We start from the raw sequence: 54,710 nt of genomic DNA, 5'->3' as shown, positions 1-54,710 counted from the left end.
CTCGGATGCGCCAGCGCCTTGAGCGCGTCCAGGTCGGTGATCTCCAACGGGGCCATGAGTGCACAATAAGTTGTGCACAGACGATTGTGCAACCCGTCAGGGACGGATCTCGAACCACACCGCGTGCCCCTCGCCCCGCTCCTTGACCCCCCACGACGTGGCCAGAAACGACACGATGAGCAGCCCCCGCCCGCAGGTCGCCGCCTCGTCCGCCGTCGCCAGATGCGGGACGGACGTGGCCCCACCATCGTCGATGACCTCGATGCGGACGATCCGCTCCGAGTGGCTGACCTCCACCCGGATTTGCCCGTCCCGTCCGGACTCCGTGTACAGCAGCGCGTTCGACACCAACTCGCTCATGCAGAGGGTGGCGTCGGTCAGCGCCGGGTGTAGGCCCAACACGTCCTCAAGCCACTGCCGCGCATGCCGCACCGCCCGCTTCATCCCCGGCAGCAGAAGCACGTCGAACTTCATGGTCGGCACCGTCACTACTTCACTCCCTCCGGAGAACTGTGTCCGAAAAGAATGAGCTGGCCGTGTGACCTCAAGGGATGCGGTCACGCCCCTCGTCCCGAGGTCCCCGGGCACAAGTGCCCCAGTCACTTTTGACTGAGTCACATTGTCCAACCTGGCGAACAACCCTCATGGTGACACAAGGTCAGGCCATGATTACTCCATGGAGAACTCGCAGCGTCCGACCATGCGAAGCCGCAAGCTCGGCGCGATGCTGCGCGAGCTGCGTGAGAGCCGCGACCTCACCCTCCAGAAGGCGGCCCGCCTCCTGAACCGCACCCCGTCCTCCCTGAGCAAGCTGGAAACGGGCAAACGCGGCATCCGCCGCCCCGCCCTGGAACACATGCTCGACCGCTACGACCTCACCGACCCCACCCACCGCCAAACCCTCTACGAACTCGCCCGCGACGCAAAGAAGGAAGGATGGTGGCTCCGCTACCAGGGCAGGCTCTCACCGTCGATGCTGGACTACATCTCGCTGGAAGCTGAGGCCACTTCAGTAAGGTCTCACCAACTTCACCTCATACCAGGACTGCTTCAGATCAAGCCGTATGCTCGCGCGGTCTTCGAATGTGAAGTTACGCAGGGAGAGGCATCCGACTTCGATGGTCTCGCTGATATCCGAATGCGCCGTCAACAAATCCTCTTTGGTGAGGATCCGCCGCATTTCTGGGCCATCATGAGTGAGGGGGCGCTGCGTCAACAGTTCGGAGGGCCTGCGGTTATGAAAGAGCAGCTCGGTCGTCTGATCGAGCTTTCGCGGCTGCCAAACATAACCCTTCAAGTGCTGCCCTTCGCCGTTGGTGGTCACGCTGGCCTCAACGGTTCCTTCACCATGTTGACCACTAACGATCTGTCTGTGGTCCTTGTGGAGAACCTCAGGACCAGCTGGTACCTGGAGAGCCGGGACGAAATCGCCAGTTACGACATCGTCTTCGATCATCAGAGAGCCACCGCATTCTCGCCATCCGACACCCGATCCTTGATCGAACGGCTAGTGTCGGAGCTATGACCACCCAGCAGTATGTTCAATACCCATGGCGTAAGAGCAGTCACAGTGGAAGCAGTGGGACTGAGTGCGTTGAGGTCGCGACACTTTGGCACACGAGCAGTCACAGTGGAAGCGGCGGTACATCGTGTGTGGAGGTCGCCGGATTGACGAGCCAAGGCGTGGCGTTGCGTGATTCCAAGGACGCAGACGGCCCGATGCTCTCCATCGCGCCCGCCGCGTGGGCGTCCCTCCTCACCGACATCAAGGGCGGTTCGCTCGACCTGACCCCCTGACCTCGCAGACCCCCCGGGGGACGGCCGCGTCTGGGCCGTCCCCTCTTGTCTTTCGGTCGCGGAACTCGTGGGTAGGACGATCGCGTCCGATGCGCAAAAGCCGGTGTTGCGGGGAAGAACGAGCCTTGACGGTGACGAGGAGAACGCGGAGGTTGGGTTGGTGGAGGGGCGTGGTGAGTCGCAGCGGGTGGTGATGCCGCCCGCGCAGGCGGGGATCTTCCTCGTGGTGACGGTGCGGCCGGGAGCCGAAGAGACGGTGCGGGAGTTGTTCGCCGACGTCTCCGGGCTGACGAAGTCGGTGGGATTTCGGGTCCCGGACGGGCAGTTGAGCTGCGTGGTCGGGATCGGCGCGGACCTGTGGAGCCGGTTGTTCGGCGTGCCACGTCCCGCCGGGTTGCACCCGTTCCAGGAACTGACCGGGGCGGTCCACCACGCCCCTTCAACACCCGGTGACCTGCTGTTCCACCTGCGGGCGCGGCGCATGGACCTGTGCTTCGAGATGACCGCGCGGCTGCTGGACCGTCTGGCCGGACGGATCGACGTGGCCGACGAGGTGCACGGCTTCAAGTACTTCGACGAGCGGGACCTGCTGGGCTTCGTCGATGGCACCGCGAACCCCGAGGGCGCGGCCGCGGACGCCGCCGTGTTCGTCGGCGACGAGGATCCCGAGTTCGCGGGCGGCAGTTACGTCATCGTCCAGAAGTACCTGCACGACCTGGACGCCTGGAACGCGCTGCCGACCGAGGAGCAGGAGCGGGTGATCGGCCGCAGCAAGCTCAACGACATCGAGATGCCCGACGCGGTCAAGCCCACGAACTCCCACGTCGCGCTGACCACGATCATCGACGGCGAGGGGCGGGAGCACGACATCGTCCGCGACAACATGCCGTTCGGAACGTTCGGAACCGGCGAGTTCGGCACGTACTTCATCGGCTATTCCGCCACTCCGGACGTGACCGAGCAAATGCTGCGGAACATGTTCATCGGAAATCCGCCGGGCAACCACGACCGCATCCTGGACTTCTCCACGGCGGTGACGGGCGGGCTCTTCTTCGTCCCCACCGCGGAATTCCTCGACGACCCGCCCGCGCACGTCGCCGTCCCCCAGGCCACCGCCGCCGAACCGCCGACCGCCGACGACTCGTTGCGGATCGGCAGCCTGAACAGGAGCTCCGCGTCATGAACAACCTGCATCGCGAACTGGCCCCGATCTCCGACGCCGCGTGGACGGACCTGGAGTCCGAAGCCCACCGCACCTTCACCAGCTATGTCGCGGGCCGCCGGGTGGTCGACGTGAGCGAGCCGGGCGGCCCGACCGTCGCCGCCGTAGGCACCGGTCACCAACAACCCGTCGACCCGCCCGCCGAAGGGGTCCTCGCGCACCGGCGCGACGCCCAGCCGCTCATCGAACTGCGGGTACCGTTCACGGTCGATCGTCGCGCCGTGGACTCGGTCGAACGCGGCGCCCAAGACGCCGACTGGCAACCCGTCAAGGACGCCGCCAAGAAGATCGCGTTCACCGAAGACCGAGCGATCTTCCAGGGATTCCCCCAGGGCGGCATCGCGGGATTGGCCCCCAGTAGCTCCAACCCACCCATCACGCTGCCCTCGGACGTCCGAGCCCTCCCCGCCACGGTCGCCCAAGCCATCGCCGCGCTACGCCTGGCCGGTGTCGACGGCCCGTACAACCTCGTGCTGCCCGCCGCCACCTACACGGCCGCCGCCGAATTCAACGATCAGGGCTACCCGGTCTGGAACCACCTCACCCGCCTCGTCCCCGACGACCAGATCATCTGGGCCCCCGCCCTGGGCGGCGCCCTGCTGCTCTCAACCCGGGGTGGCGACCACGAACTACGCCTAGGACAAGACCTGTCAATCGGCTACGAATCCCACGACGCCGAACACATCCAGCTCTACTTCCAGGAAACGCTTACCTTCCTGGTCTTCACCACAGAAGCCAGCGTCGTCCTACGCCAAAGCTAGCCGCCCCACCTCCACAATCCGCAACCCATGAGTTGCACCAACTCCCTTCGAGGTGCTACCGTGCAGTTGCACATCAAGCGACTGTCGAAGGGATGAGAGCCATGGTCACCCAGGACAAGATCGAGCGTGAGATCGTCATCGACGCGCCGGTCAACCGCGTATGGAGCCTGGTCACCGAGCCCGGATGGTGGGTCGGCGACGGGGACCGGACGGGACAACGACGGCGACGCGAAGGCGACCTGGAGCTCGTCGACGACCCGAAGTTCGGAACCTTCCCAGTACGCGTCGAGTCAGTAGAACCGCAGCGATACGCGTCCTACCGCTGGGCCAGCGGATTCCCCGGCCAGACCCCGGCCGAAGACAACTCCACCCTCGTGGAGTTCTGGCTGAGCGAACGAGACGACGGCGGCACCCTCCTACGCGTCGTCGAAAGCGGCTTCGATTCCCTGGCCGTCACCGAAGAGGTCCGCGAACGCTCCGTCGAAGGAAACACCGAAGGCTGGACGGGCCAACTGAACATCCTCAAAACACTCGCGGAACGCGTCAACACATGACCGAAGCCCCCTCAGACCCCAGCGAGATCGGCGCGGTCCTGGTCGCCCTGGCAGACCCCACCCGCCGTATGCTGCTGGACGCCCTAGGCGAGGAAGGCCAGGCCAGCGCGACCACCCTGGCCGCTCGCCTGCCGGTGTCCCGCCAGGCCGTCGTCAAACACCTCCAGATCCTGGAGGAGGCCGGGCTGGTCACCGGCGGCCGCGCGGGCCGCCAGGTCCTGTACACCCCCTGCCCCGCCCCCCTCGACGCCTCAGCCCGCTGGCTAACCGCCCTCGCCACAACCTGGGACCGCCGCCTAACCGCCCTCAAACGCGCCGCCGAGACCCCGAACCAACCCCCGCCCCTCCAAGAAAACCCCTAAAGCCCGCCCCTCCCAGCACACCCATGGCTCGCTCCGCACGGCCCTGGCGCTGGACTCGGCGGTCGTGCCGAACCAGAAACGTCGCTGGCCATGCGATCGCGCTGATGGCCTTATGAGCCACTAATCTGCTTCCGCAGGACCTCAGCGATCGCCAGCGCGATGTCAATCTCGTGCTGGGCAGGCCAACCCTGCGCGACTGGATGCGCGCACTGATTGCGTACTTGTCGGACCCTGATGATGTCCGATCGAGGCAAGCCGGACTTTTCGGTGAGGTAGTCGATGCACCGGTCTGCCTCTGGCGCAAGGCCGCTCAACTCATCCCATGCGGACAAGAGCTGGGCGACCCGAGAATCGGATGGGCGATCACCAGTCGACTTGGCTGCTCGCGGGATGCGTTGCAGAACCCTTAGCAATGCTGCGGCCTGTAGGCTTCCGGCTCGGGCCGCCTTGCCGCATTGTATTTCGGCTGCTGACGGATCTTTCTCGCACAAGTCCCAGGCCACCTGGTAGGCGGCTCCCGGGTGTCCCGCGTCGGCCGCCCGCCGGAACCAATAATCCGCGCCCTCGTGGTCCTGCGAGGACGCCCGGATTGCGCCTAGTTCGAAGGCCGCTTGCTTATGTCCTGCCTCGGCCGCCGTCCGGAACCAGCGTTCAGCCTGCCCTTCAGACGGGTAGAAAGCGGAGACGCCGAGTAGGAATGTCGCCTCGACATCGCCGTTGCCGTGCTCCCATTCTAGTCGTTGCGGAACGTATCGCGATGGTAACGAGCTGGGTTTACCGCTACATGCCAGGACATAGCAGTAAATTTGGTCTCGTAGTCGCCGTTTGTGTGGGGACCACCGGCTGCCGAACCCAGTCGGCCTAGCGTTGGGTCCAGTCTGCTCCGAGAGGGTGTCGAACAAGTCGTTCACCTCGCGCAGCCATCCTCTGGCGCCGCGTAGAAAGCCATCGCGATCATACAGAGATGCGCGCTCTTGGAGCAGCCTGGCCAGCTGATACCCGGCAAGCGGGTCACCCGCCTCGAAAGCTGCCCTTAGACCGTGCTCGGTCTCGACCACTTTGGGATCCCAGCCAAGCAACTGACCAAGCTCGCGGGCGAAACTAGCGTTCATTCCACGGATACCGCTCCGCCACCATTTCATGGCGGGGCGCAGTACCTCATCTGAAGCCATCCACTTCTGGAATAACTCGTCCACGCTGGCCACCGGAGCGCTGGCTAGCAAGACACCGAGGACTACCGCCGCTGCGCGGTGACCACTCTCTGCGGCCTCACGGTAGCACCGCTTGGCGTTCTCTAGATCGCCCTGCGCCTCATAGGACTGCGCTCGCCGAAACATGTCCACGCCGCGTGGCTTACCATCAGCATCTTGCCCCATGCATCAAATATGCCAGAGGCAGACCCGCTTGATTACCCTATCCCAACATCCGGTGCCATCGACGCCCTGGGCTTCGGCCCGACCGAAAGCCAGGCCTTGGCCGTCGTTGGACGCCCCCGCCGTTAGCGCACTGACTCACGACGGTCTATCCCGCTGTCGGCTGCTGCGGGCTGGACGGTGCCGGGCAGGACGAGATCTGGAGCCGACAGCAACTGGCCACCAGTTTTGTTCTCTCCCATCGTTGCCGTGAACGCCTTTCCGAGCAGGTCAAGGGCAGCGCTGGTGACGAGGGCGCGGCCGCTCGGACGATCTCGGCGCCGGGAGGGTGGATCGTCGAAAGCGTCACCACGTCCGGCGAGATTCACGACCGCGTAGTTGGCGAGACCGCCGCCGACTTGTTCGGCTTGTCCTGACGGTTGGATGGACGGTGACATCCGTTTCCATCACTGGAGATCTAATGGCGGAGCCTGTGGGGGACGTTCGGACGACTCGTCGCGCGCTGTTGAGCCGTCTGCTTCCCGATGACAAGCCAGATGATCTCGCTGTGCGTCAGGGGCAGTTTCACGTCGTGGTCATTGGCTCGGACCGCGTCGTGTGTTTGCCCCGTACTCGCGCGGCGGCCGACCGCTTGCCCGAGCGGGCGGTCATGCTGCACGCGCTCGCGAGGCTCGATCTCGGCTTCCGCACGCCTGAGCCGCTGGTCCAAGGTGGCGTTGACGAAGCGTCGTTCCTGGTGCTCAGCCGAATTCCCGGGGAACCGCTGGAGACCGGCGTCCTCGACGATGCCCGGGTGGCCGAGAGCGTTGCGGCGCAGTACGTCGCGCTGCTGTCTGGTTTGGGTCGTGCAGGTACCGACGAGACGGTACGGGCGGTTCTCTCCCAGGCGCCAGAGGACCGGTGGCGGCTGTTCGCGGAGGACGTGCGGGCGGAGTTGTTCCAGCTCATGTCCGGCAGCGGGCGTTTACGGGCTGAACGAGAAATCGCCGTGTTCGATTTTCGCGGTGCGGATCTGCGGAACGCGGATCCCCGGACCCGCTTGGAGGATCTCGACGGTGTCCGCTGGTCGAGCGCCGAGGCGGCTGGTGGTGCGACCCAGTGGCCGCCCGCGGTCCGTGCCGAGGTTATCCAGAATTCGGTTCCGGATGACAAACGGACGCGACCGCGCACGATCAGGGTGTCGCCGTCGTCCCAGTGCTCCTGCTCAAGGAAGGCCATCGATTCCCAGACCTCGCTGAAGCGGGCCAGGAATCGTTCCATTCCGTCTCGGCCTCGCCATGTCCCGGTTCCCGTGAACGGCAGGCCGGGGGCCTGGTGCAGCACCACGTCCGGATGCAGGCATGCGGCGGCCTCGTCGTAGCTCGCCTTTCACCGGACTCGGTTGCGTCATGACCGGGACCCCTCCCGAGTTCGTCCTCCTAACTTGGCGAGATGACCTCAGAGCCGGCGGGTGACGCGGTGGAAGAGGCCGCGAGGTTGAACAATCGCGGTACGGAACTGGTGCGGAAAGGGCGGTATCGGCAAGCGGCCGGTGCCTTCCGGCAGTCCATAGAGGTGAGCCGGGGCTGCGACCATCCGAAGGTCCTGGCGACCGCCCTGGACAACCTGTCGATGACCGCCGCTCGGCTCGGCCAGATCGACAGGGGGCTCGCCGCGCACGAGGAGGCGCTCGAGATCTTCCAGGCGTTGCACGACGTGAGCGGCCAGAGCACCGCGCTGACCAACCTCGCGGCCCTCTGCACCAGGGCGGGCCGCCCGGACGACGCGGTCGCGGCGAACCGGCGGGCCATCGAGGTCAGCCGTCTGGCCGACGACCGGCCGGGCGAGGCCAGGGCCGTCTCGCACCTGGCTCGGGTGCTCGCCACGGGCGGCGATCTCGCGGGCGCCATCCAGTCCCATCGGGACGCCGTCGCGATCTGGCGCGACCTCGGCGACCGGGAGGCTGAGGCAGAGGAGTTGCGGCTCCTGATCGCGAGACTGGCCGCGACGCGGCGGTACGAAGCCGCGCGCGGGGCCGCCGACCAGGCCGTCGCGGTGTTCCGGGAGGTCGGTCGGTTGGCGGACGCCGCCGCCCTCGAACAATGGGTGGAGTCCACCCGGGCGAGGGGCGGGCGGTGGCCGCTGGAGCGTCGCGGGTTCACAGTCGAGCCGAGGGACGCCACGGCACCGGGATGTGTGCCGTTCCTGGCCGCTCTCGGCGCGGTCGCCGCGTTCCTGCTCGACGGCCCGTGGTTCGTGGTGGCCGTCCTGGCCCCGATCGCGGTCATCGGATGGGGGACCTGTCTGACATCCCTCGTCGCGCTGCCCGTGGGCGTGATCGTCATCTGGAAGTGCTGGGGAACGTGGTGGATGGTCGCCGGGCTGGCGCTGCTCGCGTTCGTCCTCACCTCGGCGCGGTTCCGGGCCTACGGGCCCGTCCCCGAGCCGCCGTTCATCATCAGTGCCCGACTGGAGCCGGACGAGACGGACGGGCCGGAGTAGTTCGTCCCGCGAATTGTGTCGGGTTAGGCTGGTCGTGTGGGCGAACAGGTGAACGGGCGTAGCAAGGTCGTGGCGGCGCTGGTGCAGTCCGCCTTTCTGGTGGACGCCGTATATGCGAAGTCGGCTCGGGAGCACGGCATCACGTCGCAGCAGGGCGTCCTGCTGTGCGTGCTGATGTCGCAGCCGCGGGGGATGGGCGAACTGGGGGCGATGCTCGGTCTGGCCAAGTCGAGTTTGACCGGTCTGGTCGATCGGAGCGAACGCAATGGGCTCGTCCAGCGTGAGGCCGATCCGCAGGACATGCGGGCGGTTCGGGTCGCGCTGACCGGACGGGGGAGCAGCCTCGCCGACGAGTTCTACGCCGAGACGTGCCGCCGAGTGGACGAGTTGGCGGCGGGCTTCGGCGACGACGAGCGCGACGTGCTCGCCGGGCTGCTGGGACGGATCGTGTCCGACAACGAGGTTCCGGTCATCTTCATGGAGCCGGGCGAGGAGCCGTTCCTGGCTTGAAGTTCGCGTCACGAACTACTATAGTTCGTGATACGAACTCAATCATGAGAGGGCGGAACAATGTCGCACGACGTCGTCTTCGGGTTCGGCGCGCACAGCGGCTTCGACGACGCGGACGGGCTGCTCCGCATGGTGCGCCGGGCCGACCGTGACGGGCTCGACCACTTCTCGCTGTCCGACCACCCCTACATGGGTGACCGCCTCGACGCCTACGCCACCGTCGGCTTCGTCCTCGGACGGACGGAGCACATCGCGGGCCTCGCCAACGTCACCAACCTGCCGACCCGTCCCGCCCCCATGCTGGCGCGGACCGTCACCTCGCTGTCGGCGCTGTCCGGCGGCCGGATCGTGCTCGGCATGGGCGCGGGCGGCCTCTGGGACCGGATCGTCGACATGGGCGTGGAACGCCTCTCGCCCGGCGCGGCCGTGGAGGCGTTCGAGGAGGCGATCGTCCTGGTCAAGAAGCTGTCGGGCGGCGGGCCTCCGGTCACCCACCGGGGCCGCCACTACCGGGTGGACGAGATCGACCCCGCGCCCGCCCCCGCGCCTCCCGTCTGGACAGGGTCGGTCGGACCGAAGTCCCTGGCCGCGACGGGCCGGGTGGCGGACGGCTGGATCCCCGGCCACGCGGCCGACTGGGCCAGCGACCGGTACCGCGAGTCCCGTCCGATCATCGACGAGGCCGCCGCGTCCGTCGGCCGCGACCCGGCGGAGATCCGCACGATCTTCAACCTGCCGGGACGCATCACCGACCGACCGCTGACCGCGACGAGAAACCGCGCCGTACGCTGGATCGGCGGCTCCGTCGACCAGTGGGTCGAGGAGCTGACCGGGGCCGTCCGCCAGCACGGCGCCTCGGGCTTCACCCTGTTCTCGCAGGGCGGCGCCGCGTCCGACGAGATGTCACTGCGCCGCTGGGCCACGGAGATCGCGCCCGCCGTCCGCGAGGCGACCCTGAAGGGCTAGGCGACCGGGCCGTGGTCGAAGGTGGGGCGCGGCCAGGGCAGCCCACTCGGCTTCGGCGGGGGACCCACCGGGCGGCGCGGCACGCCGAAGCGGTGGACGCCGGGCCGAGCACCGCGCCGCCCACGGCGGCGGCGGTGCTCTCGAGCAGGTCACGGCGGCTGAACGGGACATTCGCGGGCATGAGCGGCTCCTCGGTCGATCTTCATCGAGATACGAACGACGGGCCGCCGGATGGTTCGGCGAGACTCCGCCGAACCCTCAACGGCCTCCGAGCCGGAGGCGGGCGTAGACGTCGCCGGAGCGGCCGCGCGGGCGGATGCGTTCCAGTTGTCGTTCCAGGGTGGCCGCGTCCAGCCATTTCTTGCTGGCGAGTCGCATCGTCTCGATGGGGGAGTAGTTGTAGACGTAGCCCCCGGCTGTCGCGCCCAGGCGTTCCACGATGCGGAGGGCTTCCAGGCCCGCTTCGTGTGCGGACGGGATGTATTCGAACGACAGCGCGGGCACGGGCTGCGTGAGTCCGGCCAGGACGTCTGCCTCGAAACCCTCCACGTCGATCTTGCAGAAGGCGGGGACGCCGTGGGCCGCGATCAGGTCGTCCAGGGTCGTGACGTCCACCTCGACGGAGCGGTCCCAGTTGACGTGGGCGAAGCTCTGGTCCGTCGTGACCGAGTCGATCCAGCCCGGCGACATGGAGGAGACCGTCGGCGTCGCCGAGGAGAGCGCGAGTTTCGCCTGGCCGGGGCGGGCTCCCACCGCCTGCGGGACGATCACGACCTCGCGGTCGCGGCCGTAGAGGAGGCGCAGGACGCGCAGACAGTCGGGCTGCGGCTCGGCCGCGATCACCCGGGCGCCGAGCCCGCGCCAGACGCGCACCCGTCCGCCGACATGGGCGCCGATGTCGAACGCCACGTCGCCCGGCCCGATGAACTCGCCGTACAGGCGGGACGCGCGCCGATGCTTGCCGGGGACGCCGTAGTACATGACGAGCGACCGGGCGATCCCGTAGGCGCGGCTCAGCATTCGCCGACAGTACCGCGCCGACCCCGATTCTTAGCGTCACCTCGGGGAACAGGCCCGAAGTGACCACCAGGCCGTGGACCACTGACCGGTCCGCCCGTTCGGCGTTCGTCCTGCCGCGCGGGCTGCGGGGACGGCTCGCCGCGCGCGTCATGCTGCGGATGAACCGGCAGGACGAGGTGGCGCGGCTGCTCGACGTCCAGCCGGGGGAGCGGGTCCTGGAGATCGGGTACGGGCCGGGCGGGTTGATCAGGCGGCTGTCCGGGTCGGCGGCGGGGCGGGTGTGCGGCGTCGATCCGTCGCCGGAGATGCGCGAGATGGCCCGCGCGCACGCGGCGAACGCCGATCTGCGGCTCGGCACGGCCGAGGACACCGGGTTCGGCGACGCCGAGTTCGACTGCGCGGTCACGGTCAACACCGTGGGGCTGTGGCCGTGCCTGGAACGTGGGCTGGACGAACTTCGCCGTGTCGTCCGTCCCGGCGGGCGTGTCGTGATCGCCTGGCACGGCGGACGGCGACCACCACGGCTCACCCGGCGGTTCCGGCTGCCCGACGATCAGCTACGGCGCATTGAGGACGGCCTGCGCGCCCGGTTCGGCAACGTCGTCCGGCGCGAACTGTCCGATGTGACGGCGTTCGCGGCCGGTGGCCGTCAGGGCTTGCGGGCCAGGCCCCCGTAGATGGACACCTGCGTGTCGTCGACCTGGCGGGCCTCCTCGTCCGGACGCCAGCGGTGGACGGGCACCACGCCCGGTTCGGTCAGCTCCAGACCGTCGAAGAACCGGGTGATCTGCGCCGTGGTGCGCCCCTTGGACTTGATCCCATGTTCGTTGTGCTTCTTCACGGCGTCGCGAACCGGCCCGGCGGCGCTCTCGATGTTGATCGTGGACAGGGCGAGATAGCTGCCGGAGGGAAGCGGTTCCATCAGGCGCCGGACGATGCGCAGTGCCTCGTCGTCGTCCTGCACGAAATGGATCACGGTGAGCAGGCACAGCGCGATCGGGCGGCTCATGTCGAAGGTCTCGCGGACCTCCCGGGAGGCGAGGATCTCGTCCGGTTCGCTCAGGTCGGCCTGGATGTAGCGGGACGTGCCCTCCGACGTGCTGGTGAGCAACGCGCGGGCGTGGACGAGCACGATCGGGTCGTTGTCCACGTACACGATCTTGGCCGTGGGATCGACCGACTGGACGACCTCGTGCAGGTTGGGCGACGTCGGCAGGCCGGTCCCGATGTCCAGGAACTGCCGGACACCGCACTCGGCGGCCAGATGGTGGGCGAGCCTGACCATGAAGTTGCGGCTGGCCCGAATCGACGTCGGCATGTACGGCGCGATCTTGACTATTTCCTCGGCGGCCTCGCGGTCGGCGGCGTAGTTGTCCTTGCCCCCCAGCAGAAAGTCATAGACCCGGGCCGAGTGGGCCACATTGGTCTTCAGGTCCGCGGAACGCGGTTCACTGTCTGCTGTGTCCGGCACGGGCTAGGCTCCCAGTCGGTCGGCGTGCGGTGGCACGTACCACATACTAATGAGCCGGATCACCCCTGGACCCCGTTTGTGGGGGTTGACGGCTCGTTGTGGTCATGCCACCGCCCGCATACGGCTACGACGGGGGCAGCCCCAGGGCGCGGGCGATCAGCATTCGCTGCACTTCAGAGGTGCCTTCCCCCACTTCCAAGATCTTGGCATCCCGGTAGAAACGGCCGACGGCGTATTCGTTCATGAAACCGTAGCCGCCGAAGATCTGCGTGGCGTCGCGGGCGTTGTCCATCGCGGCGTTGGACGCGACCAGCTTGGCGATCGCGGCCTCCTTCTTGAACTTCTCCCCGGCCAGCAGCTTCGCGGCGGCGGCGTAGTAGGCGAGCCGGGCCGTGTGGGCGCGCGTCTCCATGTCGGCGATCTTGAACTGGACGGCCTGGTAGCGGCCGATCTCCTTGCCGAACGCCTCCCGCTCACCGGCGTAGCGGACGCACTCGTCCACGCAGCCCTGGGCGAGACCGACCGACAGCGCGGCGATCGCGATGCGGCCCTCGTCCAGGATCCGCAGGAACTGCGCGTAGCCGCGCCCCCGCTCCCCGACGAGGTTCGCGGCCGGGACCCTGACGTCGTCGAACGACAGCTCGCGGGTGTCGGACGCCGACCAGCCGACCTTCGAGTACTTGCGTCCCACCGTGAACCCGGGGGTGCCGTTCGGGACGATGATCGTGGAGATCTCGCCGTCGCCGGTGAACGCGGTGACGGTCACGAACGCCGTGATGTCGGTGCCGGAGTTGGTGATGAACGCCTTCGACCCGTTGATCACCCACGTGTCGCCGTCGAGACGGGCGGTGGTGCGCATCCCGCCGGGCACGTCGGAGCCGCCGCCCGGTTCCGTCAGCCCGAACCCGGCGAGGTTCTCGCCGGACGTGAGCCTCGGCAGCCAGCGCTCCTTCTGCTCCGCCGACCCGAACCGGTAGATCGGCATCGCGCCGAGCGAGACCCCGGCCTCCAGCGTGATCGCGACGGACGAGTCGACCCGCGCCAGCTCCTCAAGGGCCAGGCACAGCGTGAAGTAGTCCCCGCCCATGCCGCCGTGCTCCTCCGGGAACGGCAGCCCGAACAGGCCCATTTTCCCCATCGCGGCGACGATCTCGTACGGGAACTCGCCGCGCTCGTACAGGTCCCCGATCACCGGGGCGACGGTCTCGCGGGCGAACCGCTCGACCGTGCGCCGCAGCTCCTCCTGCTCCTCGGTGAGCGTGAAGTCGATCATGATGTCTCCGATCCGGGGGACAGGGCCTGGACGACCCGGGACGGGCTGGGACGGCCGAGGTGGCCCGCCATCCAGCGGCTGGTCGCGACGAGCTTGGCGAGATCGACGCCGGTGTCGATGCCGAGGCCGTCCAGCATCCAGACGAGGTCCTCGGTGGGCAGGTTGCCGGTGGCGCTCTCCGCGAACGGGCAGCCGCCGAGGCCGCCCGCCGAGGCGTCCACGACCGTGACCCCGGCGCGCAGCGCGGCCAGCGTGTTGGCGAGGGCCTGCCCGTAGGTGTCGTGGAAGTGGACGGCGAGCCGCTCCGTGCCGACGCCCGTCGCGCCCAGCGCCTCGATCAGCGCGGTGACCCGGCCGGGCGTGCCGACGCCGATCGTGTCGCCGAGGCTGAGCTGCGAGCACCCGAGGTCCATCATGCGGGACGCGACCGACACCACCTGCTCGACCGGCACGTCGCCCTCCCACGGGTCGCCGCACACCATCGACACGTACGCCCGCACCCACAGGCCCTCGGCGAGCGCGCGGTCGACGACGGGCGCGAACATCGCGATGGACTCGTCCACGGTGCGGTTGAGGTTGCGGCGCGCGAACGTCTCGGTGGCGCTCCCGAAGATGGCGATCTCGGTGACCCCGTTGGCGAGCGCCCGCTCAAGCCCCCGCTCGTTCGGCACCAGAACCGGATAACGCAGCTCGGGCGAACGCGGCAGCACGGACAGCAGCTCCTCGGCATCGGCGAGCTGCGGCACCCATTTCGGGTGGACGAAACTGGTCGTCTCGATCGTCCGCAGCCCCGCGTCCGCCAGCCGCGTCACGAACTCGGCCTTCACCCCCGCCGGAACAACGGCCTTCTCGTTCTGAAGCCCGTCCCGAGGCCCCACCTCGTAGATCGACACCTTCTCCGGAAGCCCCGCCAGAGCTGTAGCCATCATGTGCCTCCTTCCTGGGGGGCGACCCCCAGACCCCCGGGAGGGAGCCCCGAAGATCCTCGCTTCGCTGCGGTCATCGGGGCTCCTCGATCACGACAAGGACCGCGTCGAGGGCGACCTGGGCGCCCGCGCGGACCGGCAGGTCCGCCACGACGCCGTCGAGCGGCGCGGTGACCGTGTGCTCCATCTTCATCGCCTCGACGACCACGAGCGGCTGCCCCTTGGTGACCCGGTCGCCCTCCGCCGCCTTGACGGCGAGGACCGTGCCGGGCATCGGGCTGCGCAGCACGCCGTCGCCGGTCGCCTCCGCCGCCGCGCCCTCCGCGCGGACGTGTTCGCCCAGCGCCCACGTGTGCCCGTCGCGCCCGAGCCACAGTGTGCGGCCGTCGCGGGCGGCCTCGAACGAGGTCGTCCTCCCAGCGTAGGTCAGCGTGAACGGCCTGGTCAGCGATGCCGCGACCGGCGGTCCTTCGTCGATCGCGACCTGGGCGGACGCGGCGCGGCCCTGCACTCTGACCTCGATCGGGGTGCCGCCGGACGGGGTGATGATCCATGGCGTCCAGGCGCGGGCGCCGGGGCGCCAGCCGTCCGGGACGTCCCACGGGTCGTCCCCGGCGGACTCCAGGGCCAGCATCCGTTCCAGCGCGGCGGCGGCCAGGACCTCGTCGGGGACGGACGTCCCGGCGGTCAGCTCGTCCAGAGACCGTTCGACCAGGCCCGTGTCGAGATCGCCCGCCACGACGGACGGGTGCCGCAGCAGCGCGCGCAGGAACGCCACGTTCGTCGGCACGCCCAGCAGCGTGTACGAGGCGAGCGCCCGGTCGAGACGGCGCACCGCTCGCGCCCGGTCGGCTCCGTGCACGATCACCTTCGCGAGCATCGGGTCGTACGCCCCGCCGACTTCGGTTCCGGCGTCGAGCCCGGAGTCGACGCGGGCGTTCTCCGGCTCGGTCAGGGCCAGGACGCGGCCGCCGGTCGGGAGGAAGCCGCGTGCGGGGTCTTCGGCGTAGACGCGGGCCTCGATCGCGTGGCCGTCCAGGGTCACGTCGTCCTGGGTGAACGGCAGCGGCTCGCCTGACGCGACCCGGAGCTGGAGTTCGACCAGGTCAAGGCCCGTGACGAGTTCGGTGACGGGGTGCTCGACCTGGAGGCGCGTGTTCATCTCCATGAAGAAGAACTCGCCGGGACGGTCGGCGGAGACGATGTACTCGACCGTCCCGGCGCCCACGTAGCCGACGGCCTGGGCGGCGGCGACGGCGGCGGCGCCCATCCGGTCGCGGGCGGCGGCGTCCAGCAGTGGGGACGGCGCCTCCTCGATGATCTTCTGGTGGCGGCGTTGCAGGCTGCACTCGCGTTCGCCCAGGTGGACGGTGGTGCCGTGGGTGTCGGCGAAGACCTGGATCTCGATGTGCCGGGGGTTCTCGACGAACCGCTCGGCGAGCAGCGTGTCGTCGCCGAACGAGCCGCGCGCCTCGCGCCGGGCGGACGCGATCGCCTCCGGCAGCTCGGTCGCGTCCCGGACGAGCCGCATGCCCTTCCCGCCGCCGCCCGCCGACGGTTTCAGCAGCACCGGGAGCCCGATCTCCAGCGCGGCGGCCTTCAACTCGGCGTCGGACAGGCCCGGCTCGTCCCGTCCGGGGACGACCGGGACACCGGCCGCCGCGACGGTCCGCTTGGCGCGGATCTTGTCGCCCATCGCCTCGATCGCCCCGGCGGGCGGCCCGACGAACACGAGCCCCGCCTCGCCGCACGCCTTCGCGAACGCGGTGTTCTCGGAGAGGAACCCGTACCCCGGATGGACGGCGTCCGCCCCGGCGGCCCGCGCCGCCTCGATCACGGCGTGGATGTCGAGATACGACGGGACGCCGAACGCCTCGTCCGCCTCCCGGACATGGCGGGCGCCCGCGTCGGCCTCGGTGTGGATCGCGACGGCGCGGACGCCGAGCCGCCGCAACGTGCGGAACACGCGGACGGCGATCTCTCCACGGTTCGCGACCAGGACGCTCTCGAACATCAACACCCTCACATCCGGAAGACGCCGTAGCCGACCGGCTCCAGCGGCGCGTTCGCGGCGGCCGACAGCCCGAGGCCGAGCACGCGCCGCGTGTCGAGCGGGTCGATGACGCCGTCGTCCCAGAGCCGGGCCGTCGAGTAGTACGGGTTGCCCTGCGCCTCGTACTGGTCGCGGATCGGCGCCTTGAACTCCTCCTCGGCGTCGGCGGGCCATTCCTCGCCGCGTCCTTCCAACTGGTCGCGGCGGACGGTCGCGAGGACGCTCGCGGCCTGTTCACCGCCCATGACGGAGATGCGGGCGTTCGGCCACATCCACAGGAAGCGCGGCGAATACGCCCGGCCGCACATCGCGTAGTTGCCCGCGCCGAACGAACCGCCGATGACGACGGTGAATTTCGGGACGCGGGCGCACGCGACGGCCGTCACCATCTTCGCGCCGTGCTTGGCGATGCCACCCGCCTCGTATTCACGTCCGACCATGAAGCCGGTGATGTTCTGGAGGAACACGAGCGGGACGCTGCGTCGGTCGCACAGTTCGATGAAATGCGCGCCCTTCTGCGCCGACTCGCTGAACAGGATGCCGTTGTTGGCGACGATCCCGACCGGATGCCCGTGGATACGGGCGAACCCGGTGACGAGCGTCGCACCGTACTCCTTCTTGAACTCCTGGAAACGGCTGCCGTCCACGACGCGGGCGATGACCTCCCGCACGTCGTAGGGGGTGCGCGGGTCGGGCGGGACGATCCCGTACAGCTCGGACGGGTCGGCGGCGGGCTCCTCCGGCGGCGCGACGTCCCAGGGGCGCGGCTCGCGCGGGCCGAGCGTGCCGACGATGTCGCGGACGATCCGCAGCGCGTGCGCGTCGTCCTCGGCGAGATGGTCGGTGACGCCGGACGTGCGGGAATGCAGCTCACCGCCGCCCAGCTCCTCCGCCGTCACGACCTCCCCGGTCGCGGCCTTCACCAGCGGCGGCCCGCCCAGGAAGATCGTCCCCTGGCCCCGGACGATCACGGCCTCGTCGCTCATCGCCGGGACGTACGCCCCGCCCGCCGTGCACGACCCCATCACCGCCGCGATCTGCGGAATGCCCTGCGCGGACAGCGTCGCCTGGTTGTAGAAGATGCGGCCGAAATGCTCGCGGTCGGGGAAGACGTCGTCCTGCCGGGGGAGGAACGCGCCGCCCGAGTCGACCAGGTAGACGCAGGGCAGCCGGTTGTGCAGCGCCACCTCCTGCGCCCGCAGATGCTTCTTCACCGTGGCCGGATAGTAGGTGCCGCCCTTGACGGTGGCGTCGTTGGCGACGACGACGCATTCGCGGCCGGAGATCCGCCCGATCCCGGTGATGATTCCGGCGCCGGGGGCCTCGTCGTCGTACATTCCGTTCGCGGCGAGCGGCGACAGTTCGAGGAACGCCGAGCCGGGGTCGAGAAGCGTGTCGACCCGGTCGCGGGGGAGGAGCTTGCCGCGCGACACATGCCGCTCACGGGCCCGTTCGGACCCGCCGCGCCCGGCCCGGTCGATGTGGTCGCGCAGCTCGGCGGCCAGGGCCTCGTTGTGGGCGGCGCTCGCCTTGAACGCCTCGCCCGTGGAGTCGGCGCGGGTGCCGATCCCGGGTCCGCTCATGACCGCCCCCTCCGGTTAACGATCGTTAACAACGTCGATGTTAATGGGCGTTAACAACTCTAGTCTAGACTGGCGCGCATGACGTCCCGCACCGCCGTGGACACGGTGGGACCGCCGAACCCGCGCCGCGCCGAGATTCTCGCCGCCGCGGCGGAGCTGTTCGCGCGTCGTGGCTACCACGGCGTGTCGATCGGCGACCTCGGCCGGGCCGTCGGGCTCACCGGGCCCGCCCTCTACCGGCATTTCCGCGGCAAGGAGGCCGTACTCGCCGAGATGCTCCTCGATATCAGCGAGCGGCTGCTCGCCGAGGGCGTCCGCCGCGCCGCCGATCCCGACCCCGGGCGGGCCCTGGACGCGTTGCTGCACTGGCATATCGCCTTCGCGTTGGACAATCCCGCTCTGATCACCGTGCATGAGCGTGAACTGGACAATGTGCCGGAACCGCAGCGGCATCGCGTCCGCCGGTTGCAGCGCGCCTATGTGGAGGAATGGGTCGCCGTCCTGCGCCGCCTGACCCCGGGTCTGCCGGACGACCGGACCCGCGCCGCCGTCCACGCCGCCTTCGGCCTCCTCAACTCGACCCCGCGCAGCGCCGCCGGGCTCGACCGCGCCGCGATGGGCGTCCTGCTGCACGCGATGGCCCGCGCCGCCCTCGAAAGCGCCCGGTAACCGACATTCTGACCGGCCAATTCAGCGGTGGGCGAACGATCGGGATATCCGTGGACCGTCCACAATCTTGACTTTATCACCACGCTATAGGTCAGATGGACGTGAAGGTCATCAACCGACCATCTGACGCGGCTAAGGAGTACCCTATGGGTACCGAAGGTATGGGCTTCTTCGAGATCGCCCAGAAAGAACCAGATCGTCCCGCTGTGCTGGCGCCTGGCGTGCCGGTTTCGTACGGTGGGCTGCACGCGGAGGTGAACCGGCTGTCGAACGCGTTCGGCGGTCTCGGGCTGCGTCCCGGCGACGCGCTGGCGACGGTGCTCGGCGACCGGCCGGAGTTCCTCACCGTCATGCTCGCCGCGTTGCAGTCCGGCCTGTATCTCGTGCCGGTGAATCGCCATTTGTCCGTGCCCGATATGGGGTGGATCCTTGCCGATTCCGGGGCGCGGGCCGTCATCACCGAAAGCGCGTTCGCGGACGGGGTGGCGACCGCGGCCGACGAGGCGGGCGTCCCCGCCGACGGGCGGGTGAGCGTCGGGCCCGCCGCCGGTTACCACTCGATGGCGGGCCTCGCCGTGTCGGGCAGCGCCGAGCCTCCCGGCAAACGGTGGGCGGGCTCGCTCATGCCCTACACGTCCGGGACGACCGGACGTCCGAAGGGCGTCCGGAAACCGCTGCTCGACACCCCACCGGAGGCGGCGGCGGACCTGCTGCGACGGACCCTGATCCGGCGGCTCGGCCTGGAGCCTGGCGACGACGTCCATCTGGCCGTCGCGCCCCTCTACCACTGGGCGGCGTGCGTCCATGCGCTGATGGCGCTCCATCTCGGGCACGCCGTGGTGGTCGCGTCGCGGTTCCGGCCTGAGCACACTCTCGAACTGGTCCAGCGGCACCGCGTCAGTAGCGCGTTCGTGACTCCGGCGATGGTGCGCCGGATGCTCGCGCTGCCGGACGACGTCCGGGACCGCTACGACGTGTCGTCGCTGCGGCGGGTGTTCCACGCCGGGGCGCCCATGCCCGTGGAGACCAAGCGGCGGGCGATGGACTGGTGGGGGCCCGTCCTTCACGAGTACTACGGCACCGCCGAGAGCGGGCCCACCGTCCTCGCCGCCCCCGACGAGTGGCGCGCCCGGCTCGGGACGGTCGGACGCCCGGTCGACGGCGTCCAGATCAAGATCCTCGGTGCGGACGGCGTCGAGATGCCCGCCGGGGAGACGGGCCTCGTCTACACGAGCGGACATCCCGGGTTCGAGTACCACGGCGACCCGGCCGCGACGGCGTCCGCGACGCGCGACGGCTTCTCCACGTTCGGCGACCTCGGCCGCGTCGACGCGGACGGGTGGCTGCACCTGGACGGCCGTGCCGCCGACGTCATCGTCTCCGGCGGTGTCGACGTCCACCCGGAGGAGATCGAGAACGTCCTGCTTCAGGACGCGGCCGTGGGCGACGCGGCCGTTATCGGCGTCCCCGACGACGAACTGGGCCAGATCGCGGTCGCGCTCGTGAAGCCCGCCGAGGGTGTGGGCGCCAATGACGCCCTTGCCGATGCCCTGCTCGCCGGGTGCGGGAAGCAGCTGGCGGAACCGAAGCGTCCGCGGCGGCTGGAGTTTCGCGCGTCGCTGTCGCGCGACCCGTCCGGCACGCTCAGCCGCAGCCGCGTGCGCGACGACTACCTGAGAGAAGACGCGGATTGACCGCGCCCTAGGAACGGTCCCGAAGCCGGGTGCCGGCCACGTCGAACGCCTCCGGACGCCGCTGCGTACAACGGCACATGAAGGACCTGAAGGTCGCCCCGCTCGACGGAACCGTCCCGATCCCGCCCCCCGCCGCCCCGCGGCAGACCGACCTTCCCGCGCCCGCCGAGGACGGCCGCACCGGGATCGCACGCCTCGGTGACCCGGGCGCGGCCCGGTCGTGCGCCGGCTGCGGACGGCCCGTGCCGCAGCCGGCGCCCGGCCCGGACGACCAGGGGCTGACCGGCCAGGTCGCCTGGACCTGGGAGATGGTCGACCGCCTTGAGGGCGCCGCCGACCGGCTCGCCGCCGCGCTCATGTCCGAGCTGAAGGACGAGGCCGAGGCCGCCCGCGCCGCCCGGATCGCCGCAGAACGCGACCGCGACCGCATCGCCGCGCGCGAGGGCGAACTGCTCGCCTCTCTGGAGAACGCCCGCGCCGAACTGGTCGCCCTGCACCGGCGGCTGTCGGACGCCGAGACGCTCGCCGAGGGCCAGCGCGTCGAGGTGCACGCCGCGAAACGTTCCGCCGAAGACCTGCGCTCCGCCGTCCGCGACGCCGAGGCCAAACGCGGCCAGGCCGTCGCCGACTGCGACCAGTACCAGGCACGGGCCCGCGAGTACGAACGGCACTACTGGCAACTGTCGCGGACGGCCGACGAGTTGCGCGCCGCTGTCCGCGCGCTGACCGCCGAACGCGACGCGCGCAACGCCCCCCGCAACACACCCGGCGCTGGTCACGGCCTTCCTCGCGCCGGGTGACCCGTTTGTTTCGTGGGATGCCGAAGGAGGAGGTGAGGCCGTTCCCCACACTGCACTGGCCCTGAAACCGGCCGCCGCATCGCACCGGGGTGGTGCGGCGGCCGGTGCTAGCCGCGTGTCTCCAGATAGGCCGTGTAGTCGAGCGCCCCCGCGTGGACGGCGGCGTGCACGGCGCGGGCGATCCGCGCTCCCCAGATCGAACGCGGCCCCGCGAACGGTTCCGGCGGCCCGCCATTGGTCGTCGCGGCGACGCAGACCGCGTCGGACGCGGTACCCGTGCATGGATAGCCCGCTTCGAGGAGCGCCTGCGTCTTGGCCTCGGTGACGGTGACGACGGCGTTGACCAGCGCCGCGTCGGTCAGCGGCACCGGGACGGCCACGACGATGTTGACCGTCCCCGGCGTGTGGGGCGTGCCGTGGATCGGCGCCAGCTCGGGGTCGGTGGTCCCGGCGGGAGCGGCCGCCCACGTCGGGACGCGCAACCCGACCGTCGCGGAGACGCTCACACCGTCCTCGTCGCGCCGCATGGTGCGGGCCACCGACGCGGCGGTGAGCATGCCGACACCGGGCCCTTCCAGGCCCTGCGCCTTCGCCAGCTCTTCCAGATGGGCCACCGGGTCCATGCGCGAATAACCGCCCGCGACCTGCGCGTTCAGCACCCACCCCGCCGGGCCGATGCCGCCGCCCAGCATCGCCGACGCGATCATCCGGTGGCCGCCGCCCGCCCGCCACACCGTCGCCGCGAGCCGCGCCCCATCCTCCTCGCGCCACACCGTTTCTACGTCCACAGGATCTCTACGTCCACAGGATCTCTACGTTCACGGGGTCTCTACGTTCACGGGGTCTCCACACTCACGGGCGCTCCAGCGACACGGGCGCTCCAGCGATGTTCACGGGCGTTCCAGGGACAGGATCGGCCGACCGGCGGGGCCTGGTGCGACGGAGACCCGCGCGTCGAAATGCTCCTCGACGGTCGCGCGGGTGAGCACCTCGTCGGGCGGTCCCGCCGCCGCGACCCGTCCGTGGGACAGCAGGACGAGGTCGTCGGCGTACTGCGCCGCCAGGCTCAGGTCGTGGATGGTCGTCACCACGGTCAGCTCGTCGGAGATCCGGAGCTGGTCGACCAGCTCCATCACCTGCTGCTGGTGGCCGATGTCGAGGGCGGTGGTCGGCTCGTCCAGTAGCAGCACGGGCGTTTGCTGCGCCAACGCCCGCGCGAGCACCGCGCGCTGCCGCTCGCCGCCCGACAGCTCCACCAGCGGACGGGCCGCGAACTCGGTGAGGTCCAGCCGGTCGATGACCTTCGCCGTGATGACGCGGTCGGCGGCGCTCTCCCGTCCGAGATGCGGGATGTAGGGGGAGCGGCCGAGCAGCGTGTAGTCGAAGACCGTCATCCCCACCGGCACGTTCGGGCTCTGCGGCGCGTAGGCGATCAGCTGGGAGCGGCGCCGCGGCTTCAGCGCCTGGAGGTCCTCGCCCGCCACGGTGATCGCGCCCTCGGACGGCACCAGCCCCAGCACGGCCCGCAGCAGCGTCGACTTCCCCGCCCCGTTCGGGCCGATCACCGCCGTCCACGACCCGGCGGGGGCGTCCAGCGAGACGCCCCTCAGCACCGGACGCCCGCCGAGCGCGACGTCCAGCTTCCGGATCCGGACGGTCACGTGTCCACCTGCCTACGGCTCGCGCGCAGCACCGCGACGAAGAACGGTCCACCGACGAACGCGGTCACCACGCCCAGCGGCAACTCGCCCGGTTTGATCACCGTCCGCGCCACCAGGTCCGCGACCTCCAGGAACGCCGCGCCGCCCAGCAGCGACAGCGGCAGGACGATCCGGTACGAACCGCCCGCGAGCCGACGCACCGCGTGCGGCACCACGATCCCGACGAAGCCGATCAGCCCGCTCACCGCGACCGCGCACGCCGTCGCCAGCGACGCGGCCGCCAGCACCACCAGCCGCACCCTCGGCGCGGACAGGCCCAGCGACGCCGCCTCCTCGTCGCCGACGCTCAGCACGTCCAGCAGCCGCCCGTGCGCGAGCAGCACCACCGTCGACACCAGCGAGTACGGGGCGACGAGCCCGAGCTGGTGCCAGTCGGCGGAACCGACCCCGCCGAGGATCCACGCGAAGATCCGTTGCAGTTCCTCCGTCTTCATCTGCTGGACGAACGTCTGCACCGCCGCCAGGAACGACGACACCGCGACCCCCGCCAGCACCAGCGTCGCCGCGTTGCCGCGTCCCGCCGTGCGCCCCAGCGCGTACGACAGGAACACCCCGAAGATCGCGCCGACGAACGCCGCGAGCGGCACCCCGAACCCCGGGTCGCCCGGCACCAGCGCGATCACCACCGTCGCCCCGACCCCGGCGCCGCCCGCCGCGCCCAGCAGGTACGGGTCGGCGAGCGGGTTGCGGAACACGCCCTGGTAGCCCGCGCCCGCCAGCGCCAGCATCCCGCCGACCATCGCCGCCATCAGCGCCCTCGGCATCCGCAGCTCGAACAGCACGTTCTCGTCGATCACGCCGAGCCCCGAGTCGACGTGCACGAACGGCACCCGGTCGAGCAGCGCCTTCAGCACCCCGCCGACGGGCAGCCCCGCCGACCCCACCAGCACCCCCGCCAGCAGGGTAACCGCGAACAGTGACAGTCCGGCCGCCAGATGCACCGGCCGCAGCCGGGCCTGCCGGGTCCTCACGGCCGGGCGCCCCTCCGGTCGCCGGTCACCGGACCTTCCGCACGGCGTCACCGATCGCCTTCACCAGCTCGGGCAGCCGCGGCCCCCACCGGGAGGCGACGTCGTCGTTGAGTTCGACCACGCCCTTGTCCTTGACGGCCTTCAGATCGGACCAGCCCGGACGCTTCGCGACCGCGGCGGCGTTCTGCCCGCAGCACCGGGTGTCGGCGAGGAAGATCAGGTTGGGGTCCTGCTTGAGGAGGTACTCGCGGGACAGCTGCGGGTATCCGCCGCTCGCCTTGTCCGCCGCGTCCGCGATGTTGCGCAGGCCGAACAGCCCGTACACCTGACCCACGAACGTCTTGGACGTCGCGGAGTGGAACTGGTTGTCGAGCTCGTGGTAATAGCTCAGGCCCTTCCCCTGGGACGACGCCGCGACCGTCTTCTGGATGACGGCGCGCATCCCGTTCACGAGTTTCGTCGCCTCCGCCGTGTGCCCGGTCGCCTGCCCGAGGTCGCCGATCTCGTCGTACGCCTCGTCCAGCTTGGCCGCCGCGGGCTCCAGCAGGACGGGGACGCCGACCTTCTCCAGCGACTGGACGATGCCGTTCAGGTCGTCCGACACGACGACGAGGTCCGGCTTGTAGGCGATGACCGCCTCCGCGTTGGGCTTGAAACCCGACAGCTTGCTGCGGGGCGCGTTCGCCGGGAAGTTCGAGTAGTCGTCCACCGCGACCACCTGCGTCCCGGCGCCGATCGCGAACAGCGTCTCGGTGTGGGTGGGGGAGAGGGACACGACGCGCTTCGGGTTCGCCGGGACCTTCACCGCCCCGTTGGCCGCCTGAACGGTGACGGTTTTCGCACCCGACGTACCGCTGTCGCTGTCGCCGTCGCCACACGCACCGGCGAATGCCACGGCGCCGATCGCCAGTACCGCGACAAGGGAACGTACGGGTCTCACTGGAGCCTCCAGGCTGGGGGAAGCCGCGGCCCGCTCAGGACGGATCGCCCTTCCACGAGGTCGAAGTTCGTCAGCGCGCGAGGAGGCGACCTGGCTCGGCCCTTCTTGAGCACCACAGTTGCGGGACAGCGCCGGATTCACACCGGACTTCGCTCCTGGCGCGCAGCACCGTAACGGTACCAGCCGCCGAAATCCGGAAATGCGCCGGTCACACGACACCCACTTGACGGAGTGAGTGCTCACTCCGTACCGTGTTCGGCATGGAGACACAAGGTCGTCGCCGCGCCCCCGGGATGAGCCCGCAGCAGCGCCGCGAGATGATCATCCGCACCGCGTTGCCGCTGGTCGCCGAGCACGGAACCGCTGTCACCACCGGCCAGATCGCCCGCACCGCGGGCATCGGCGAGGCGACGATCTTCCGCGTCTTCGCCGACAAGGAGGAACTGTTGGACGCCTGCGTCGCCGAGGCGACCCGCACCGATCACATCCTGTCCGAGCTCACCGCGATCCCGCTCAACGTCCCGCTGCCCGACCGCCTCGCCGAGGCCAGCGCCGCGATCGAGGCCTACCTCGCCCGCATGGGCATGGTCATGGGCGCCCTGCACGCCACCGGCCGCCCCCTCCGCAGACCCGACCCGTCCGAGACCGGCCGCCCTCCCGCGGACGCCCGCACGGACGCCATGAACCGCACCCGCGCGGCCCTCGCCGAACTCTTCGAACCCGAACGCGACCGGCTGCGCCTCCTCCCGGAACAGCTGGCGAGCCTGTTCATGGGACTGATGTTCGCCCGCGCCCGTCCCCCCGCCGGACCGGAGGCCCCGTCCGTCGAGGACAGCCTGGACGTCTTCCTGCACGGCGCCTTCAAGGAGACCGAATGACGATCACCCTCAACCACACGATCGTGACCGCCGCCGACAACGACGAGGCCGCCCGCTTCTTCGCGTCCGTCATGGGCCTGCGCTACACGGGCGCGCATCCGCACGCGCGGCATTTCGTCCCGATCCGGGTGAACGACTCCCTCACCCTCGACTTCCTGACCGTCGCGCACCCGCAGGGCCACCACCTGGCCTTCGACGTGGACGCCGTCACCTTCGACACCGCCGTCGAACGCCTGGACGCCCGCGAACTCCCCTACGGCGACGAACCCGCACACGCCGACAACGGCCGCATCGACCACGACCATCCCCTCGGCGGCCGCGGCGTCTACTTCTCCGACGCCAGCGGCAACCTGTACGAACTCATCGCACCGTAGGTTCTGGGGGCGCGTACAGCTCCGCCAGCTTCCGGTCGTTCTCGGCCCATCTGCGATGCCGGGCGGCCGACTGCAAATGGACGTCCGCCTCCTCCGGATGGGCGAGAGCCATCCGCTCCAGCAACATCGCGGCCCGGTCATGCGCACGCGCCGACGAGACCATCGCCTCACGCGCGTACTCCTTGGCCTCACCGTCCGGCGCCTCCACGCCCACGACACCGACCGCCAACCGCCGCCGTGCCTTCACCGGCACCCCCCCGGTCGTCGCCGCCGGGACCCGACGAACCAGCCCTCCAGCCACGTTCCTCTATCTACCCAGCAACCCGTCTGTTCAGCAGGCGAAGTTATCCACAATCTCCAGCCGATATCCGCCCGGGTCCTCACCCGAGGGACGATCGGACGTATGAACAGCCTCGGGCTCACCTGGAAGAGAACAACGGCCGACGCGATCGTCCCCGTGGGAGCGGGCGTGTACTTCGTCCCAATCAGAGGCGCCCCTCTGACGGCCCGCGCCGCCGCCCTGAGCAACCTCCTCCCCGGCGAGGCGGTCATAGCCCGCCGAACCGCCGCCTGGATCTGGGGCCTCGACATCCTCCCACCCGGCACAGATCAGGCCGACTGGAACGTAGACCTGATCACCCCCGACAAATCCGAACCGATAACCGCAGAAACCGCCGAACTGAACGAGGAGCACATCACACGGAAATCCGGCATACGGATGACCTCTCTGCCCCGCACCGCCCTGGACTGCGCCCGCTGGCTCCCTCGCTACGACGCCGTTGCGGCCCTGGACCAGTTCCTCCGCCGTGGAGTATCCACCGACGACCTCACCACAATGTCCCGAACGCTCCCGGGCTACCGAGGCAACAAGCGCCTCCGCGAAATCATCCGCCTCAGCGACCAAGGCGCGGCCTCTCCAGCCGAATCCTGGACACGGATGGCCCTCCTCACCGCGGGCTTCCCCCGTCCGCAAACGCAGGTTCCGGTGATGGGCCCGTCCGGCCGCTGGCACTACATCGACCTCGGCTACCCAGACCACCGCGTCGGCCTCGAATACGACGGCGAACGCCACCACACGGGCCCCAGGGTCCGCGCTCACGACACGTCCCGCCGCACCTGGCTGACCAAGGAAATGGGCTGGGAGATCCTCCCCATAACCAAGGACTTCCTCTACCACCCAGCCCCCTACCTGGAGGCCCTCCTAACCGCCCTACTCCACCGAGGCTGGAACCCGAAAAACACCACCATGGACCACCTGGCAACCCACCTATCCCGCCTAAACCGCAGCCACGGCCACTAATCCTCACCCAACCCCAGGCCCACCCCTCCCTCCCCAGGATCATTCCTGGCCCAGGAGCTTTGTCAGGCGCTTGGGCGCGGTGAGGCGGTAGCTGTCCTCAATGAGCTCGGCCATCTCGTCCCAGTCATGGTCAACGTCGAGGCGAGCCCCGACCCACCCTTTGCTGCCGACGTACTTCGGGACGAAGAAGCGCTCCGGATCCTCCGCGACGAGCGCCTCCTGCACCCCGGGCCCGGCCTTGAAGGTCATCGACAGCCCGTCCTCGCTGGTCATCACGAACAACTTGTCTCGTACACGGAAGGAGGGGGCCGTATGTCCGCCGAACGGCTTCTCCGCCGCCTCTGGCAACGACAAGCAGATTTCGCGTATCCGCGACAGAACGTCCTGATCAGTCATGTGCTGTCCTTGATTCGTCGACGCCACTTGGCTCTTGTGCCTGGTTCATTCCACCAGGGACTTGTGCGGCCGCAACACGCAGAACTCGTTGCCCTCGGGATCGGCCAAGACAACCCACGGAACGTCAGCGGACTGACCGATGTCGACGCGCCGAGCACCCAGCGCGAGGACGCGCTCTACTTCGGCGTTCAAATCGTCCGGATCGAGATCGACGTGCACGTGGTTCTTGGTGGTCTTCGCGTCATCGTTCCGGACGAAGCACAACCCGGGGTAGGCGTGCGGATCGGCGCCGACAATGACCTCGTCATCGTCGCGGTACAGGATCGGCTGGTCGAGGACCGCCGACCAGAACTCGGCGAGCGACGCAGGGTCATGCGAGTCGATGACCACCTGGTAGAACCGTGAAGCCATTCCCCGAGGTTAACCCGTGCGCAGACCGTGACGCGTGGGTCCAACGACAGGTTCTGGATCAAGGATCGTGGAATGTCACGCTGGGTTAGACACCTGTTGGCCTGGGGCTGGGAGCCCCGCTTTGGTTCGCCACCACGACGGTGTGCGGCGGGGCGTCGAGCCAAACAATCATCTGCTGGGCCGCGTCATCGAACGCTTCGCCGAGCGAGGCGTTCTGGCCCACGGTCAGGGCGAGCTCGTCGACGTTGTGGGTGGAGTGCGCATCAGACTCCCGCTATGCGCGCGATGCTTCCGCGGATCGCGTTTGCCCCAACTGGCCACGCTGGCTTCCTGCGGGCGGCACGTGCCCCGCCAGCGGCGACTCGGCCAACGGCAATGCGTTGACCACGTCGTGCGGGGGGGTGCCGCGGTCTGGTGGTTGTGGTTGGGGTCAGGGGGTGGGTTTGGGGTGGAGCGCTCGGTGGAGGGCGGTTAGGCGGTCGGTGTACATGCGTTTCGAGATGGCGGCGTCCTTGATCACCATCGAGCCGTGGAAGGTGCCGGGGTAGTGGTGCAGTTCGGTCGCGACGCCTGCCTGGAGGAGGCGTTGGGCGTAGATGAGGCCCTCGTCGCGCAGGGGGTCGAACTCGCAGGCCGTGACGTAGGCGGGTGGCAGGGCGGACAGGTCGTCGGTGCGGGCGGGCGCGGCGTAGGGGGACACGTCGGCGGTTCCGCGGACTCCCTCGCCGAGGTAGTAGTCCCAGCTCAGCTCGGCGTTGGGACGATGCCAGCCCGGTGTGTCGAGGTAGGCGCGCATCGACGGGGTGTCCAGACGGTCGTCCAGTTCAGGGGTGCCGAGGAGTTGGAAGCAGAGAGTTGGGCCGCCCCGGTCGCGGGTCAGGAGCGCGACGGCCGCGGACAGGCCGCCGCCCGAGCTCTCGCCGCCCACCGCGAGGCGGGCCGGGTCGATGCCGAGGTCGGCGGCGTGGTCGGCGGTCCAGGTCAGCGCGGCGTAGCAGTCTTCAAGTCCGGCCGGGAAGGGGTGTTCAGGGGCGAGGCGGTACTCGACGGACACGACCACGGCGCCGACCTCGGCGGCGATCAGTGTCGCGTCGTCCGGGAACACGTCGATGCCTCCGATGACGAACCCGCCCGGGTGGAGGTAGAGGAGGCCGGGCAGGGCGGCGCCACGATTCGCCGGGGTGAAGATCCGGATCTGGACGTCGGGCGCTCCCTGCGGGCCCGGCACGGTGAGGTCGCGGGTCTCGACGGGGACGGGCGGCTCGTAGGGCGGCAGTTGGCGGGACATCTCCACCTCGTCGCGGCGCGCCTGGTCGACGTCGGCCAGCGTGAGTCGCGGCAGCATCGCGACCCATGGGGCGAGTTCCGGATCGAAGGCGTACGTCATTTCGGCTCCTCACGATTGGCCGCCCCCAGTCTCGGGTGCGGCGGGTTTCCCGCACAGCCGCCAGGTGCCGGGGGTTTCGGCCCGGGATCAGACGGTTGTCGGGGTGCCGTACGCTGCCCCCATGAGGGGCCTTCTCCTGCGGTTGTCGACGCTGGACGCCGACGCGGAGAACGCCGTCCGGGTCATCGGGTTCTTCGACGCGCTGATCACGGGGAAGGCGGGCCCGGAGACGCTCGTCCGGGAGACGGCGAAGCTCGCCGAATGCCCCGTGGGTCTCACCGATGCTGTCACCGGGGTCACCTTCCGTGCCGGTCCTGCCGGTCCTGCCGGTCCTGCCGGTCCTGCCGGGCGCCGCCGAACCGTCGTGCGGGACATTCCAGGGGCGGGGCGTGTCTGGCTGGAGAGGGGCGGGACGGCGCTTCCCCTGGACGACATCGTCCTGGAGCGGTTCGCCTTCGCAGCCGCGTTGTTGCTGGAGTCGTCCCGGCCGGGAGACGCGGGCCTCGTGGACACGGTTCTGTCGGCGGACGCCGGGGAGCCGGAACGTTCGCGTGCGTTGAGGTTGATGGGCGTCGAGCCGACGGCGGGGCTGCATGTGCTGGCCGTGTCCGCGGGGGGAGCCCCCGTCGCGGACGTCCTCGCGGCCCTCCCGGAGAACCCGCGCGTCGCCTCGTTCGGACGGATCCATGCCGTTCTGACGGGAGCGGTGCCACCGGCCCTTCACGAGCGGATCCCGCGCGGGGTCCGGGTCGGGGTCGGGCCGCTGCTGCCCGCGGTCGAGGCCCCCGAGTCGTGGGCGCGGGCCCGGTCCGCGCTGCGGTTCGCGGCGCCGGACCCGCCGGGACCGGCCGTCGTCCACCACGACCGGCTGGGCGCGCTCGCCGTCATCGCCGACCGGCTCGGGGACGCGGACATCACCGGGATCGCGGACGTGGCCATGCTGGACCGGCTCGCGTCCGAACCGAACGGCGCCGACGTCCTGGCCATCCTGACCGCGTTCTGCGAGACCGGCTCGACCCGCAAGGCCGCCGCCCGGGTGCACCGGCACCACAGCACGGTCGCCGTGCGGCTCGCGAACGCCGAGTCGCGGCTCGGCTTCGAGTTCTCCTCACCGGGTGGACGGCTGCGGCTCCACCTGGCCGCCCTGCTGCGAAGGCTGCGCGACAATCCCGAATGAATCGCCCGGATGTCCAGCATGGATATTCGGGTCCGGGACCCCACCCGGGGCTACGCTGAGCCGTACAAATCGCACCAGTGGAGGGCATGCCGCATGAACCGCAGCGAACTGGTCAGGGCCGTGGCGGAGCGCGCGGGCAGCGAGGAGGCCGACGCCCGCCGGCATGTGGACGCCGTGGTCGAGACCGTGATGGAACGGGTGTCCGCCGGGGAGCGCGTGATCGTCACCGGGTTCGGGACGTTCGAGCGGATGTCCCGGCAGGCCCGCAGCGCCCGCAACCCGCGCACCGGCATGCCGGTCGAGGTCCCCGCCGCAGAGGTTCCGCGGTTCCGGTCCGGGCAGACGTTCCGGAAGCGTGTCGCGCAGGGGTTGCCCGCGACCGCCGTTGCGGCGGCCGCCGCGCCGGAGGCGGCGGTGAGCGTCGTCCTCGAATCGGCGCCCGCGAAGAAGCCCAAGAGCGCCAAGGTCGCCAAGGTCGCCAAGGACGGCGGGAAGAGCGCGAAGAAGGTCAAGAAGGACGCAGAGCCGAAGAAGGCGTCGAAGAAGGCGAAGGCCCACAAGGTGGAGTCGCCGTCGAAGAAGCGTCCGGGCAAGGCGAAGGCCCGAGCCAAAGCGGGCAAGTAGCCTCGTCGGCCTAGCCGTCGCGGACGTCGACACGGGTGACGCCGGGGACCGTCTGGGCGAGGACCCCGGCGATCCGCCGCGCGGGCTCGTCGGCGCGCCCGCACAGTTCGACGGCGCCGTCCCGCACCGTCACGTCCCAGCGGCAACCCTGCGGGTCGTACTCGGCGATCGCGGCCAGCACGTCGTCGCGGATGCGGGCGTCGTCGCGGGCCAGGACGGCGATGAGGTCACGCCGGCTGACGATGCCGACGATCTCGGTGCCCGCCAGCACCGGGACGCTCCCGATCCGCGTCTTGACCATCGTCTCGGCGAGGACGGCGACATCGGTGTTCGGGCGGGCGATCTCCACGTCGCGGGTCATGACGTCCGCCACGAGGCGCGGTGACGGGTCCGCGGCGGTGGCGACGCGGCGGGCGAACGCCCTCGGATCATGGTCGAGCACCCCGTGGAGCAGGTCCATCTCACTGACGATGCCGGTCAGGTGCCCCGACTCGTCCGCGACGGGCAACGCGGTGACGTCGTGCTCGTGGAGGACGCGGATGGCCTGCCGGACGGTGGCGGACGGCGGGATCGTCACAACGGGCGAGGTCATGGCCTCCCGGACCAGCATGACGTTTCCTCCTTCCGGGGAAGGATGCCCTTCATCTACCCGGACGGCGCCCCTCTGACCCTCGCCACCAGTCCGATGGCATCAGAACAGGGTCGGCGGACCCAGCGGCTCCGGTTCGGGCAAGGGTTCGACCCCGGGCACCCGTTCCCGTACCTGGTCGTGGAAGCGGCGGACGAGCGTCAGGGCCTCGTCGTTGTCCGGGGTGTGGACGAAGACGGTCGGTGAACGCCCCTCACGTAGCCACTCGGCAGCTTTCTCGACCCAGAACTGCCAACCGTCGACTGTCTTCTGCGTATCGTCCCGTCCGAGATAGCGGACGATGGGCCGGTCGGTGAGCGCCACCGAACGGCGCGGCACACGCGGCTTCTTCGTCCAAGCGTCCCGTTCAGCATCGCTTCCCGGACGCCCCTGAAAAAACGCGGTGGTGTCAAACGGCACCCACTCTGCCCCCACGCCGCTCAGAACCCGTTCAAGGTCGCGCGCGCAACGAGGGTCGTCAAAAAACGCACGATGGCGCACCTCCACGGCACACCTGTACGCCTCCGGAAGCCGACGCAGAAACCCGGCGAGCGTCCCGAGATCGGACGGGCCGAACGACCCTGGAAGCTGCACCCACAGCGCATGGATCCGAGGGCCCAGCGGTTCCATCGCGGTCAGAAACGTCCGGAGGTCGTCGTCACTGCCCGCCAGGCGCCGCTCATGCGTGACCGTCTTCGGCAGCTTGACGACGAACCGGAAGCCCGGCTTCGTCTGCTCAGCCCACGATTCCACCGTGCTTCTGGACGGCGTCGCGTAGAAGGTCGTGTTGCCCTCCACCGCGTTGCACCAGCCCGCATAGGCGCGCAACCGTTCCCCGGGCGGTAGCGGATGCGGCAGGAAACGCCCCTGCCATGGCGGATGGGCCCACATCGCGCACCCCACATGAAGCCGCATGAACCCGACGCTACCGAAACCGTGAAGCCTGGGTGACCCGCGTAGGGCTTGAACTCCGTCCGGACGCGCGCCGTACCTCCACGCACAAGACCGGACCCTGGAGGACCCATGAGTCGCCGAATCGCCACGGGAAAGACCCGTACGCGCGCCGTGGTCACGTGGACCGCCGTCGCCGCCGGATCCGCGGGCCTCGTGGCAGGCACGCTGTACGCGGTACGGATGCCGGACCGGCCCGGCGACCGCCCCGCCTCACTCGCCGGGCAACGGGCAGCCGACACCCAGCCAAGATCGGCGGGCGCCCTGGCCGCCGAACTGGCCCACCGGCTCGGCACGCGCACCGCCGGCTCCTACCTCGACTCGTCCGGCCGACCCGTCGTCACCGTCACGAACCCCACGGACGCCGCCATGGTCCGCGCCGCGGGCGCCGTCCCGAAGACGCTCACCAGAAGCCCCGCCACCCTCAAACGGATCACCGACGCGCTCCGCACATCGACCTCGGGCGTCCCGGGCACCGGCTGGGCCGTCGACCCCGCCACGTCCCGGGTGACCGTCTGGACGGACCAGTCCGTGACCGGCGCCCGCATGGCCGCCGTCCGCCGCACGGCCCGCCAGGCCGGACCGGCTATCCGCATGGTCCGCCTCCCCGGACGCCTGCGCACCCTCGCCATCGGCGGCGACGCGATCTTCGGACAGGGCACCCGCTGCTCCCTCGGTTTCAACGTCAAGCGCGGCGGAGAGGACTTCTTCCTCACCGCCGGACACTGTGGCAATGTCGTCCAAACATGGACCGCCGACCAGCAGGGAGCCCAGGCCCTCGGCACCACCGTTGAGAGCAGCTTCCCGGGCGACGACTTCGCGCTCGTCCAGTCCGACCAGGCAGGGGAAAGCGCGGTCAACCTGTACAACGGCCAGGCGCAAGACATCACCGAGGCAGGTGAGGCCGTCGTCGGCCAGCAGGTCTCGCGCAGCGGCAGCACCACCGGCGTCCACACCGGCACCGTCACCGCCACCGACGCGACGGTGAACTACCCGGAGGGCACCGTCACCGGCGTGATCCAGACGACCGTCTGCGCGGAACCGGGCGACAGCGGCGGCTCGCTGTTCAGCGGAAGCACCGCCCTGGGCCTCACCTCCGGCGGCTCGGGCGACTGCCAGAGCGGCGGCGTCACCTTCTTCCAGCCGGTGACCGAGCCCCTCCAGCTCTTCGACGCCGAGATCGGCTGACCGGCGAACACGAGCCAGGGGAGCGGCGCGGCGTAGTGCCCCCAAGCAGTACGCCGTGCCCGCTAAACCCCACCAACCTGCCCACAGCGCGCCCAGTACCAGCCAAGTCCTCCGAAGCCAGCACCGGCCGACGCACGCCCCAAGCGGCAGAGCCCATTCCCCCTCGAAGGCCGTCAATCGGATCCGCTCCAGAACCCCACGGACACCACCCCGGCCTCTTTCGGGTAGCAGAGCGGTAAGTCTCTCCGGCTTATTCAGCTACTCCAGGATCGCGCGCGTGAAAGCGTCCCTCACGGCCGGGACGAGTCCGAGAGGTCGAAGCACAAGAGACAGCCGGTATAGCGGTCGCCCTTGAAGATATTTGTGTCGATGGTTGCGCCCGGTCAGCGTTCGATGGAAGCGACGATGCTGTTGGCGGCCTTTCTTCGGAGACCCAGGTTCAGCCGCACCAGAGACTCCCCGTCGCTGCGGTCGGCGATGACGACCTGGCTGAACAGTCCCGGCTTCAACGTGGCGGTGAGAGCCTGGCGGGGCGCCTCGAACACGAACTTGCCTGGCTTGGCGGAGCTTTTGATCTTGCCGTACATCAAGACCCGCTGAGAGGTCACCACGACCCACACCGCCGGTACAGAGGCGTAGACGAACAGCCCGGCACCACCGGTGACGGCCGTCGTCACCAGCCCCGTGGCCAGCCCGACCGCAAGGTTCTTGGACAGGTGCTGCTTCATCCCCCGCTTGAGCTGCGCGACGACCGCGACGTCGACCGTCTCCCCGCCGTTCAACTGCGAACTCAAATGCCCCTGGAACTTGCTCGTCACCGACATGAAACTCCTCAAACTCGCACCAACGTGCAAGGATAATAGAGCGCAGGAGCCTCAACTGGGAAAGTGGCGAAGATAGCAACTCCCGTCACCAAGCGTTATGAGACCATAGGAACCCGTAATGCTGGGCGGCAATGCGAATTATTCGCACCAGCATCACAACGGAGGTCTACACGGAGGCGCTGGCCCCGGCCACGAGAGACGCAGTCAAGCGTCTACAGGGCCGCCCTAAGCGGCCACTAGACAAGCCCAGAGCGCGTCAAGGATGCCGTCCATCTGGGTATGCGCTCTGGACAGATGGCTCTAGCCGCCAGGCCTCCAGCGGGTAGCGCGCGGCTGGATGGCTCTCTGGGATTGTCTCCGCGCAACCGAACCCGAGCGACTTGTAGTACTCGTAGGCGGCGGGGATGTCGGGCGTGCAGATGTTGAAGTGGTCGAGCCGCGCGATCTGGGCGCCGCGGTGCAGGTCGTAGCGCTGTATGAGGCGCTCGCCGCGGGCGATGTCGTGGAAGAACTCGACGGGAACACCGAGCGGGTCAACGACACGGACGGCGTCACCGACGCCGCGCGTCCCGGTCCCCGCCGGGACGCGGCGGACGGGACACTCAAGCGCCGTACAGAACTCTTCCGCCCGGTCGACATCCTCGACGGTGCGAACCCGGTAGGCAAGATGGTCGAGTGCCGCCACGGGCGCGGTGCGCAGCACGATGGAGTGGTGGGTCAGCTCATCGGAGACACGCAGGTAGAGCGCGTCCTCGTCCTCGTACTGGACGTGCATGCCGAGCATCTCGACCCAGAACCAGCGGGACGCTGCCAGGTCGGTGACGGCGAGCTGCACGTAGGCGGAGCGGATGACGTCGGGGGCTGTACTCATAATTCCTCCTGAACACCGAAGCGAGGGACGTGGGACTTGTCAGGGTCTTGGTTTCGGAAAAGCCGTCGATGCCTTGCACGCCTCCTCTCTGCCGCTGCGCATCCGCCCCGTCACGGAGCGCCATACGACGATCGTCGGCCCGGCGGCCTGAGGTAAGTAGGGACCCTCGTCCTTCACCGCGGACTATTTGGTCCCAAACGACTCACGCCAGGGCCAGGTGGGCCCGGGGGTTCGGAGCTCACAGTCGCCAGAGGACCCACGGGACTCTCGGCCCCCGGTCGAACACCTGGGCAAGCCGGACTCCCCGGTTAGACCGGGACTTGATGTGCGAGCCGTCCGCTGGCTGGAGCCGTCCGGCCGTCCGAGGGCACCCGTCTGTGGTGGTGCCTCGTCAACGAGGTCCGAAGAGCGATGTTGTTGGCGCCAGCCTCGCGGCCGGGACTCTACTCAAGCGTTGTCTGCGGGGGGTGCTCAAACGTAGTCGCGCCAGAACAGGACGGCGACTCGGGATGGCCAGCCTTCGCGACGCTCGGGCCCGGGTAATCGAGCAGGTCGGTGCCGTACTGGATGATGTCGCATCCCCACATCGACAAGACCGGATGGCCGAACGTGCCGTGCCCGGCAGGCAAGAACCTGTGCGCGTAGACAGGGATCATCTTCGGCACCCGGGCCAGCTGCGTCCGTGCCAGGTCAACAGCGGCTTCGATGGAGCCCGGCCGCTCATCCCCGGCGGGGTGCCAGTGCCCGCCCTGGACGTCCTCGAGTAGACAGTCGACCGGCCAGTTGAGCTGCTGGCGGAGTTGGTCGGGATCACCGTTGCGCCAGTCCGGCCAAGGTCCTTCCCAGGCATAGCTTGCGCCCGGCTCCTCTTCCCGAGGTTCATGGACGCGCAAGCCAACCGCGAGGAAGGCGCGGTGGTCGTCGGCAAACTCAAATCCATACTCGTGCTCGATGCGAGCGAACTCCGCTTCGGTCAAGCCCGCCTCGATCACACAGCAGTCCAGCTGGGCCAGGCGATATGCGGCCTGTCGCCCGAGCCGAGCCCCTCCTTCGCTGGTCACGCTCGGAACCGTATCGCCGTAGACCCAGGCCACGGTCAGGTGGTCGCTGGGCCCAGCTGCTAGTCCGAGGCGGCCAACCGGCTGGGCGAGCGTGGTTCGCCGAGTCGTTCACGCGGCCGCCTGTTCTCGGCGCCCAGGAGGTCGGCGCGCGTTCGTCGGCCCCCGAAGTCTGCTTCACAGCGAGGCGCCGTGTTGGTAGGTGTTGAGGCCGATGTGGCCCTGGCCAGGTTACGAAGCTTGTCGATCTCGGTGCGCAGATCGGGTCGGCTGCGCTGACGTATCCCGTTACGCATGACCCCGCCGACTGCGCTAGAGTAATCACGCCCGCTCAGCCGGGCATCGGGACGTGGCGCAGTTTGGTAGCGCACTTGACTGGGGGTCAAGGGGTCGTGGGTTCAAATCCCGCCGTCCCGACGCAGGTCAGAGCCTCTTTGAGGGGCTCCGATAGAGGGTCTGGATGCCTCTCTGTGGGAATTCTATGGGATGATCAAGGAATTTTTGGCTTGCGCGTGGGCGTCCAGCAGCGTGTTAAGAGCCGTGACCAGTGACTCTGGGTACATGCGATAGCGGGCCCGCAGGGACTCCTCCCACTCCTCGGTCAACTTGCGTGCTAGCCGCTGCCGCATCCTCGCCGTGACATGGGTGTACCGCCGCTGCACCGACCCGTCCTTGTGCCCCATGCGATCGTCGATCAGCACCGGCGCGATCCCCAGGTCCTCGAGCATCGTCCGGTGAGAGTGACGCAGACCGTGAGGCGTAAGCCCTGTGGCGATCGGTGTCCAGCACGTCTCAGCGCCCCTGCGCGTTGCGCCCCCGCACAGCACGTCCATTCCACGGCTTACTCAACAGCGGCACGGGCCGGGCGGGCTGCGGTGTCTTCGTCGGGTACCACCCTGACACCGCAGGACGGAACACCCATGTCGCGACCCTGACCGGCGCCAATGCGGCGAGACCGACGCCGTGGCCGGCGTCGCCGTCGAAGGTGTGCAGCCGAGGCAGAGCATCGCTGCCTGAACACGCTCTCGCGTGCTGTCGGCCACACGACCGGGGTGGTGAAGAACGTTGGAAACCGTTCCCACGCTCACGTGTGCTCGCTCGGCCACCTCGGTTGTCGTCACGGTCGTGCTCCGGCGGGGCCCGGTTCGCGGATCGCGGAAGACATAGCGCCTGCCGTGGCAGGCGCAGGGCTTGGGCGCCGTCCGTGCGATGTGGTCGAAAACCAGCTTCGACAGCCACGGGGGCAGGTCCACATCGCGGTACTAGTCATCCTTGGGCGGGATGCGATGAAAGTTCCCGTTATCGTCCTCCCGCAACTGCCATTCGACCCGAATACCGCCGGGCCGTACGAACTCGGTTTCCAGCCCGACGAGTTCTGCCCACCGCAACCCCGGTGTAGTGATCCAGAACCAGCATCACGAATTCGTCGTCTCGGCCGGTCAGAATGCTTGCCCGCTCAGCGACCAGCAGCGCACGGTCACTGTCGGTGATCACCTTTTCGGGTCCACGGTTCAGCTTCTTTCCAGCGCGCTTGCCTCGGCCCCGTCGCCTGCTCGCCGGGTTTGTCTCGATCAGACCTTCCTCGATGGCGTCGCCGAGTGGCGCGCCGGGGCAACCGGCCTGCTGTCCTGGGTAGCGAGGCTCTACGACGCTCGCGTCAAAGCCGTCCGGCAGATCGCCGATCTGTTCGGCGTCTCCGCTCCACCATCTACGGGCACCTCAACAAGCACGCCACTGTGCTCCAGCAGCCGAGGAAGAGCCCGGCCGAAGCGTGAGCCGCAGCCAGCCCCAGCCCCAGCCGACGCCCTCGGCTACTTCGCCCCTGGTGCGCCGATCCTTAACGGCACCCCTACGACCTCGCCGTGCTCCGCATGAGGTATCTGCCGGACGAACAGGACGCGTTCATCACCCGCTGCCGCTCCGTCCTGGCACCCGAGCACACCGCGAGCCGGAGGCGAGACCTTGGCGCCCACCTCACCCGCCAGAGGATCGGATCGGCGATCGTCGACTCCGTCCGCTACTCGCAGCTCTTCACGTGGAACGGCCCTTACCCGCACCCGGAGCACCAGCCAACGGACATCGCACAGACCCTCTCGGGTACCGCTCCGGCTAGTGGCGGAGCCGGTAGTGGAGGAGCACGGTACCGGTCGGGGTGCTTCTCGACCCTTCGAGTTCCAGCGCTCCCGCGGGTACGCCATCGAACAGGCGTCGGCCTGCGCCGGCGAGGTACGGCGTCATCACCAGCCGCAACTCGTCCACGAGCCCTTCGGCCAGAAGAGACTGGGCCAGGGTGACGCTGCCATGGACACCGATGTCACCGCCCGGGGCGTTCCGGATCGGCGCGAGCCGCTCAGCGAGGGGCGCCTGGAGGTCGCCGCCGAGGACCTCGGCTCCAGCCCACGGCGTCCCCAGCGGCCGGGAGGTGACCACCACCTTCCGCACGCCGTTGATGAAACTCGCGAACGGCTCCTCGTTGGCGGTCGGCCAGTGGGAGGCCCAGTCGTCGTAGCCTCGGCGGCCGAGCAGCACGGTGTCCTGGGTGCCGATGACGGTCCCGAGGTGCTCTCTCATGACCTCGTCGAAGTCGTGGACGAACACCGGAGGGTCTTCGACGACACCGTCCGCCGAGATGAACGAGTAGCTGACGATCTTCCGCACGATGATGACCTTCCTGTTCCCGGGCGGGAGCCCACGGTGCCCGGTGTATGGGCTGACCTGGAAAGTTAGCGGGCACGCTCATTCAGGTCTTGTACAGAACCGACAGCGGCTCCCCGTGGGCGTGATCACGCAGGCAGGTGGCGGTCCGCCCCACGTAGCGGTTCAGCGACCGCGCCAGGTGCGGCTGGTCGAAGTATCCGAGCCGGTGGACCACCTCGGGGACCGGCACGCCGTTCTGGACCAGGATCGCGGCGTGTCTCGCACGTTCGATCTGCCGGACGGCACCGCGGGTCAGCCCGGTCATCGAGACGAAACGCCGCTGGACTGTGCGTTCGGACACCTTCGGCGACCCTCCGCCGGACACCGCGGCGACGATCGGGTCACGAACCAGCACGTCCTCGCGCACGAGCCGCCGCACGAACTCCTCGGCGTTGTCGTAGTCGGGCAGGTGCCAGGCCGAGCCCTTCAGCCAGAACGATCCGCGCGTCACATCAGGGAACTCCACGAAACCGTTTACGAGCCGGTTGATCGGAAGATGCGGCATCGTCGTGCCGAGCGAGAAGCCGATGCCGAGAAACGCGGCGTCCTCGGGAACCGGAGCGGCACTGGCTCTGGACTCCGGGCCCCGGACGGCCACATTGACCTGATCGGACTGCTCCCAGAACACCAGGTTCCACCGCGAGGTCGCGATCGACGTCATCCGGTCGACGTCATGGCTGCGGCTCCGCCACACCCGTCCGATGAACGGCGAGTCGGACGCACGATGCTCGATGTCCAGGCCCATCCAGGCCGTACCTTTCCTAGGCGAGTGATTCCTCATGGTAGGCGGGCATCAGCCGATGAGGAGGCCGTGTCCCAGGAAGAAGGCCACGCCGCCGGTGATCCCCAGGAAGACCCAGCGCGACGACACGTCCACCCGGCTCCGGTACCGCACCGCGATCCGGGCTAGCAACGCACCGGGGACGCCCCAGATCAGCACGGTCATCACCAGGTTGAACCAGGCTGTGGCATCGGTGTGCGTCGCGCCCGGACCGGTCTCCTCCACCAAGCCCACCACGACCGTCAGCTTGATCAGGAGTTCGGCGAGCGGGTAGAAGCCATGGCGGAAGCTTCATCAAGACGACCGCAGAGACAACACGCTCGCCCGCTCAACCTGCGGCCATTCGCTGTGCTCGATGCGTTGGCGCACCACGGGACTGCGTTCCTCGCCGCGCGACTCGGCGCACCACGGAGATCACCGGATTCCGCCTACGCAGCTTTGGTACGGCATGCAAACAGGGCCCCGCCGGTGTCGTGCGCCAGGTCCGCCGCCGCGATGGCATCACCCAACGAGGTAGGTCCGTGCCGTGGTCGAGGACCTACAGCCCCCACCTCTCGCCCGAGCAAACGCACGACGCCCTGTCACCTTCAGCAGAAGATTTCAGGTGCCGCGCAGGGCGGGGGGTAGGGCCGCAACCGGTTCGGCTGGGTGAGGAGCGTCGAGAAAGAGGGTGTTCGCCGCGCAGCAGATCGTCAGGGACGGGCCACGTGCATGGCTACGGCCGACGTTCAGCTAGGAGGGTCGGCGACCGCACTTCCTTTCGAAGAGCCGAGACCGCGTACCGTGGGGCCCGGCCTCATCGCCCCCACAAGGGGTCACAACAGACTGGTTCTCCTGTGGCCGCCCCAGGAACCGCGCGCTCATCGTCTGCGAGGGATACGAACGCCCGTCCTCTGCCACTTCGGTAGGGGTCGAGCGCCGACGGGCTTGGTCTGGGCCAGCTTGTTGTAGAGCTCGACGGCCGCAGTCGTTTCCTTGATGTGTACTTCGATCCCGTTGTCTTCTAGGAACTTCAGGGTTTCGGGCATGGTCTGCGGTCGCAGTCTCATACCTCGGGTGAGCACGATCACCGTGCAGCCTTGGTCGAGGAGCTCCTGGACGTCGGCGGGTTGGATGCCCAACGTGACCATCTTTCATAGGCGAGTATGTGATGGAACAAGCCGTCAATACGTCGAGTCCACGGTATGGCGAGCTGGCCGTATGGTGTCTTCATGACGACGCAGACACAAGCGGGGGAACCACTGCGGGGTCGCGACGCACAGCCGCGCCAGCTGATCGTGACGATCTTCGGGTTGTACGCGCGGGCAGAGCGGAACTGGCTGTCGGTCGCGTCCGTGGTCAAGCTGATGGCCGACCTTGGGGTGGACGGTCAGGCGGTGCGCTCGTCCATTTCGCGGCTGAAGCGCCGGGACATGCTGAGCAGCGTGCGGCACGGGGGAGCGGCCGGCTATTCGCTCTCCGAGCCGACACTTGAGTTGCTCGCCGAAGGCGATGCTCGGATCTTCCAACGAACCAGGGCGGTGGTCGAGGACCAGTGGGCTCTGGTCGTGTTCTCGATTCCCGAAGCGGAACGCGACAAGCGCCACGCGCTGCGCGCGACGTTGACCCGGCTCGGGCTCGGTACGGTCTTGCCAGGAGTGTGGATCGCTCCGGGAAACCTCATGCCCGAGGTGCGGCACACTCTGGAACACCGCGACCTCGAGTCTTATGTGGACATTTTCAAGGGTGACCACCTTGCGTTCGGCGACCTCAGGTCGAAGGTCCGGGTCTGGTGGGACTTTGATGAACTCAACGCGCTGTACGCTGACTTTCTACATCGGCACCGGCTGACTCTGCACCGTGTGACCAGCCGCGAGCTGACGCGGTGTCAGGCGTTCGCGCTGTACGTCCCCCTCCTCACCGAGTGGCGGCGCTTGCCGTACCGCGACCCGGGGCTGCCGCTGTCAGTGCTCCCACCGGACTGGAAGGGCGAGTCTGCGGGAAAGCTGTTCGATCAGCTGAACCTGGAGCTCAGCGGGCCAGCGCATGAGCACGCCATGGAGGTGATTCATGGCTGATGACCCCGGCGACGGTCTCTGATACTCAGCCGCACGGCCCTGATGAACTGGCGTGGTAATCGAAGAACAACGCGGGCGCCGGATGGCGCGAGCACTCAACGAGGTCGCCGAGGACTACCCGGGACGCACCAGGCAAAGTCGGCCTCACCCTTTATTTCTGCCCGCAGGGCTTTTCCGCACCTGGAGGTGCAAGCTCCTTCGAAGTGTCGGAGTGACCGTCGGGCCGCCAGGGGCCCATGACGGGGCCGGCGGGCGCACGGTTCTTCGATGAGGCGTCGCCACCGTCGAGAACGACCGGCCGCAACGGCGTTGTGTTGTGGTGCAGTCGGAAGATGTCGAACCGGTTGTAGGCGCCGATGATGTCATGCATCTGCTTGGGCTGGATGCAGCGTGCCAGGTCGATGTCGGCGTAGACGATGCCTTCGTCGTCAACGAGCGATTCGACGACTGGACTGCCGTCCGGGCCGAAGATTCCGGAGAGTGCGCTGCGTGGCCGGCGCATCATTTCCGCGATCTTCGGGTCGTCGGCGGCGGCGACCTCGATCATCTCGTCGGTGATGGTCGAGCAGGCGACGATCGAGAAGAGCTTGCCCTCGAAGGCGTGCGCGGCGCTGCGAATGGCGATGGCCTGCGCCATGTCGTAGTCGGCGGGCGCGACCGGTAGCGAGATGTAGTTCGCGACGTGCACGAGTTCGCCCTGCGCGAGCAGCGAGAACCTGGCCAGTGTGTTGGTGTTCTCGCCGCAGGCGAGCGCACCGAGCGGGCCGACAGCGGAGTCGACGACACGCACCGTGCTGCCGTCACCACCGCCCCAGGTCAGTTTCTCGGCCCAAGTGGGCACGAGCTTGCGATGAACGTTGAGTACGGAACCGTCGCCGCCAATGGTGACGACACTGTTGTACAGCAGGCCGAGGCTATGGCTGCTGCGCTCGTTGACGCCGATCACGACCGTCGTCCCGGTCTCGGCCGCGGCGGCACGGAGCGTGTTCAGGTGTGGTCCAGGGATGTCGATGGACGCCCGGTAAAGGCGCTCGAACCACGGCGACCCGGACACAGGGTTCATCGTCCAGTTCCAGTAGGGATAACCGGGCACGAACACCTCGGGGAACGCGATCAGGGACGCGCCGTGCGCGGCCGCCTCGTTGATCAACGCGACCGCCTTGGCGACCGTCTTGTCCGGGTCCAGGTAGACCGGCGCGGCCTGTACGGCGGCGGCGGTGAAGCGCGGGTAGTCATCCATGGCGCGCGGCTCCTGCTTGTTGAGGGGTCCATCGTTGGTGGACGAGGTCCGGCTCCGGCCGCAACGTGAGCATCGGTCTCGCCCGGCCACCGGTCGGCGGTTTGGCCCGCCCTGGCGCACGCGTCGCCGGCCAGTAGGCGCCTTCGCCGAGGTAGTCGAGGTCCGCGGCGGCGTGCAGTGCCCACGAAGGATCGTGCAGAAACGCACGTCCGATGGCGACGAGGTCGGCTCGCCCGGCAAGCACGATCGAGTTGGCGTCGTCGGAGGTCGAGATGCCGCCGACGGCGATGGTGGGCACTCCGGCGTCCGCGCGAATGCGCGCGGAGAACGGGGTCTGGTAGCCGCGGCCGTACGCGGGCCGTTCGTGCGCTACCACCTCGCCGCTGGAGACATCGAGGATGTCGGCTCCGTGGTCGGCGAACGCGGCGGCGATACGCACCGCGTCGTCGATCGTCGTGCCACCCTCGGCCCAGTCATGCGCGGAGATGCGGACCAGAAGCGGTTTCCGTCTCGGCCATGCCGCTCGGACGGCGTCGAGCACCGTGAGCGGGAACCGCAGCCTGCCCTCGAGCCCCCGATCACGCTGGTTGGTCAACGGTGACAGGAAGGTCGACAGCAGGAACCCGTGCCCGGCCTGGACCTCCAGTACGTCGAACCCGGCCGCGTCGGCTCGCCGTGCCGCGGCCACGAAGTCGGCCACGATCCCGTCCATGTCGTTGCCGGTGAGTTCGCGGGGCGCGGGCAGGCCGGCGTAGGCCACCGGCGACGGAGCGACGGTTCCCCAGCCACCGCCATCCAGCGGTTCGCCGGACGGTGTCGTGGACCCCTTGCGTCCGGAGTGGTTGAGCTGAACGCCGATGAGCGCTCCGCTCTGAGCGTGCACGACGTCGGTGATGCGCCGCCAGGCCGCCGCCTGCTCGTCGGTGTAGAGGCCGGGGCAGGCAGGCGTCACCCGTCCGCCGGCACTCACCGCGGTCATGCCCGTGAGGACGAGGCCAGCGCCCCCGAGCGCGTTCCCCGCCAGATGCAGCAGCTCCGCGTCCCCGGGGACGCCGTCGGTGGCGTCGAAGGTGGCGATCGGGGAGGCCACGATCCGATTGCGCAGCCGCGCGTCCGCCGTCGTGAAGGGCTGGAACAGCGGGGGCGCCGGGTCGTCGTGCCGCACCGGCTGGTGCGCGTGGAACCAGTCGTTCAGGCCAGCGATGTAACTCGGGTCCCGCAGACGGAGGTTGTCGTGGGTGACGCGGCGGCTTCGGGTGAGCAGGTTGAACGCGAACTGCTCTGGTTCCTGACCGACGTGGTGTTCCATCGTCTCGAACCACTCCAGGCTCGCTTGAGCCGCCCGCTGGGTGGACGCCACCGCGGGCTTGCGCGCCGCCTCGTAGCGTTCCAGAGCGGTGACGAGGTCGCCGGGGGTCGCCTCGATCGACGCGGCCAGCGCGAGAGAGTCCTCCATTGCGAGCTTGGTGCCGGAGCCGATGGAGAAGTGCGCCGTGTGCGCCGCGTCACCGAGCAACACGATGTTTCCATTCCGCCATGTCGCGTTGCGCACGGTGGTGAACTGGATCCATTTCGAGTTGTTCGTCAGCAACTCGCTTCCGGCCAGAAAGCTGCCGAGCAGCTGCTCGCAGCGGGCCACACTGTCTGTGTCGCTCACGCCCGGTGGGTAGTCACGCGCGGCGAACTCCGCGAAGCCGGCCCGTTGCCAGGTCCGCTCGTTCATCTCGACGATGAACGTGCTTCGGTCGGTGCTGAACGGATAGGCGTGCACCTGGACCGGGCCGAACTCCGTCTCCTCGACCACGAAGGTGAAGGCCTCAAGCACCTTGTCCGTGGCCAGCCACATGAAACGACAGTTCCGCCCGTCAAGCGAAGGGCGGAACACGTCGGCGTACTTGGCGCGTGTCGGCGAGTTCACCCCGTCGGCGGCGACGACGAGGTCGTAGTCGCGTGAGAGTTCGTCGGCCGCCGGCGCGACCGTGGAGAACCGCTGGTCGACGCCCAACTCCGTACAGCGGTTCTGGAGGATTTCCAGCAGACGCCGACGCGAGATGGCGGCGAAGCCGTGCCCGCCAGAAGTCTGCACGGTGCCTCGATAGCAGATGTCGATATCGGTCCAGCTCGCGAACTCCCGTTTCATCTTGGCGAAGATCACCGGATCCGCGTTCGCGATCCCGTCGAGGGTCTCGTCCGAGAAGACGACGCCGAAACCGAACGTGTCGTCGGCGGCGTTGCGCTCCCAGACGGTGATCTCTCTACTCGGGTCCAGCCGCTTGGCCAGCGCGGCGAAGTACAGCCCGCCGGGACCCCCACCGATGACCGCTAGCCGCATCACAGTCGCACCTCCGCAGCGGTCGCGAACGCGGCGCGCACGTCGTCCGGCCAGGGGGCGGCCGACGTCGAGTCGGGCTCGGCGTGCACGACGACGACGGTTCCGTCCGCCGCGACCCCGGACGGTCCGCGCACCTCGAACTCGAACCGCAACGAGGTCCGGCCGAGCGAGGCGACCCGTACCCGGGTGTGCACGACCTCGCCGAACCACAGCCGGCCTCGGAAGTTCACCTCGTGTCGAACGCGCGGTGTCCGGCCGAACAGCCAGGACAGATCGTGCCGCCGCAGCAGTTCCGCTTCGGCCGATTCGACCCAGCGAATGATCGCGGAGTTGTGCTGGTGGCCCGACGCGTCCGTGTCGGGCCACTCGACCCTGCGCTCAATCGTGACCTCGAGTGTTGCGGGCCCCGGTGTCGCCATCGCTTCCCCTCCGCTTCTTGACAACCAGAATATATAGCGTAACGATGACTATCGTCAAATTTCCCGCATATACCTTCTGGACGAGAGAGCAGGAGCAATGACGACTCACAGTGACGATCAGCTCGGGCGTGCTCGCGTCACCGACACTGACGACCTGCGGGCCTACTACGCGAAGCTGGAGCGGCTCGACGCCGGCGCGTTGTGGACGATCGCGAACAAGATCGAGCCGTGGTACCCGCAGCCGAAATCGGTCCCGATCAAGTGGAGCTATCAGGAGCTGCGCCCGCTGGTGCTCGAAGCGCTCAACCTGGTCAAGGCCGACGATGCCGGCCGCCGGGTCGTCGCGCTCCACAACCCGCTGCTGCGCGACATCGGGGCGGTGGCGGGGCTGCTCTACACCGGTCTCCAGGTGATGGGCCCAGGGGAGTCGATGACCGCCCATCGTCATCAGGCCGCGGCGCTACGTTTCGTCCTGGAGGGCACCGGCGCCTGGACGATCGTCGATGGCCAAAAGCTCAAGGTGGGCCCCAGGGACTTCGCCATCACACCGAACGGAACCTGGCACGAGCACGGCAACGAGGGGACCGACGGGCCGGTCATCTGGCAGGACGGCCTTGACATCCCGCTGGTCAACGCTCTTGACGCGCCCTTCTACGAGGTGCATCCCGACGTCAATCAAAAGCAGCGAGGAGTCGCGAACTCCTCACTGCTCACCTACGGCGCCGGTCAGCTGAGGCCGTTTGGAGACAGCTGGAGCAAGAACCACTCGCCGCTGCTGGCCTACCCCTGGGACTCGACCTACGAAGCGTTGCTGAACGCCGCGAAGGCGAGCGACGGGTCACCCTACGACGGCATCATCATGGAATACAGCAACCCGCTGACTGGCGGTTCCGTGATGCCGACCATGAGCGCGCACATGCAGATGCTGCGCCCCGAGGAGGCCACGCTCGCCCACCGGCAGGTCGGTTCCAAGATCTATACCGTGGCCAAGGGCAGCGGTACGTCGGTCGTGGCCGGAAAGCGTTTCGACTGGACCGAAGGCGACATCTTCTGCGTGCCGTCCTGGGCCTGGCACGAGCACGCCAACGCGAGCCGAACCGACGACGCTTGCCTGTTCTCCTTCAACGACTTTCCCGTCATGCGCTCGCTCGGTTTCTTCCGTGAAGAGGCATACCCCGACAACGACGGCCACCAGCCCACCGCCTGACCGAACGGAGCGTCCATGCTGCTTGTCACCTTTTCCTCCGACGACAACGAAGACCGGCTGGGCGTCCAGCTCGACAACGAGGTCGTCGATGTCGGCGCGCTGGCGAGCGCGCGCCACGCCACCGTCCCCGCCACCCTGCTCGAGGCCGTCCGCATGGGCGGCGACGGCATCGCGGCGCTGCTGTCCGATCCCGTCCCCGGCGCGTTCCGACGCCCGATCAAGGACGTGACGCTGCGCGCACCGCTGCGTCCGGGCAAGGTGATCGGGGTCGGCCTGAACTACACCGAGCACGTCGCCGAATCCGCCCGCACGCTCGACACCGACAAGGAGCTGCCGCAGCGTCCGGTGCTGTTCAGCAAGCCAGCGACGGCGGTGGTGGGTCCCGGCGAACCCATCCAGCACAACGGAGACCTGACCGCGCAACTGGACTGGGAGTGCGAACTCGCGGTCGTCATCGGGCGGACGGCCAAGCGTGTACCGGCCGAGTCGGCGATGCGCCACGTGTTCGGTTACAGCATTGTCAACGACATCAGCGCCCGTGACCAGCGTCGGTCGGGACAGTGGTTCTACTCCAAGGGGCAGGACTCCTTCGCTCCGTTCGGCCCTGCCATCCGTACCGCCGACGACGTCGGCGACCCGTACGCGCTCGAACTCTCCTTGCGGGTCAACGGAGAGGTGAAGCAGAAGTCGAGCACCAAGTACATGCTGTTCCGGATCCCAGAGCTGATCGCCGACATCACCGCCGGGATGACGCTCGAACCCGGTGACGTGATCGCGACCGGTTCACCCGCCGGGGTCGGTGCGAGCTTCACACCGCCGCAGTACCTGAAGCCAGGGGACGTGGTCGAGGCGACCGTCCAGAACATCGGGACCCTGCGCAACCCGGTGGTCGACGCGCGATGAGGCCCTACCGCATCGGTCAGATCGTACCGAGCTCCAACGTCACCATGGAGACCGAGGTGCCGGCGATCTTCCGGGCCCGGGAGACCGTGGCGCCCGAGCGTTTCACCTTCCACTCCAGCCGGATGCGCATGAAGCGGGTGAGCAAGCGGGAACTCGCCGCGATGGACGCCGATTCGGCCCGGTGCGCGGCCGAGCTGTCGGACGCCGACGTGGACGTCCTCGGCTACGCCTGCCTTGTAGCGATCATGAGCGCTGGGTACGGGTACCACGGTGAGTCCGAGCGGACGCTCGCCAAGGTCACCGAGGACAACGGCGCACCGGCGCCCGTGGTGACCAGTGCGGGCGCGCTGGTGTCCGCCCTGCACCTGATGGGCGCGAAATCGATCGCCGTGGTGTGTCCCTACATGCGGCCGCTCACCGAGACCGTTGTCAACTACATCCGCCACGAAGGCGTGGAGGTCGTCGACTACACCGCACTGGAGATCCCGGACAACCTCGATGTCGCCGCACACGATCCGAAGAAGCTCGTGCCGATCGCCCACGCGCTCAACACCGACGACGCCGACGCGATAGTGCTCTCGGCCTGCGTGCAGATGCCCTCGCTCGCCTCGATCGAGATCGTCGAACAGGAACTCGGCAAGCCCGTCCTGTCCGCCTCCATCGCCACGGCCCACCACCTGATGCGCGCGCTCGACCTGCTCGCGTTCGCGCCGGGCGCCGGCACGCTGCTCTCCGGCGCGTATGCCGGCCGACCAACCGCCGAGGACAATCCAGGAGTCCCTGATGCGACTCGCACCTTCCGCCCACGTCGACACCTTCTGTAGGGACAACCTGCCACCGCGGCACCTGTGGCCGCGGTTCCTGTTCGACCTTCCCGAGCTGCGCTACCCCGAGCGCCTCAACTGCGCCGAGCAACTCCTCGACGAGACGATCCGGCGGTTCGGCCCCGACCGGCCATGCCTGCGCACCGACGGTGAGATGTGGACCTACGGCGATCTGGCCCGGCGCAGCAACCAGATCGCCCATGTGCTCACCAAGGACTTCGGCGTCGTGCCCGGCAACCGGGTGTTGCTGCGCGGGCCGAACAATCCCTGGCTCGTCGCCACCTGGTTCGCGGTGCTCAAGATGGGCGCCGTCGCCGTGACCACGATGCCGTTGCTGCGCGCCAAGGAAGTCAGTGAACTCATCGAGCTGACCCGCCCAAGCGTGCTCGTCACCGATCAACGTTACGCGGATGTGCCCGGCGGCGTGGCGGTGCTCCCCTATGGCGGCGACGACCCGGCAGACCTGGTCGCCCGCGCGGCGGCCCAGGACGAGGCGTTCACGTGCGTGGACACGGCCGCGGACGACGTGGCGCTCCTCGCCCCGACCTCGGGGACGACCGGCAAACCCAAGGCCACCATGCACTTCCATCGCGACGTGCTGGCCAACGCGGACACCTTCGCCAAATATGTGCTCAAACCGACTATCGACGACGTGTTCACCGGCACCCCGCCGATCGGGTTCACCTTCGGCCTTGGGGGACTCGTCGTGTTCCCGTTGCGGGTGGGCGCATCAACGCTGCTGTTGGAACGCGCGACGCCGAACGAGCTGGCCGCCGCGATCGAGCGCCACCGGGTCACGGTGTTGTTCACCGCGCCGACGGCGTACAAGGCGATGCTCGCGTCGGAGAACGTCATTGGGCTCAAAGGGTTGCGCCGGTGCGTATCGGCGGGGGAGCACCTTCCCGCGGCCACATGGGAGGAATTCCATCGCGCCACCGGGGTGCGCATCATCAACGGCATCGGCGGCACGGAGTTGCTGCACATCTTCGTCTCGGCCGCGGACGAGGACATCCGACCCGGCTCCACCGGAAAGACGGTGCCCGGTTTCCAGGCCGCGATTCTCGACGAGGAGGGCGTCCCGGTGCCCGATGGCGTCGCGGGCCGGCTCGCCGTACGCGGGCCGACCGGGTGCCGGTACCTCGCCGACGAGCGGCAGGCCCAGTACGTGCAAGGTGGCTGGAACATCACCGGGGACACCTATATCCGTGACGCGGACGGCTACTTCTGGTACCAGGCCCGCAACGACGACATGATCGTCTCTTCCGGGTACAACATCGCGGGGCCGGAGGTGGAGCAGGCCCTGATCGAGCATCCGGACGTGGTGGAGACCGCCGTGATCGGTGCCCCCGACGCCACCCGCGGCATGATCGTGCAGGCGTTCGTGGTCCTTCGCCCCGGAGTCCCGGCCGATGCCGCGAAGGCCACCGAACTCCAGGACTTCGTCAAGGCGACGATCGCGCCGTACAAGTACCCGCGGGCCGTCGAGTTCGTCGCGACGCTGCCGAAGACCCCCAGCGGGAAGATCCAGCGCTACAAGCTGCGGGACGCGGCGACCACATCGCGGAGCCACGACAGCTGATGCCCGGGGGGTGTCCCTATGGGATTCGTCAAGGGTTGAGGTGTTTGGCGAGGTCGTCGAGGCAGGACGTGAAGTCTTGTGGGGTCGCGAGTTCGTAGTGGGTGCTGGTGCTGGCCCCGGTGGTGAGGTCGCCGGTGTCGAGTTCGGCTTCACCGCTGGTCCAGACGGTGAGCTGGGCTTGTTCGCTGGGTTCTCGCAGGTGACCCATGCTGCTGATTTGTCGCGGGTTGGGCCGGAGGTGAGCTGCCATTGGATGCCTGCTGACGCCCAGTTCGGTCCGCGTTCCTGGATGGCGGCCGCGAGGCTGGCCAACCAGGGGGTCGGTGGGGACGTGAAAAAGGTAACGGGGTGGATCTCGGTGATCTGGTCGACAACCCCTACACGTCGACAGCCCATACACCGGGTGTGCGGTGTATGGGCTGTCAGCGCGCCGGCGGCCGACGCCGGAGACAGGACCCGGTGCTAGATCGCGGGTCCCGCCGCCTTTCGCCAGAGGTCGACGAGATGGGGTGCCACCGGGGACTCGGCGGTGTGCGTGCCGAACCGCAGGGTCGGGATCTCGTCGCCGGCCGCCGGTCGCCATGGCGTGCCGCCCGTGGCCGGGTCGCCGTCGCGGACGAACGAGATCAGCCCGGCGTGCAGCCGGTCGGCGAGCGCCTGGTTCGCCGCGGTGTTCATGCCGGCGAGCAACCGACTACCGCCGGTGTGCCAGGTGTCGAGCAAGTCGAACGCGAAGGGAATGTCGATGCAGTGCGCGGCGCCCGCCAGCCCGTCGAAGGCCGGGGATTCGACCGCGAACTCATAGGTCCACACGCGGCGCCCGCGCTCCGCCAGGCGGCGCGCCAGCCCGAGGGCCGGCATGCGGAACAGTTCGTCGGACGTGTAGGCCCGCAGCACCTCGTACGGTGTGCGGCCGCCGTCGCCGTAGACGTCGTAGGCTTCGGGTGCGTGCTCACCGAACGTCTCCCGCATCCGCGCCTCCACCTGCTGCCGGGTGGAATCGATCGCGGCAGGGGCCTGGGCGAGGAAGAAGCCCATCTCGTCGCCCGTCCACCCGATCAGTACATCGATCCCGGCCCGCTCGGCGAACCGCGCCGGCACGTCCTGGACCACCAGGGGGTCGTGCACGGTGGGCATGTATGGCGGCATGACCTTCGCGAAGGGCATGTGCTTCGGCCGCAGCCGTGCTGTCGCGGCGACCAGGGATTCGGCATTGGCGGCGCGCAATCCGTCGCTGTCCAGCGTCTGCGCGTACCGAGCGGTGAACGCGGCCGATTCCGCCTTCTCTCGCGGCCGCAGGCTTCCCGGTGCGCTCAGCAGGACCGCCCTGCGCACCCGTGGCGGGTCAGGCATCCCCAGGAGCGCCATCGTCGACCAGGCCCCGCCCGACTGTCCGCCCAGGACGATCTGGTCGGGGTCGCCGCCGAACGCCGAGATGTTCGCGGCCACCCATTCCAGAGCCCGGCGCTGGTCGGACAACCACAGGTTGCCGCCGGTGGGATCCTCGCCCTCGGCGTAGAGGTAGCCGAACGGCCCGAGACGGTAGTTGATCGCGACCACGACCATGTCTCCGTGCCACGCGAGGTTGGCGCCCGAGTAGATGTCCCACGACCCGGCGCCGCCGATGAACCCGCCGCCATGGATCCAGACCAGGACCGGGCGGCGCCGGTCGTCCGGCCCAGGGGTCCAGACCGTCAGTGTCAGGCAGTCCTCCGCCGCGGAGGCGGTACGGATCTGGTCGCCCATCAAATCCACGACCGGGCCCGAACGCGGCTGGGGGCACACCGGGCCGTCGAGGGTCGCGTCCCGCACCCCGGACCACGCTGGAAACGGTTCTGCGGGCCGCCACCGACGCTCACCCACCGGCGGAGCGGCGTACGGGACGCCGCGGAAGACCGCCAGTTCGTCCTCCCAGGTTCCGCGGAGCGCGCCCGACACGGTGTCGGCGAGCGGCCCGTCTTCATGAACTGTCATGTCAAACCCCTCGTGAAGTGAATCGGTTTGTCCCGTAGCCGCTATTGATTCGGTCATTTCGTCATGACCATCGCGGCACGCGCCGCGGCGATCCTGGCCGGGAATCCTCCGCTCAGGAGCACCGCGACCACGCCGGCCGCGGCGAACACCAGGAACGCGAGCCTGAAGTCGACCCACGTCGGCCGCGGCGCTCCGCTCGCGGCGAGCAACGCGGCCGCGATCTGGCCGCCCAGCGACCCGCCGATCGCCTTCATCACGAACGTGATGCCGCTGACGCTCGCCAGCCGTTCGCTGGGGACGGAGGCCACGACGATGTTCATCGCCTGGGTGAGTCCCAAGCCGATGCCGACGCCGACGAATCCGGTCGCCAGGAAGATCAACCAGAGCTGCGCGGACCCGAGCAGCAGGGCACTCGACACGGCGAGCGCGCCGGTACCGGCCAGCATGACGCCGCGGGCGCCGATCGCGGTCTCCAGCCGTCCGGTCAGTGGGGCGGTCAGGGAGCCGGCGAGGCCCATCGGGAACAGGATCAGGCCGGTCAGCGTCGCCGAGGCGCCGAACCCGATCCCGGTGTCCTCCGGCATCTGCACCAGGATCGGCACCAGCACGTACACCGCGATGCTCACGAAGCCGATCACGAACCACACCGCACACACCAGCAGCACCGGCCGGTTCGCCAGCAGCCGGAGGTCGATCAATGGTCTCTCGGTGCGCAGTTCCACGACCACGAACATGACCAGCAGCACGACCGCTCCGGCGATGAGCCCGAGCGTCCTGGCCGACAGCCATCCCCACTGCGCGGAGAGGGTGATCGCGAGCAGCAGCCCAGCCACACCGAGCCCGAGCAGGGCGGCCCCCGGCCAGTCCACCGGCCCGGACTCCGCAGGCGGGCAGGACGGCACTACGAACCAGGCCACGACGAACGCGACCACCAGCATCGCCAGCGGAAACCAGAACAGCCACGTGTACGGCAGCACGCTGACGATCGGGCCCGCGACCAGCAACCCCACCCCCATCGAGAGCGTCGAAGAGGCGACTATCAGGCCGTTGGCCGACTTGATCGCCGTCGGCGGCTGCGTGTCACGGATGATGCCCGCCGAGAGCGGCAGCAGCCCGAGCCCGACGCCTTGGAGCAACTGCCCGATCGTGAGGACGACGATCGACGTCGAGAGGGCGGCGACCGCAGTGCCGAGCATGACGATGGCGAGCACCCACAGCAGCACTGTGCGCTTGTCGCGGGTGTCGGCGAGCCGTCCGACCACCGGAGTCGCGACCGCGCCTGCCAGCAGCACGCCGGTGAAGACCCAGGCGACCGCTGACGTCGACGCGCCGACCGCCTCCTGCACGAGCGGCAGCGCGGGCGCGAGCATGGTCTCAAGTCCGTTGTAGGCGAACAACGTGAGTACGAGCACGGTGAGCACGACCCGTGTTCGCCCGGGCGAGGTGCTGGTGGCGGTCACGGAACCTCCGTTGGTCGAGGACG

General features: G+C 68.9%; 58 protein-coding genes, 1 tRNA gene, 2 pseudogenes and 1 riboswitch (1 of these 62 cut by a window edge). Of the genes and pseudogenes, 26 read left to right on the top strand and 35 right to left on the bottom strand.

Annotation, left to right across the window (positions count from 1 at the left end):
• Together ABD808_RS25680 and ABD808_RS25675 are read right to left on the bottom strand one after the other, a co-directional pair.
• Positions 1-56: the start of an ArsR/SmtB family transcription factor gene (locus ABD808_RS25680; protein WP_344901156.1), read on the bottom strand. 526 nt of this gene lie to the left of the window's left edge; 56 of the gene's 582 nt are visible here — the first part of the coding sequence; it begins with the start codon at positions 54-56; its stop codon lies beyond the left edge, outside the window.
• A 40-nt stretch (positions 57-96) separates the two neighbouring features.
• Positions 97-474 carry an ATP-binding protein gene (locus ABD808_RS25675; protein WP_344901153.1) on the bottom strand — a complete coding sequence of 126 codons (378 nt, stop codon included), beginning with the start codon at positions 472-474 and terminating at the stop codon, positions 97-99.
• Between the two features lie 202 nt (positions 475-676).
• Between ABD808_RS25675 and ABD808_RS25670 the strand changes: the two genes are divergently transcribed.
• From ABD808_RS25670 to ABD808_RS25645, 6 genes are all read left to right on the top strand, one after another.
• The gene (locus ABD808_RS25670) at positions 677-1,525 is read left to right on the top strand and encodes a helix-turn-helix domain-containing protein (protein ID WP_344901150.1); all 849 of its coding nucleotides are present in this window, start codon (positions 677-679) and stop codon (positions 1,523-1,525) included.
• Entirely contained in the window at positions 1,522-1,797 is a 276-nt protein-coding gene (locus tag ABD808_RS25665; protein ID WP_344901147.1) for a DUF397 domain-containing protein, read from the top strand. Before ABD808_RS25670 ends, ABD808_RS25665 begins: the two co-directional genes overlap by 4 nt.
• Before the next feature lie 160 nt (positions 1,798-1,957).
• A complete protein-coding gene (locus ABD808_RS25660; protein ID WP_344901144.1) occupies positions 1,958-2,980 on the top strand; it encodes a Dyp-type peroxidase in 1,023 nt (340 codons plus the stop codon).
• Positions 2,977-3,780, top strand: coding sequence for a family 1 encapsulin nanocompartment shell protein (locus ABD808_RS25655; RefSeq protein WP_344901141.1), 804 nt, complete (start codon positions 2,977-2,979; stop codon positions 3,778-3,780). The genes ABD808_RS25660 and ABD808_RS25655 overlap by 4 nt, the downstream gene beginning before the upstream one ends.
• 92 nt (positions 3,781-3,872) lie before the next feature.
• Positions 3,873-4,334: an SRPBCC domain-containing protein gene (locus tag ABD808_RS25650; protein WP_344901138.1), complete on the top strand. Its 462-nt coding sequence runs from the start codon at positions 3,873-3,875 to the stop codon at positions 4,332-4,334.
• Positions 4,331-4,696 (top strand): ArsR/SmtB family transcription factor, encoded by a 366-nt coding sequence (locus tag ABD808_RS25645; RefSeq protein ID WP_344901135.1) that lies wholly within the window; start codon positions 4,331-4,333, stop codon positions 4,694-4,696. Before ABD808_RS25650 ends, ABD808_RS25645 begins: the two co-directional genes overlap by 4 nt.
• 1,498 nt (positions 4,697-6,194) lie before the next feature.
• On the opposite strand, the gene ABD808_RS25640 is transcribed toward ABD808_RS25645, so the two are convergent.
• Entirely contained in the window at positions 6,195-6,506 is a 312-nt protein-coding gene (locus tag ABD808_RS25640) for a hypothetical protein (RefSeq protein WP_344901133.1), read from the bottom strand.
• Between the two features lie 23 nt (positions 6,507-6,529).
• Between ABD808_RS25640 and ABD808_RS38625 the strand changes: the two are divergent.
• Positions 6,530-7,066 (top strand): annotated as a pseudogene (locus ABD808_RS38625) (phosphotransferase); the annotation flags it as partial.
• Between the two features lie 188 nt (positions 7,067-7,254).
• On the opposite strand, the pseudogene ABD808_RS38620 reads toward ABD808_RS38625, so the two are convergent.
• Positions 7,255-7,392 (bottom strand): annotated as a pseudogene (locus tag ABD808_RS38620) (nuclear transport factor 2 family protein); the annotation flags it as partial.
• A 108-nt stretch (positions 7,393-7,500) separates the two neighbouring features.
• Here ABD808_RS38620 and ABD808_RS25630 point away from each other — a divergent pair.
• Genes ABD808_RS25630 through ABD808_RS25620 form a run of 3 tightly spaced genes read left to right on the top strand, consistent with a single transcriptional unit; the run spans position 7,501 to position 10,026 of the window.
• A complete protein-coding gene (locus ABD808_RS25630; RefSeq protein WP_344901130.1) occupies positions 7,501-8,550 on the top strand; it encodes a tetratricopeptide repeat protein in 1,050 nt (349 codons plus the stop codon).
• 36 nt (positions 8,551-8,586) lie between these two features.
• On the top strand, positions 8,587-9,060 hold the full coding sequence (locus tag ABD808_RS25625) for a MarR family winged helix-turn-helix transcriptional regulator (protein ID WP_344901127.1): 474 nt from the start codon (positions 8,587-8,589) through the stop codon (positions 9,058-9,060).
• 60 nt (positions 9,061-9,120) lie between these two features.
• On the top strand, positions 9,121-10,026 hold the full coding sequence (locus ABD808_RS25620) for an LLM class flavin-dependent oxidoreductase (protein WP_344901124.1): 906 nt from the start codon (positions 9,121-9,123) through the stop codon (positions 10,024-10,026).
• A gap of 258 nt (positions 10,027-10,284) precedes the next feature.
• On the opposite strand, the gene ABD808_RS25615 is transcribed toward ABD808_RS25620, so the two are convergent.
• A complete protein-coding gene (locus tag ABD808_RS25615; protein ID WP_344901121.1) occupies positions 10,285-11,046 on the bottom strand; it encodes an FkbM family methyltransferase in 762 nt (253 codons plus the stop codon).
• A gap of 59 nt (positions 11,047-11,105) precedes the next feature.
• On the opposite strand from ABD808_RS25615, the gene ABD808_RS25610 reads away from it, so the two are divergent.
• Positions 11,106-11,723, top strand: coding sequence for a class I SAM-dependent methyltransferase (locus ABD808_RS25610; RefSeq protein ID WP_344901118.1), 618 nt, complete (start codon positions 11,106-11,108; stop codon positions 11,721-11,723).
• On the opposite strand, the gene ABD808_RS25605 is transcribed toward ABD808_RS25610, so the two are convergent.
• The 5 genes from ABD808_RS25605 to ABD808_RS25585 all read right to left on the bottom strand — a co-directional run bounded on the left by ABD808_RS25605 (position 11,696) and on the right by ABD808_RS25585 (position 18,352).
• Positions 11,696-12,517: an SAM-dependent methyltransferase gene (locus ABD808_RS25605; RefSeq protein ID WP_344901115.1), complete on the bottom strand. Its 822-nt coding sequence runs from the start codon at positions 12,515-12,517 to the stop codon at positions 11,696-11,698. The two genes, ABD808_RS25610 and ABD808_RS25605, sit on opposite strands and share 28 nt — an antisense overlap.
• A 124-nt stretch (positions 12,518-12,641) precedes the next feature.
• Positions 12,642-13,790, bottom strand: a complete 1,149-nt coding sequence (locus ABD808_RS25600; protein WP_344901111.1) for an acyl-CoA dehydrogenase family protein — start codon at positions 13,788-13,790, stop codon at positions 12,642-12,644.
• Positions 13,787-14,719 carry a hydroxymethylglutaryl-CoA lyase gene (locus ABD808_RS25595; protein WP_344901108.1) on the bottom strand — a complete coding sequence of 311 codons (933 nt, stop codon included), beginning with the start codon at positions 14,717-14,719 and terminating at the stop codon, positions 13,787-13,789. Before ABD808_RS25595 ends, ABD808_RS25600 begins: the two co-directional genes overlap by 4 nt.
• A 70-nt stretch (positions 14,720-14,789) precedes the next feature.
• Positions 14,790-16,730, bottom strand: a complete 1,941-nt coding sequence (locus tag ABD808_RS25590) for an acetyl/propionyl/methylcrotonyl-CoA carboxylase subunit alpha (RefSeq protein WP_344901105.1) — start codon at positions 16,728-16,730, stop codon at positions 14,790-14,792.
• 8 nt (positions 16,731-16,738) lie between these two features.
• Positions 16,739-18,352: a carboxyl transferase domain-containing protein gene (locus ABD808_RS25585; protein WP_344901102.1), complete on the bottom strand. Its 1,614-nt coding sequence runs from the start codon at positions 18,350-18,352 to the stop codon at positions 16,739-16,741.
• A 78-nt stretch (positions 18,353-18,430) separates the two neighbouring features.
• On the opposite strand from ABD808_RS25585, the gene ABD808_RS25580 reads away from it, so the two are divergent.
• The 3 genes from ABD808_RS25580 (at position 18,431) to ABD808_RS25570 (ending at position 21,515) form a co-directional block, all read left to right on the top strand.
• Positions 18,431-19,021 (top strand): SACE_7040 family transcriptional regulator, encoded by a 591-nt coding sequence (locus ABD808_RS25580; RefSeq protein WP_344901099.1) that lies wholly within the window; start codon positions 18,431-18,433, stop codon positions 19,019-19,021.
• A gap of 146 nt (positions 19,022-19,167) precedes the next feature.
• Complete coding sequence (locus ABD808_RS25575; RefSeq protein ID WP_344901096.1) at positions 19,168-20,715, top strand: AMP-binding protein; 1,548 nt, start codon at positions 19,168-19,170, stop codon at positions 20,713-20,715.
• Positions 20,716-20,792: 77 nt separating this feature from the next.
• Complete coding sequence (locus tag ABD808_RS25570) at positions 20,793-21,515, top strand: hypothetical protein (protein WP_344901093.1); 723 nt, start codon at positions 20,793-20,795, stop codon at positions 21,513-21,515.
• Positions 21,516-21,622: 107 nt separating this feature from the next.
• Here ABD808_RS25570 and ABD808_RS25565 read toward each other — a convergent pair whose 3' ends face one another.
• From ABD808_RS25565 to ABD808_RS25550, 4 genes are all read right to left on the bottom strand, one after another.
• Positions 21,623-22,303 (bottom strand): adenosylcobinamide amidohydrolase, encoded by a 681-nt coding sequence (locus ABD808_RS25565; protein ID WP_344901090.1) that lies wholly within the window; start codon positions 22,301-22,303, stop codon positions 21,623-21,625.
• Positions 22,304-22,405: 102 nt separating this feature from the next.
• A complete protein-coding gene (locus ABD808_RS25560) occupies positions 22,406-23,176 on the bottom strand; it encodes an ABC transporter ATP-binding protein (protein WP_344901087.1) in 771 nt (256 codons plus the stop codon).
• A complete protein-coding gene (locus ABD808_RS25555) occupies positions 23,173-24,207 on the bottom strand; it encodes a FecCD family ABC transporter permease (RefSeq protein WP_344901084.1) in 1,035 nt (344 codons plus the stop codon). The genes ABD808_RS25560 and ABD808_RS25555 overlap by 4 nt, the downstream gene beginning before the upstream one ends.
• 25 nt (positions 24,208-24,232) lie before the next feature.
• Complete coding sequence (locus tag ABD808_RS25550; RefSeq protein WP_344901081.1) at positions 24,233-25,147, bottom strand: ABC transporter substrate-binding protein; 915 nt, start codon at positions 25,145-25,147, stop codon at positions 24,233-24,235.
• A 35-nt stretch (positions 25,148-25,182) separates the two neighbouring features.
• Positions 25,183-25,324, bottom strand: a riboswitch (adenosylcobalamin (AdoCbl) riboswitch).
• An 83-nt stretch (positions 25,325-25,407) separates the two neighbouring features.
• Between ABD808_RS25550 and ABD808_RS25545 the strand changes: the two genes are divergently transcribed.
• Positions 25,408-26,025, top strand: coding sequence for a TetR/AcrR family transcriptional regulator (locus ABD808_RS25545; RefSeq protein ID WP_344901078.1), 618 nt, complete (start codon positions 25,408-25,410; stop codon positions 26,023-26,025).
• Positions 26,022-26,399 carry a VOC family protein gene (locus ABD808_RS25540; protein WP_344901075.1) on the top strand — a complete coding sequence of 126 codons (378 nt, stop codon included), beginning with the start codon at positions 26,022-26,024 and terminating at the stop codon, positions 26,397-26,399. Before ABD808_RS25545 ends, ABD808_RS25540 begins: the two co-directional genes overlap by 4 nt.
• Here ABD808_RS25540 and ABD808_RS25535 read toward each other — a convergent pair.
• Positions 26,386-26,646 (bottom strand): hypothetical protein, encoded by a 261-nt coding sequence (locus tag ABD808_RS25535; RefSeq protein ID WP_344901072.1) that lies wholly within the window; start codon positions 26,644-26,646, stop codon positions 26,386-26,388. The two genes, ABD808_RS25540 and ABD808_RS25535, sit on opposite strands and share 14 nt — an antisense overlap.
• Positions 26,647-26,802: 156 nt before the next feature.
• Between ABD808_RS25535 and ABD808_RS25530 the strand changes: the two genes are divergently transcribed.
• The gene (locus ABD808_RS25530; RefSeq protein ID WP_344901069.1) at positions 26,803-27,699 is read left to right on the top strand and encodes a hypothetical protein; all 897 of its coding nucleotides are present in this window, start codon (positions 26,803-26,805) and stop codon (positions 27,697-27,699) included.
• Positions 27,700-27,738: 39 nt separating this feature from the next.
• Here the strand turns inward: ABD808_RS25530 and ABD808_RS25525 are convergent, their stop codons facing one another.
• The 3 genes from ABD808_RS25525 to ABD808_RS25515 all read right to left on the bottom strand — a co-directional run bounded on the left by ABD808_RS25525 (position 27,739) and on the right by ABD808_RS25515 (position 29,893).
• Positions 27,739-28,095, bottom strand: a complete 357-nt coding sequence (locus tag ABD808_RS25525) for an MmcQ/YjbR family DNA-binding protein (protein ID WP_344901066.1) — start codon at positions 28,093-28,095, stop codon at positions 27,739-27,741.
• 45 nt (positions 28,096-28,140) lie between these two features.
• Positions 28,141-28,506, bottom strand: coding sequence for a VOC family protein (locus ABD808_RS25520; protein ID WP_344901063.1), 366 nt, complete (start codon positions 28,504-28,506; stop codon positions 28,141-28,143).
• 430 nt (positions 28,507-28,936) lie between these two features.
• Entirely contained in the window at positions 28,937-29,893 is a 957-nt protein-coding gene (locus ABD808_RS25515; protein WP_344901060.1) for an alpha/beta hydrolase, read from the bottom strand.
• A gap of 121 nt (positions 29,894-30,014) precedes the next feature.
• Between ABD808_RS25515 and ABD808_RS25510 the strand changes: the two genes are divergently transcribed.
• Positions 30,015-31,070: a helix-turn-helix domain-containing protein gene (locus ABD808_RS25510; protein WP_344901057.1), complete on the top strand. Its 1,056-nt coding sequence runs from the start codon at positions 30,015-30,017 to the stop codon at positions 31,068-31,070.
• 93 nt (positions 31,071-31,163) lie between these two features.
• Complete coding sequence (locus tag ABD808_RS25505) at positions 31,164-31,694, top strand: HU family DNA-binding protein (protein WP_344901054.1); 531 nt, start codon at positions 31,164-31,166, stop codon at positions 31,692-31,694.
• A 10-nt stretch (positions 31,695-31,704) separates the two neighbouring features.
• On the opposite strand, the gene ABD808_RS25500 is transcribed toward ABD808_RS25505, so the two are convergent.
• A complete protein-coding gene (locus ABD808_RS25500) occupies positions 31,705-32,304 on the bottom strand; it encodes a CBS domain-containing protein (RefSeq protein WP_344901051.1) in 600 nt (199 codons plus the stop codon).
• Positions 32,305-32,385: 81 nt separating this feature from the next.
• Positions 32,386-33,237 (bottom strand): DUF72 domain-containing protein, encoded by an 852-nt coding sequence (locus tag ABD808_RS25495; RefSeq protein ID WP_344901048.1) that lies wholly within the window; start codon positions 33,235-33,237, stop codon positions 32,386-32,388.
• A gap of 108 nt (positions 33,238-33,345) precedes the next feature.
• Between ABD808_RS25495 and ABD808_RS25490 the strand changes: the two genes are divergently transcribed.
• Complete coding sequence (locus ABD808_RS25490) at positions 33,346-34,461, top strand: S1 family peptidase (RefSeq protein ID WP_344901045.1); 1,116 nt, start codon at positions 33,346-33,348, stop codon at positions 34,459-34,461.
• A 383-nt stretch (positions 34,462-34,844) separates the two neighbouring features.
• On the opposite strand, the gene ABD808_RS25485 is transcribed toward ABD808_RS25490, so the two are convergent.
• From ABD808_RS25485 to ABD808_RS25475, 3 genes are all read right to left on the bottom strand, one after another.
• Positions 34,845-35,279: a hypothetical protein gene (locus ABD808_RS25485; RefSeq protein ID WP_344901042.1), complete on the bottom strand. Its 435-nt coding sequence runs from the start codon at positions 35,277-35,279 to the stop codon at positions 34,845-34,847.
• Between the two features lie 262 nt (positions 35,280-35,541).
• Positions 35,542-36,156 (bottom strand): VOC family protein, encoded by a 615-nt coding sequence (locus ABD808_RS25480; RefSeq protein WP_344901039.1) that lies wholly within the window; start codon positions 36,154-36,156, stop codon positions 35,542-35,544.
• Between the two features lie 443 nt (positions 36,157-36,599).
• The gene (locus tag ABD808_RS25475) at positions 36,600-37,217 is read right to left on the bottom strand and encodes a hypothetical protein (protein WP_344901037.1); all 618 of its coding nucleotides are present in this window, start codon (positions 37,215-37,217) and stop codon (positions 36,600-36,602) included.
• Positions 37,218-37,557: 340 nt separating this feature from the next.
• Here ABD808_RS25475 and ABD808_RS25470 point away from each other — a divergent pair.
• Positions 37,558-37,631, top strand: a tRNA-Pro gene (locus tag ABD808_RS25470).
• A 62-nt stretch (positions 37,632-37,693) separates the two neighbouring features.
• Here the strand turns inward: ABD808_RS25470 and ABD808_RS25465 are convergent.
• The 6 genes from ABD808_RS25465 to ABD808_RS25440 all read right to left on the bottom strand — a co-directional run bounded on the left by ABD808_RS25465 (position 37,694) and on the right by ABD808_RS25440 (position 41,822).
• On the bottom strand, positions 37,694-38,047 hold the full coding sequence (locus ABD808_RS25465) for a tyrosine-type recombinase/integrase (protein WP_344901035.1): 354 nt from the start codon (positions 38,045-38,047) through the stop codon (positions 37,694-37,696).
• 12 nt (positions 38,048-38,059) lie between these two features.
• Positions 38,060-38,320, bottom strand: coding sequence for a LacI family DNA-binding transcriptional regulator (locus ABD808_RS25460; protein ID WP_344901323.1), 261 nt, complete (start codon positions 38,318-38,320; stop codon positions 38,060-38,062).
• A 1,003-nt stretch (positions 38,321-39,323) separates the two neighbouring features.
• Positions 39,324-39,872 (bottom strand): dihydrofolate reductase family protein, encoded by a 549-nt coding sequence (locus ABD808_RS25455; RefSeq protein ID WP_344901033.1) that lies wholly within the window; start codon positions 39,870-39,872, stop codon positions 39,324-39,326.
• Between the two features lie 82 nt (positions 39,873-39,954).
• On the bottom strand, positions 39,955-40,656 hold the full coding sequence (locus ABD808_RS25450) for a helix-turn-helix domain-containing protein (protein ID WP_344901031.1): 702 nt from the start codon (positions 40,654-40,656) through the stop codon (positions 39,955-39,957).
• 48 nt (positions 40,657-40,704) lie between these two features.
• The gene (locus ABD808_RS25445; protein ID WP_344901029.1) at positions 40,705-40,929 is read right to left on the bottom strand and encodes a hypothetical protein; all 225 of its coding nucleotides are present in this window, start codon (positions 40,927-40,929) and stop codon (positions 40,705-40,707) included.
• A 623-nt stretch (positions 40,930-41,552) separates the two neighbouring features.
• A complete protein-coding gene (locus ABD808_RS25440) occupies positions 41,553-41,822 on the bottom strand; it encodes an MTH938/NDUFAF3 family protein (protein ID WP_344901027.1) in 270 nt (89 codons plus the stop codon).
• A gap of 81 nt (positions 41,823-41,903) precedes the next feature.
• Here ABD808_RS25440 and ABD808_RS25435 point away from each other — a divergent pair, with 81 nt between their 5' ends.
• Positions 41,904-42,749, top strand: a complete 846-nt coding sequence (locus ABD808_RS25435; RefSeq protein ID WP_344901025.1) for a PaaX family transcriptional regulator — start codon at positions 41,904-41,906, stop codon at positions 42,747-42,749.
• 151 nt (positions 42,750-42,900) lie between these two features.
• Here the strand turns inward: ABD808_RS25435 and ABD808_RS25430 are convergent, their stop codons facing one another.
• The 3 genes from ABD808_RS25430 to ABD808_RS25420 are packed head-to-tail and all read right to left on the bottom strand — an operon-like array spanning position 42,901 to position 46,740.
• Complete coding sequence (locus ABD808_RS25430; protein WP_344901023.1) at positions 42,901-43,989, bottom strand: carbon-nitrogen hydrolase family protein; 1,089 nt, start codon at positions 43,987-43,989, stop codon at positions 42,901-42,903.
• A complete protein-coding gene (locus tag ABD808_RS25425) occupies positions 43,982-46,321 on the bottom strand; it encodes an oxidoreductase (protein WP_344901020.1) in 2,340 nt (779 codons plus the stop codon). Before ABD808_RS25425 ends, ABD808_RS25430 begins: the two co-directional genes overlap by 8 nt.
• The gene (locus ABD808_RS25420) at positions 46,321-46,740 is read right to left on the bottom strand and encodes an acyl-CoA thioesterase (protein ID WP_344901017.1); all 420 of its coding nucleotides are present in this window, start codon (positions 46,738-46,740) and stop codon (positions 46,321-46,323) included. Before ABD808_RS25420 ends, ABD808_RS25425 begins: the two co-directional genes overlap by 1 nt.
• Positions 46,741-46,837: 97 nt before the next feature.
• Here ABD808_RS25420 and ABD808_RS25415 point away from each other — a divergent pair, with 97 nt between their 5' ends.
• The 4 genes from ABD808_RS25415 to ABD808_RS25400 are packed head-to-tail and all read left to right on the top strand — an operon-like array spanning position 46,838 to position 51,253.
• Positions 46,838-47,947 carry a cupin domain-containing protein gene (locus ABD808_RS25415; protein ID WP_344901015.1) on the top strand — a complete coding sequence of 370 codons (1,110 nt, stop codon included), beginning with the start codon at positions 46,838-46,840 and terminating at the stop codon, positions 47,945-47,947.
• 15 nt (positions 47,948-47,962) lie between these two features.
• Positions 47,963-48,850 carry a fumarylacetoacetate hydrolase family protein gene (locus ABD808_RS25410; protein ID WP_344901012.1) on the top strand — a complete coding sequence of 296 codons (888 nt, stop codon included), beginning with the start codon at positions 47,963-47,965 and terminating at the stop codon, positions 48,848-48,850.
• The gene (locus ABD808_RS25405; protein ID WP_425548980.1) at positions 48,847-49,674 is read left to right on the top strand and encodes a maleate cis-trans isomerase family protein; all 828 of its coding nucleotides are present in this window, start codon (positions 48,847-48,849) and stop codon (positions 49,672-49,674) included. Before ABD808_RS25410 ends, ABD808_RS25405 begins: the two co-directional genes overlap by 4 nt.
• On the top strand, positions 49,634-51,253 hold the full coding sequence (locus ABD808_RS25400; RefSeq protein WP_344901006.1) for an AMP-binding protein: 1,620 nt from the start codon (positions 49,634-49,636) through the stop codon (positions 51,251-51,253). Before ABD808_RS25405 ends, ABD808_RS25400 begins: the two co-directional genes overlap by 41 nt.
• Positions 51,254-51,281: 28 nt before the next feature.
• On the opposite strand, the gene ABD808_RS25395 is transcribed toward ABD808_RS25400, so the two are convergent.
• The 3 genes from ABD808_RS25395 to ABD808_RS25385 all read right to left on the bottom strand — a co-directional run bounded on the left by ABD808_RS25395 (position 51,282) and on the right by ABD808_RS25385 (position 54,687).
• Entirely contained in the window at positions 51,282-51,461 is a 180-nt protein-coding gene (locus ABD808_RS25395) for a hypothetical protein (protein WP_344901003.1), read from the bottom strand.
• A 254-nt stretch (positions 51,462-51,715) separates the two neighbouring features.
• The gene (locus ABD808_RS25390) at positions 51,716-53,227 is read right to left on the bottom strand and encodes a carboxylesterase/lipase family protein (RefSeq protein WP_344901000.1); all 1,512 of its coding nucleotides are present in this window, start codon (positions 53,225-53,227) and stop codon (positions 51,716-51,718) included.
• A gap of 53 nt (positions 53,228-53,280) precedes the next feature.
• Complete coding sequence (locus tag ABD808_RS25385) at positions 53,281-54,687, bottom strand: MFS transporter (RefSeq protein ID WP_344900997.1); 1,407 nt, start codon at positions 54,685-54,687, stop codon at positions 53,281-53,283.
• Positions 54,688-54,710: the final 23 nt, after the last annotated feature.

Origin of the sequence: Actinomadura meridiana, assembly GCF_039537545.1 — a bacterium.
GTDB lineage: Bacteria > Actinomycetota > Actinomycetes > Streptosporangiales > Streptosporangiaceae > Spirillospora > Spirillospora meridiana.
The sequence above is the reverse complement of the archived record's forward strand: the minus strand, read 5'-3'. Positions and strand labels throughout refer to the sequence as shown.

Coding starts and splice junctions, on each gene's coding strand:
- ABD808_RS25675 (WP_344901153.1), bottom strand. CDS start 474: ATGAAGTTCGACGTGCTTCTGCTGCCGGGGATGAAGCGGGCGGTGCGG.
- ABD808_RS25670 (WP_344901150.1), top strand. CDS start 677: ATGGAGAACTCGCAGCGTCCGACCATGCGAAGCCGCAAGCTCGGCGCG.
- ABD808_RS25665 (WP_344901147.1), top strand. CDS start 1,522: ATGACCACCCAGCAGTATGTTCAATACCCATGGCGTAAGAGCAGTCAC.
- ABD808_RS25655 (WP_344901141.1), top strand. CDS start 2,977: ATGAACAACCTGCATCGCGAACTGGCCCCGATCTCCGACGCCGCGTGG.
- ABD808_RS25650 (WP_344901138.1), top strand. CDS start 3,873: ATGAGAGCCATGGTCACCCAGGACAAGATCGAGCGTGAGATCGTCATC.
- ABD808_RS25645 (WP_344901135.1), top strand. CDS start 4,331: ATGACCGAAGCCCCCTCAGACCCCAGCGAGATCGGCGCGGTCCTGGTC.
- ABD808_RS25640 (WP_344901133.1), bottom strand. CDS start 6,506: ATGTCACCGTCCATCCAACCGTCAGGACAAGCCGAACAAGTCGGCGGC.
- ABD808_RS25630 (WP_344901130.1), top strand. CDS start 7,501: ATGACCTCAGAGCCGGCGGGTGACGCGGTGGAAGAGGCCGCGAGGTTG.
- ABD808_RS25620 (WP_344901124.1), top strand. CDS start 9,121: ATGTCGCACGACGTCGTCTTCGGGTTCGGCGCGCACAGCGGCTTCGAC.
- ABD808_RS25615 (WP_344901121.1), bottom strand. CDS start 11,046: ATGCTGAGCCGCGCCTACGGGATCGCCCGGTCGCTCGTCATGTACTAC.
- ABD808_RS25600 (WP_344901111.1), bottom strand. CDS start 13,790: ATGATCGACTTCACGCTCACCGAGGAGCAGGAGGAGCTGCGGCGCACG.
- ABD808_RS25595 (WP_344901108.1), bottom strand. CDS start 14,719: ATGATGGCTACAGCTCTGGCGGGGCTTCCGGAGAAGGTGTCGATCTAC.
- ABD808_RS25590 (WP_344901105.1), bottom strand. CDS start 16,730: ATGTTCGAGAGCGTCCTGGTCGCGAACCGTGGAGAGATCGCCGTCCGC.
- ABD808_RS25585 (WP_344901102.1), bottom strand. CDS start 18,352: ATGAGCGGACCCGGGATCGGCACCCGCGCCGACTCCACGGGCGAGGCG.
- ABD808_RS25580 (WP_344901099.1), top strand. CDS start 18,431: ATGACGTCCCGCACCGCCGTGGACACGGTGGGACCGCCGAACCCGCGC.
- ABD808_RS25575 (WP_344901096.1), top strand. CDS start 19,168: ATGGGTACCGAAGGTATGGGCTTCTTCGAGATCGCCCAGAAAGAACCA.
- ABD808_RS25570 (WP_344901093.1), top strand. CDS start 20,793: ATGAAGGACCTGAAGGTCGCCCCGCTCGACGGAACCGTCCCGATCCCG.
- ABD808_RS25545 (WP_344901078.1), top strand. CDS start 25,408: ATGGAGACACAAGGTCGTCGCCGCGCCCCCGGGATGAGCCCGCAGCAG.
- ABD808_RS25540 (WP_344901075.1), top strand. CDS start 26,022: ATGACGATCACCCTCAACCACACGATCGTGACCGCCGCCGACAACGAC.
- ABD808_RS25530 (WP_344901069.1), top strand. CDS start 26,803: ATGAACAGCCTCGGGCTCACCTGGAAGAGAACAACGGCCGACGCGATC.
- ABD808_RS25525 (WP_344901066.1), bottom strand. CDS start 28,095: ATGACTGATCAGGACGTTCTGTCGCGGATACGCGAAATCTGCTTGTCG.
- ABD808_RS25520 (WP_344901063.1), bottom strand. CDS start 28,506: ATGGCTTCACGGTTCTACCAGGTGGTCATCGACTCGCATGACCCTGCG.
- ABD808_RS25515 (WP_344901060.1), bottom strand. CDS start 29,893: ATGACGTACGCCTTCGATCCGGAACTCGCCCCATGGGTCGCGATGCTG.
- ABD808_RS25510 (WP_344901057.1), top strand. CDS start 30,015: ATGAGGGGCCTTCTCCTGCGGTTGTCGACGCTGGACGCCGACGCGGAG.
- ABD808_RS25505 (WP_344901054.1), top strand. CDS start 31,164: ATGAACCGCAGCGAACTGGTCAGGGCCGTGGCGGAGCGCGCGGGCAGC.
- ABD808_RS25500 (WP_344901051.1), bottom strand. CDS start 32,304: ATGCTGGTCCGGGAGGCCATGACCTCGCCCGTTGTGACGATCCCGCCG.
- ABD808_RS25495 (WP_344901048.1), bottom strand. CDS start 33,237: ATGCGGCTTCATGTGGGGTGCGCGATGTGGGCCCATCCGCCATGGCAG.
- ABD808_RS25490 (WP_344901045.1), top strand. CDS start 33,346: ATGAGTCGCCGAATCGCCACGGGAAAGACCCGTACGCGCGCCGTGGTC.
- ABD808_RS25480 (WP_344901039.1), bottom strand. CDS start 36,156: ATGAGTACAGCCCCCGACGTCATCCGCTCCGCCTACGTGCAGCTCGCC.
- ABD808_RS25465 (WP_344901035.1), bottom strand. CDS start 38,047: ATGGACGTGCTGTGCGGGGGCGCAACGCGCAGGGGCGCTGAGACGTGC.
- ABD808_RS25450 (WP_344901031.1), bottom strand. CDS start 40,656: ATGGGCCTGGACATCGAGCATCGTGCGTCCGACTCGCCGTTCATCGGA.
- ABD808_RS25440 (WP_344901027.1), bottom strand. CDS start 41,822: ATGGTCACGTTGGGCATCCAACCCGCCGACGTCCAGGAGCTCCTCGAC.
- ABD808_RS25435 (WP_344901025.1), top strand. CDS start 41,904: ATGACGACGCAGACACAAGCGGGGGAACCACTGCGGGGTCGCGACGCA.
- ABD808_RS25430 (WP_344901023.1), bottom strand. CDS start 43,989: ATGGATGACTACCCGCGCTTCACCGCCGCCGCCGTACAGGCCGCGCCG.
- ABD808_RS25425 (WP_344901020.1), bottom strand. CDS start 46,321: ATGCGGCTAGCGGTCATCGGTGGGGGTCCCGGCGGGCTGTACTTCGCC.
- ABD808_RS25420 (WP_344901017.1), bottom strand. CDS start 46,740: ATGGCGACACCGGGGCCCGCAACACTCGAGGTCACGATTGAGCGCAGG.
- ABD808_RS25415 (WP_344901015.1), top strand. CDS start 46,838: ATGACGACTCACAGTGACGATCAGCTCGGGCGTGCTCGCGTCACCGAC.
- ABD808_RS25410 (WP_344901012.1), top strand. CDS start 47,963: ATGCTGCTTGTCACCTTTTCCTCCGACGACAACGAAGACCGGCTGGGC.
- ABD808_RS25405 (WP_425548980.1), top strand. CDS start 48,847: ATGAGGCCCTACCGCATCGGTCAGATCGTACCGAGCTCCAACGTCACC.
- ABD808_RS25400 (WP_344901006.1), top strand. CDS start 49,634: ATGCGACTCGCACCTTCCGCCCACGTCGACACCTTCTGTAGGGACAAC.
- ABD808_RS25395 (WP_344901003.1), bottom strand. CDS start 51,461: ATGGGTCACCTGCGAGAACCCAGCGAACAAGCCCAGCTCACCGTCTGG.
- ABD808_RS25390 (WP_344901000.1), bottom strand. CDS start 53,227: ATGACAGTTCATGAAGACGGGCCGCTCGCCGACACCGTGTCGGGCGCG.